The organism is Catenuloplanes indicus (genome assembly GCF_030813715.1).
Taxonomy (GTDB): domain Bacteria; phylum Actinomycetota; class Actinomycetes; order Mycobacteriales; family Micromonosporaceae; genus Catenuloplanes; species Catenuloplanes indicus.
Genome location: NZ_JAUSUZ010000001.1, coordinates 2,162,267 through 2,218,687 on the forward strand (window position 1 = coordinate 2,162,267; position 56,421 = coordinate 2,218,687).

The following is a 56,421-nucleotide window of genomic DNA, read 5'->3' on the forward strand; positions in this document are numbered from 1 at the left end:
GCCGCGTCCTCGGCGCGCTCGACCAGGTCGGCATCGCGCACCTGGCCAAGAACCGGCCGGCCAAGATGTCCGGCGGCGAACAGCAGCGCGTCGCGATCGCCCGCGCGCTGGTCCGCGAACCCCGCATCCTGCTCGCCGACGAACCGACCGGCGCGCTCGACACCGAGACCGGCACCGCGGTCATCGACACGCTGCTCGGCGCTACCCGGCGCGGCTGCGCGCTCATCCTGGTCACCCACGACCGCGACCACGCGGCCCGGATGAGCCGCATCTGCGACCTCACCGACGGGGTCCTGGCCGAACGGGTCCGAGCATGAGACGTCTCTCCGGACGGAACCGGTCCGCGCTGATCATCGGCATGCAGGGCATCCGCGCCCGCAAGCTGCGCACGCTGCTGTCCATGGTCAGCCTGTTCCTCGGCATCCTCGCGGTCGTCGCGGTCCAGGCCGGAGCCAGCATCGCGGAACGCGCGCTGCTCTCCGACATCGAACTGACCAGCGGGTACGACGGCACCCGCGTCGCGGACCTGTACGGCGGCCCGGCCGGCACCGTCGACCTCGTCGCGGACACGGTGGCCGGGCGCGCGGACGCGGTCGCGCTCGTCCAGGTGCAGGCCACCATCGGTGAGTCCGGCGTCAGCCCGATCCAGACGGGACCGAGCGGCACGTACCAGGACGCGGTCACCGAGGGACCGGCCGAGTTCTGCAACCAGACCGGCCCGGAGCAGGTCTGCCCGCCGATCGGCCGGGCGATCTCGGTGCAGCTCAACGCGCTCACCGGTGACGTGCGCACGTTCCGGCCGTTCCGGCACCTGAGCGGGGAGTGGCTGACGTTCGGCACGGTGCCGTCGCTGTCGCCGCGGATCGTGCTCAACAAGGAGGCGGCGGAGGGCTTCCGGCTGTACCCGGTGCCGGCCGCGCTGCGGATCGACGGCGGCACCGGCGGCAGCGTCACGCCGCAGTTCGTCGGCGTGGTGGACGACGGCACGGGATGGCCGCAGGCGTACGTCCGGATGGACGAGCTGACCGAGTGGACGTCGACCCAGAACGCGGGCATCCAGGTGCTGCTGAACGGGCAGACGCCGGTGGAGCAGGTGCTGTCGTCGAAGCTGCGGGCCAAGGGCATGGAGTTCGCGCCCTACGAGGTGCAGTCCCGCGAGGATCTGCAGGACCAGATCGGGCTGATGCGGCTGCTGTTCCTCGGCCTGTCCGCGTTCGTGCTGCTGATCGGCGTGGCCGGAGTCCTCAACGTGGGCCTGGCGACCGTGGGTGAGCGGGTCGAGGAGTTCGCGCTACGGCGGGCGGTCGGGACGCCCCGGTCGCTGCTGGCCGGGATCGTGCTGGCCGAGACGCTGCTGACCGGGCTGTTGACCGCCGGGGCGGCGATCGGGTTCGCCGCGGGGGCGCTCGAGGTCGCCGCCGGGTTCATCGGCGGCACCGACCCGGTCCTGGCGGATCTGCAGTTCCCGTGGGAGGCGGCGGTGGCGGGGATCGTGGCCGGTCTGGTCGCCGGGATTCTCGGCGGGTTCGTGCCCGCGCTCCGGGCGGCGCGCATCCCGATCGCCACCGTGATGCGTGCCTGACCGTTCCACCGTCGGTGGGTGGCCCACTCCGGGCCGCCCACCTCACCCCACCTAGTCCATCCTAGGAGGCTGGAATGAAGACTGTGGCGATGGTCTCCTGAGCGCCCAAGTAGTTGATATGACAACTTTCTGGATGCACGATCGTCTTTGCCGTCGAGGACACCGCGGCGGTCGCAGGGCAACGCTCAAGGAAGACGGAAAGCACATGACGAAGATCGGCATCATCCTCGGCAGCACCCGGCCCGGCCGGAACGGCGAGGCCGTGGCGAAATGGGTGCTGGAGCTGGCGCAGAAGCACGGCGGCGCGGAGTTCGAGCTGGTGGATCTGCTCGACTACGACCTGCCGCACCTGGACGAGCCGGTGCCGCCGTCCATGGGCCAGTACACGAAGGACCACACCCGGCGGTGGAGCGCCAAGGTCGCGGAGCTCGACGGGTACGTGTTCGTGACCCCGGAGTACAACCACGCGCCGTCCGGCGTGCTGAAGAACGCGATCGACTTCGTGTACAACGAATGGAACAACAAGGCCGCGGGCTTCGTCTCGTACGGTGCGTCGGCCGGTGGAGCGCGCGCGGTGGAGCACCTGCGCCTGGTGATGGGCGAGCTGCAGGTCGCGGACGTGCGGGCGCAGGTGTCGCTGTCGTTCGCCACCGACTTCACGAACTGGACCCAGTTCACGCCGGGTCCGCAGCACGAGCCGGTCCTCAACACCATGTTCGACCAGCTCATCGCCTGGTCGACCGCGCTGGCCACGGTCCGCGCCGCCTGAGTGGACACGGAGGGCTCCCCGGCCGGGGAGCCCTCCGCCGGCATGCCCCCGAGGGCGATCGATATATGGTGCTGCGATGAGCCGCACCGCGCTGATCACCGGATCATCCTCGGGCATCGGAAAGGCGACCGCGGAACTGCTGGCGGCGCGCGGTTACCGCGTGTTCGGCACCAGCCGGTCCGCGTGCGAGGTCCCGGGCGTGGAGATGCTGCGGCTCGATCTGACCGATCCGGCCTCGGTCGAGGCACTCGCGCCGGTGCTGCGCGACGTGGACGTACTGGTCAACAACGCCGGTGAGAGCCAGTCCGCGCCGTTCGAGGAACTGCCCGGCGACATGCTGCGGCGGCTGTTCGAGACCAACGTCTTCGGCCCGGTACGGCTGGCGCAGCTCGCGCTGCCCGGCATGCGGGAACGCGGCCACGGCCGGGTGGTGATGATCGGGTCGATGCTGGCGTCGTTCCCGGTCGCCTACCGCTCGGCGTACACCGCGTCAAAGGCCGCGATCAAGGGCTTCGCGAACGCCGCACGCCACGAGTTCTCGCCGTTCGGCGTGTGGCTGACCACGGTCGAGCCGGGCGCGATCGCGACCGGGATCAGCGAGCGGCGCACCACGTTCGTCGCGCCGGGTTCCCCGCACGCGCGCGACTTCGCCACCATGCTCGCCGCGCTGCGCCGCAACGAGCGGGCCGGCACGCCGCCGGCCCGGGTCGCCGCCACCGTGCTGAAAGCGATCGAGGACCCCAGACCCCGCCAACGGTACGCCGTGGGCAGCGGCGCACCGCTCGTCTTCGCGCTGCGCCGGCTGCTCCCGGTCGCGGTCGTCGAGCGCGCCACGCACCGCCGCCACGATCTGCCGCGCTGAACCGGGTGTATAGCGTTCGTATGAGCGCGATGACCGACGATCGGGGGACAGCCGGTTCGGTGCGACACGGGGCGTTCCCGCACCGGTTCGCCACACGGCGCGCGCTGTCCGGGACAAGGGGGGATCCGGGCGGCGTGTCGTCCTGTCCGCCGCTATAGGCTTGGCTCGATGCCAGGTTCGCGCGTGCGATTCCGGATCCTGGGCGGCGTGGAGCTCTGGCTCGACGACGCGCCCGCCGTGCTGCCGCGACCCCGGCACCGCGCGGTCCTCGGCTGCCTGCTGCTCAACGCGAACCGGGTGGTCACGGTCTCCGCGCTGACCGAGGCGCTGTGGGGCGGCGCCGCGCCCGCCACCGCCCGCAACCAGCTGCAGGCCGACATCTCCGCGATCCGGCGGGCCGGCCGCGGTGCCCTCGAGCTGACCACGCGCGCGGCCGGCTATCTGCTGCACGCCGATGAGGACCAGGCCGACCACCTGCGGTTCGCCGCGCTGACCGCACGGGCCCGCGGCGCGGCGGTCAGTGAACGGGTGCCGCTGCTGCGCGAGGCGCTCGCGCTCTGGCACGGCCCGGCACTCGCGGACGCGGCCGGGGCCTACGTGGCCGCGGCCCGGCTCCAGCTCGGCGAGGAGCGTCTGAGCGCCTGCGAGGACCTCTACGAGGCGGAGCTGGAACTGGGCCGGCACCGGGAGATCGTGCCGGACCTGACCCGCGCCGCCCGCGACGAGCCGACCCGGGAACGGCTCTGGGTGACGCTGATGCTGGCGCTGCACCGCTGCGGCCGCCGGGCCGACGCGCTCGCAGCCGGCCGGGAACTGCGCCGGTTCCTCGCCGACGAACACGGCCTCGAACCCGGCCCGGCCTTCCAGGAGACGGAACGCCTGATCCTGCGCGCCGACGAGGACGACGCCGGCCCGGCCGCCGCACCGGTCGTGCCCGCGCTGCTCCCGCCGGACATCGTGGACTTCACCGGCCGCGACGCCGAGATCGCGCGGCTCGATGCCGCGCTCGCCCCGGCCGGGCGGCCGCTGCCGGTGGTCACGATCACCGGGATGGGCGGCGTCGGCAAGACCACGCTCGCGGTGCATGCGGCGCACCGCGCGGCCGGTGACTACCCCGGCGGGCAGCTCTACGCGACGCTGCGCGGCACCGAGGCGCGGCCGGTCGAGCCGGGCGACGTGCTGGCCCGGTTCCTGCGCGCGCTGGGCGTGGACGAGCGCGCGATCCCGATCGACCTGACCGAGCGCGCGGACGCGTACCGGTCCCGGCTGGCCGGCCGCCGCGTGCTGGTGCTGCTGGACGACGCCGCGGACGAGGCGCAGATCCGCCCGCTGCTGCCCGGTGACGGCTCCTGCGTCGCGCTCGTCACCAGCCGGGCCGGTCTGGACGGGCTGGCCGGTGCGCGCCGCGTCCAGCTCGGCGTCTTCTCCGACGACGAGGCCGCGTCGCTGCTCGGCCGCGTCGCCGCGCCGCAGCGGGTGGCGCGCGAGCCGGCGGAGAGCGCCACCATCCTGCGGCTGTGCGGGCGGCTGCCGCTGGCCGTGCGGATCGCCGGTGCGCGGCTGCGGTCCCGGCCCGCGTGGCCGATGTCCCGGCTGGCCACCGCGCTGCAGAACGAGCAGCGGCGGCTGGACCACCTGGTCGCCGGTGACCTCGCGGTGCGCACGTCGATCGCGTCCAGCTACCGCGCGATCGGCGCGGCCGGGCAGCTGCTCGCCCGCCGGCTCAGCCTGTTCACCGTGCCCGACTTCCCGTCCTGGCTGGCCTCGGCCGTGGCCGGGGTGCCCGCGGCCGAGGCGGAGGACCTGCTGGAACGACTGGTCGACGCGCACCTGCTGCTGGACGCCGGCACCGACGCCACCGGCGCCGGCCGATACCGCTTCCACGACCTGGTCCGGCTCTACCTGCGCGAACGCGCACAGGCCGAAGAGCCCTCCGACGGTACGGACGTGCTGCGCGCCGGCTTCGGCGCCTACCTGGGCCTGGCCCGCCGGATGGCCACGCTGATCCCCGGGCCGTGCTACGCGGCCATCCACGGCACGTTCCCGGCCGTAACCGTGCCCGTTCCTGACGAGGTGGATCCGATCGAGTGGTTCGCGGCCGAACGCCTCGCGCTGCTGGCCGTGGTGCGGCACGCCTGCGACGCCGGCGAGATCGAGGCCGCGTTCGACCTGGCCGGCTGCATGGAGAAGCACTTCGACATCCGCGGCATCTACATCGACTGGCGCGCGACCAGCGACTACGTACTGGCGGCGTGCCGGGCCGCCGGGCACCGGCTGGGCGAGGCGGTGATGCTGCGCGGCCTCACCGAGCTCGCGGCCTGGCACGAGGTCGATCACCCGGGCGGCGCGATGGACCGCATGCTGGCCGACGCGGAACAGACCGCGGAATTGTTCGAGTCGGTCGGTCACGGCCCCGGCCTGTCCGACGCGGCCGTGATGAAGGCGTGGGCGCTCGCGGCGAAGGGCACCTACGGCGAGGCCGCCGAGGCCGCGGAGCTGGCGATCCGGCTGGCCGAGGAGCACGACCACCTCGGCGGGCAGGCCCGCGCGCACGTCGCGGCCGCGGTCGTGCACGGCGAGTCGCTCGACCTCGCGGTCGCGGAGGACCACCTGACCGTGGCGCTGCGGGTGGCCCGCGAGGTCGGCAACCAGCGGTACGTCGCGACCGTGCTGCAGTTCATCGGCGTGCTCAACACCCGCGCCGGCCGCACCGGCGCCGCCATCGCCGCGCTCGACGAGTCGCTGCGCGTGCTGCGGACGTACCAGGACCGGTACGCCGAGGTGCTGACGCTGCTCACACTGGCCCGCGCGCACCTGCCCGGCCCGCCCGCCCGCGGGTACGCCACCGAGGCGCTGACCATCGCGCGCGAGTACAACCTGCCGCACCACACCGCGGACGCGCTCGGCGTGCTGGGCGCGGTCGAGCTGGCGGACGGCAACCACCGCCGCGCGGTCGACCACCTCTCCGCCTCGGTACGGCTGTGGCGGCAGCGCGGCTGGGGCACGTTCCTCGCGGACGCGCTGCGCACGCTCGGCGACGCGCAGGCCCCGATCTCGCCCGCGGCAGCGCTGCACGCCTGGCGCGAGGCCCGGGACATCTACCTCTCGGTCGGCCACGCACCGCGCGTCGCGGAGCTCAACGCGCTCATCTCGAAGCAGGTCGCGGCCGCATCGCCCTCGTCATGATCCGCCGGAACGTGGGGCAGTCCAGGTGCCGCGGCGCCGGGCAGGCCGCCGCGTGCCGGAGGCCGTCACGCAGCACGGTCAGCCGGCGGACGGTGCGGTCCAGGTCGTCCGCGCGCATGCGCAGCAGCGCCCGGTCGATGGCCGGCTCGCCGTCCGGGCCGAACATGCCGGCGATCTCGTCCAGTGTGAAGCCCGCGTCCCGGCCGATCGCGACCAGCGCGAGCCGTTCCAGCACGTCCGCGGTGAACTGCCGGCGCAGGCCCTTCCGCCCGGACGACGCGATCAGGCCCTTCTCCTCGTAGTAGCGCAGCGCCGAGACGGACAGGCCGGACCGGGCCGCGACCTCGGCGATGTCGAGCGTGCTTGACCTCAAGTCCGCCTGAGGTGACACGGTGGTGACTCCTTCGAAAGGGGCCTTGATCATGCAGTGGAACGGTCACTCCGGCGATGCCTGGGCGCAGGCGCAGGACCTGCTCGACGCGCTCTTCCGCCCGCTGGAGAATCTACTCGTGGCGCCGCTCACCGGCGGCGACGTGCTGGACGTCGGCTGCGGCACCGGCAGCACCACGCACGCGGCCGCTCGCGCACTGGGGCACTGCACCGGCGTCGACGTCTCGGCCCGGATGATCGACGCGGCCCGGGCCCGGGGCGGTCCCGCCACGTTCCTGCACGCGGACGCGCAGGAGCACCCGTTCGCGCCCGCGTCGTACGACGTGATCATGTCCCGGTTCGGCGTGATGTTCTTCGCCGACCCGGTGCGGGCGTTCACAAATCTGCACCGCGCGGCCCGGCCCGGTGCCGCGCTGCGCTGCGTCGTCTGGCGCTCCGCGGCTGACAACCCGTTCATGACCACCGCGGAGCGCGCGGCCGCTCCCCTGCTGCCCGATCTGCCGGTACGCCGCCCGGACGGGCCCGGTCAGTTCGCCTTCGCCGACCCGGACGTCGTCACGCCGATCCTGCGTACGGCCGGCTGGAGCGACGTCGGCCTGGCGCCGATCGACGTCGAGTGCACGATGCCGGCGAGCGAGCTGACCGGCTACTTCACCCGGCTCGGCCCGGTCGGTCTCACGCTCGCCGGCCCCGGCGTCGACGATGCGATCCGCGCCGCCGTGATCGACGCGGTCCGCCCGGCCTTCGCCCCGTTCGTCCACGGCGACCGGGTCCGCTTCACCGCCGCCTGCTGGCTCCTCACCGCCCGCAACTCCCCGTCCTGACGACGTCCCCACGCCCGGTCAGTCCCGGCCGGCGCGCGGGCGGCGTGGCCGGGTCGATCCCGGGCTGCACACCCGCGGCGGCGTGGCCGGTCAGTTCTGGGCCGTGGGGCGGACGACGATGTCGCCGACGTCGACGGAGGCGGGCTGGGCGATGGCGAACGCGATGGCCTCGGCGATCGCGGACGGCGGGATCGCGACCCGGTCGACCGTGGCGGCCATGTCGGTGCGGATCCCGTCGTCGGCGATGCCGTCGATGAAGCCGGTGCGGGTCATGCCGGGTGAGACCACGGTGACCCGCAGGTTTTCACCGGCCTCCTGGCGCAGTCCTTCGGAGAGCGTGCGGACCGCGTTCTTCGTGGCCGCGTAGACGGCCATGGTCGGGCTGATCCGCAGACCGGCGGTGGAGACCACGTTGACCACGTGGCCGGTCCGCTGCTCGCGGAAGACCGGCAGCGCGGCCGCGATGCCGTACAGCACCCCACGCAGGTTGACGTCGATCATCGCGTCCCACTCGTCCACCCGCAGCTCGTCCATCGGCGAGATCGGGCCGATGCCGGCGTTGTTGACCAGTACGTCCAGGCGGCCGAACCGGGAACGGGCCAGCGCCACCAGCGCGGTCAGGTCGTCGCGGCGGGTCACGTCGGTGGCGGCGAACGCGGCGTGGCCACCGGCCTCGGTGATCCGGGCGGCCAGCCGCTCGATCCGGTCGGTGCGCCGGGCGGCGAGCACCACCCGCGCCCCGCGCTCGGCCAGCAGCAGCGCAGTCGCCTCACCGATACCGGCGGACGCGCCGGTCACCGCGATCACCTTGCCGTCGATTCCGGACATGGTGCACCCCTTAGACTTGGTTCCGGACAGCTGTCCGCCAACACCCCCAACGTTAGCGGACAGTTGTCCGATTAGCCAACGCGACGCCCAGGGAGGCGGCATGACCCGGCGCACGGACGCCGAGAACAATCGGGCGCGACTGCTGGCGGTCGCGCGCGAGGAGCTGACCGGCTCGGCCGATGTCAGCCTGCACTCGATCGCGAAGAAGGCCGGCGTCGGCCAGGGCACGCTCTACCGGCACTTCCCCACCCGGGAGGCGCTGCTGATGGCCGTCTACCGGCAGGATGTCACCGAGGTGGTCGACGCGGCCGGCTCACTGCTGGCCACTCACGAGCCACGGCAGGCGCTGCGCCTCTGGCTCGACCGGCTCGGCGCGTTCGGCCGGATCAAGCACAGCTTCGCGTCCGTCCTGCACGCGGCCACCCGCGCCGACCTGGCCGCCGAGCACTACCGCCCGATCACCGACGCGATCGACCGGCTGCTCACCGCCGGCCGCGAGGCCGGCGAGATCCGCGCGGACGTGGATGCCGAGGACCTGCTGCTGCTGGTCAGCTTCCTCTGGCACGGCGATGCCCAGGACCCGGAATGGGAACAGCGCTCCCACCGCATGCTCGAGGTCATCCTGGACGGCCTGCGCCCCACGCACTGACGCCACCCACCAGGCGCTCGCCCGCGGCCTCCTCGCGCGGCCACGGTGCCACACCCGCGCGCGCCCGGAACACGGCCATCCCACCCCGCCGCCGGCCGCCGCCTCCCCGGTCCGCCGCCCTGCCGATCCTGCGTGATCGACGTCGATCGAGATCAACGGGCGGGCCGAGGCAGGCACGCGGTCATTTCATGCGGAAATTCCGGGCACGCGGTGCCCGGCTCCGCTACGGGCTCGCCCTTCCGCACGAACCTCGGCATCCGCCCACAGAAGTCGCGCGGGCTTCGGTGACCAGCGGCGCCATCAGGCACCGCCCGGCCACCGCAACCCACCACGCGGATTGCGTGCAGTTTCGGTGACCGGCGGCGGGACCGGCTCCGCCGCGGCGGCCGGAGCGGAGCGCCGGCGGAGTCGGAGGCCTCCGCGCGGTTGGCCCGCTCCGAGCGTGCGGGCCGCACCGCACCGGGAGCGGGAGCGTCCGGTGTGGACTCTTTCAGAGGTCGCGGCGCTGGAACGCGACCGCGGCCAGGGACAGGGCCAGCAACACCCACACGCCGGCCCAGGTCAGGTAGCCGGGGGTCAGGGCGGCGGAGCTGAGGAACGGGTGGCCCTCGAACGCCTCGCTGAAACTACGCAGCAACGACGGGTCCTGGAACGCGTTCATGGCGCCGCGCCACAGGCCGTCCGTGGGGAGCAGGGCCTGGGAGACGGTGCCGATGCGGCGGACGCTGTCGTTGCCGAGGGCGGCGCCGAGGCCGCCGATGACGCCGGCGATCCAGGTGGCGCCGAACAGGCCGACCGCGACGATGCCGGAGGCCATCGGGGAGATGACGGTGGAGAGCAGCAGGCCGAGCGTGAGCAGCGTGACGGCCTGCGCGGCGAGCAGGGCCAGGCCGGTGACCGGGGCCGGGGGCCGGTAACCGGTGGTGACCAGCACGATCAGCAGCTGTGCGGCGCCGGCGACGGCGACGAAACCGGTGCCGAAGCCGGCCAGGCCGAGCCACTTGCCGAGCAGGACGGACGCGCGGTGGACCGGGCGGGTCAGCACGGCGAGCGCGATGCCGGTCTCGGTCTCGCCGGCCAGCGTCGGGCCGGCCATGAACGCGGTGCCGAGCGCGGCGATCAGGCTCAGGCCGAACATCACCAGGTTCAGCACGAGCGCGGCCGCGAACCGGGACTCGCCGCTGGTCAGGCCGCCGAATTCGGCGTCGATCCGGGTGAAGCCCCAGGCACTCAGCGACAGCAGCAGCACGGTCAGCACGGCCAGGGAGCGGAGCACGCGGCGGCGGGCGGCCTCGCGGAGCGTGAGCGCGGCGATCGTGAGCACGGTGGTCATCGGGTTCCTCGCAGGATGGTGAGCAGGCGGTCCTCCAGGCTGATCCGGCCGGGCTCGACCGCGTGCACGCGAACCCCCAGACCCACGAGATCAGAGACCAGCGCGGGTACGTCGTCCGGCAGCGCGATCGTCCACCAGTCCCCGTCCCGGACCGCCGCGGTGCCGCCGAGCCGGTCCGCGGCGGCCGGGGCCACGCCGTCCAGGTGCAGGCGCAGTTCCCGGCCGCCGAGCAGTTCGGGCAGCGTGCCGGACGCGGCGACGCGACCCCGGTCGAGGATCACCACCCGGTCACAGACGCGTTCCACCTCGCCGATCAGGTGCGAGTTGAGCAGCACCGCCACGCCCTTGTCGCGCAGCGCGAGCAGCAGGTCGCGCACGTCGGCGCGGCCGATCGGGTCGAGCGCGCTGGTCGGCTCGTCCAGCACCACCAGCTCGGGGCGGGCGACCAGCGCGACGGCCAGGCCGAGGCGCTGCTGCATGCCCTTGGAGAAGCCGCCGACCCGGTCGTCGGCGCGGTCGGCGAGCCCGACCGCGTCCAGCACGCCGGGGTCCCCGGCGGTCCCGGCCAGCCGGGCGTGCAGGCGCAGCACCTCGGACGCGGTCAGCCACGGCTGGTACCGGAACAGCTCCGGCAGGTAGCCGACCCGGGCCCGGGCGCGCGGCTCCCGGGACGGGCGGCCGAGCAGCATCGTCTCGCCCGCGTCCGGCCGGACCAGGCCGAGCAGCATCTTGATCACGGTGGTCTTGCCGGCGCCGTTCGGGCCGAGCAGGCCGAGCACCTCGCCGCGGCCGACGGTGAACGACACGCCGTCCACCGCGACCCGCTTCCGGTAGCGCTTGCGCAGACCGTCCGCCCAGACGGCCGGGCTCACCGCAGTCCTCGCGCCACGGTCAGCACCTCGTCCGTGGACAGCGACCCGGCCACGGCCGTGACCACGCCGTCGCGGACCCAGATCACGGCCGCGAGCACGCCGTCCCGGGAGGCCAGCACGGTGGCCGGTGCGCCGTTCACGTCCGCGGGCGCGCTGGTCAGTTTCTCGTCCGTCACGTGCAGCGGCAGCGTGGTGCCGTCGCCGGTGAACGCCCGCAGTTGCGCGGCCACGTCCGCGGGCAGGCCGGACAGCGACAGCAGGTGGTCTCGCGCGGTCGCGAAGCCGACGCCGGAGTCCGAGTAGGCGGCCGGTGCCACGGCCCGGCCGACGATCAGCGCGGGTACGCCGCGGTCCTCCGCCCAGACCGCCGCGACGCCCGGGCCCACGGTGAGCCGGAAGCGGGCGCCGTCCAGTTCCGGTGGCCCGCCCGCCTTCGCGCCGTCGAACGTGAACATCGCGGTCGCCCGGTCACCGGCCTGGTAGACCGGGTCGCCGGAGACGCCGCGCGGCAGCTCGGCCACCTCCGGCACGGTGAGGCCGGTGGCCTCCCGGGCCGCGGCCGCGTCCGCCACCTCGCGCACGTGCGGCGCCGCCACCAGCGACACGTCGCCGTACGCCGACAGGTCCGGCAGCGCGAGCAGGTCCGCCTGGCTGATCGTGACCGGTGCGATCCGCTCGGTGTGGAAGACGCGCAGCCAGCCGGTGGCCACCGCGGCGGTCGCGCCGGTGAGCAGCGCGATCGCGACCGCGACCGCGACCAGCGGCGCGCGCCACCGGGGCCGGCGCCGCCGGCTCACCCGGACCGCCTCGGCCGCGGTCATCGGCGCGGCGAACGCACCGGACAACCGCCGCCACCCGGCATCGACGTCCGGCGCCGCCTCGACGTGCAGCGCCGCGCCGGCCAGCGCGGCCTCCTCCCGTACCGTGGAAAGGTTTTCCTGGCATTCGGGACAGGACGCGACATGGGCGCGGTCCGGGTCGGCGATCGCGGACGGCTCGTCGGCGAGCCGGCGCAGCGTGCCCTCAGCGGGATGACGCATGACGGATCAACTCCTCGCGCAGTGCGGATTCGGCGCGGCGGACCGTGGTGCCGACGCTGCCGGGTGAGAGGTCGAGGGCCGCCGCGATCTCGGCGTAGCTGAGCCCGCTGTGCCGCAGCACCAGCGCGACCGCCTGCTTGCGCGGCAACCGCCCCAGCGCCGCGCGCACCCGCCGCCGCTCCTCCCGGGTGACCACGGCGTCCGCGACGTCCGGCACCGGCTCCGGCGCGGCCTCGCCGGTCTCCCGGGCCGCGCGCCGCCGGCCGGACCGCAGATGGTTCAGCGCGGTGTGCGCGGCCGCGACGCAGAGCCAGCCGGTCGCCTCACCGGCCGGCACCGCCGACCGCCCGAACGACAGGAACACCTCCTGGGCCACGTCCTCCGCCTCGTCGCGTCCGCCCAGCACGCGGGCCGCGACCGACACGACCCTCGGGTAGGCGTCCCGGAAGATCTCCTCCAGGTCGGCCCTCACCATGTCCTCCACACCTTCGAAGCACCGCCGCCCGGTCATCTGTGACAGGGCCTTTGAGCTGCATGTTTGCCTCCGCAGGCTAGGTGGAACGGGCTCCCCGGCGGCCGCGTTGCGCGGGATCCGCCCGAGACCTTCACAACCCGCACACAAACCGCTTCTCCCGCGTCCGGCGCGAAGCGCTAGATTCTCGGGATGCTCCGGCTGCTCTCGTACGTGTACTGGACCGTCATCGTCCTGACCTGCCCGGTCTTCTTCGCCGGCGCGCTGGTCATCTGGGCGGTGACGCTGCCGTTCGACCGGCGCCGGGTGGTGCTGCACCTTTACTCGTCCGCCTGGGCCGTCTTCTACGTGCGGCTGAACCCGCTCTGGCGGCTGCGTACCACCGGCCGGGAGCTGCTGCCGTGGAGGGGCGCCGCGGTGCTGGTCGCGAACCACGCCTCGCTGATCGACATCCTGGTGCTGTTCGACCTGTTCCGCCCGTTCAAGTGGGTCTCCAAGGCGGAGATCTTCAAGGTCCCGTTCGTCGGCTGGAACATGCACCTGAACGGCTATGTCCCGCTGGTCCGTGGCAGCGGCGAGTCGGTCCGGAAGATGATGGCCCGCTGCGGCGAGCTGCTGTCCCGGGGTGCGCCGGTGCTGCTGTTCCCGGAGGGCCGCCGCACCGACGACGGCCGCCTGCAGAGGTTCAAGGACGGCGCGTTCGAACTGGCCGTACGCCACAACGTCCCGGTCCACCCGATCGCGGTGCACGGCACGGGCCGCGCGCTGCCCAAACACGGCCTGGTTCTCCGCGCGCAGGTCAACGCCCGCGTCGAGGTCCTCCCCGCCCTCCTCCCCGCCGACTTCCCCGACGCCCGCGCCCTCCGCGACGCGGCCCACCGCGCCATCGAAGCGGCCCTCGCCGCAGTGCGATAGACCGCCCTCAGCCCGCTGCCGCCCGGAAGCCGTCGATGATGCGCGCGGCGGCGCGGGCCGGGTCGTTGCCGGTCACCCGGAGCACGGAGATGACGTCGGTGACGTGATGTGGCCGGTAGGCGTTCGACTCCAGCAGGATGTCGAGATGGAACCGTTCACAGTAGATCGTCGGCTCGAATTCCGGGGCCTGCGCGAAGAGCAGATCGACGACCTGGAGCACGAGGTCGTCGCGGGCCGCGCGTGACCGCGGGTCGCACTCGGTCAGCGCGGCCGCGATGCGACCCTTCTCGTCGTCGCCGAACTCACGCAGGTGCGGGGCCAGTCGCGGCTCGCGCAGGAACGCCGCGGCCTCGAACAGATGCTCCTTCACCGTGCCGGACTCGAACGCCTCGATCATCAGCGGCCACGCGCGCGAGTCCCGCCGGCGGGCGAGTCCGTGCAGCGCGTACGCGCGTACGTTCTCGTCCTCGTCGCCGGTCCGCGCCCACAGCGCCGCCCGGATCCCGGTGCTGTCCTGCCCGACCAGGTGGCTCAGCGCGAACGTCGCCCAGTCGCGGATGCGCACGTCCGGGTCGGCGGCGAGCACCAGAAGCTCCGCCACGCCGGCCGGGTCGTCGTCGTCCATCGCCAGGCTGAGGTTCTCCGCGGCCCGGAGCCGATCCTCCGGGTCCGCGGCGTGGGCGGCGGCGATCAGCTCCGCCAGCATCGGTTCCATGCCGGGATCGTCCGCGCCCGCGACCGCCCGGACAACCGGTTAACCACCCCCGCAACGGCTCAACCTTGAGCGTCCGTGCTAGCTTGCCCGTCATGAAAACCGTTGTCATATCCGTTCTCGCCGTGACGCTCGCGGTCACGGCGGGATGCGCGCGCAGCGAGAGTGAGGCAGCGCCGGCCTCGAGCGTGCCGAGTGCCGCGGCCGTGACCAGCTGCGGCCTGCCGCTTACCATCAGTGCGCCGCCGCCGCGGCGGGCGCTGGCACTGGAGCAGAACGCCACCGAGATCCTGCTGACGCTGGGGCTCGCGGACCGGATGGCCGGCACCAGCTACCAGACCGACCCGGTGCTGCCGGAGCTGAAGGCCGCCTACGACGCGGTGCCGGTGCTGGCGAAGCTCTACCCGAACCGCGAGGCCGTCCTGGCCGCGAAGCCGGACTTCGTCTACTCGACGTTCACCTCCGCCTACGCCACGGATGCGGCCGGGCCGCGTGCCGACCTGCAGAAGCTCGGCGTTCCCGCGTACCTGTCCCGGTTCGCCTGCGAGGACCCGGCGGCCGGTGCGGGCGCGGTGGGCTTCGACGGCATCTTCGCGGAGATCGAGGAGATCGCCGGCATCTTCGGCGTGGCGGAGAAGGGCGCGCAGGTCGTCGCGGACCAGCGGGCGCGGCTCGCGGCCACGGCCGGTGCGGGCAGCGCGGACACGGACGTGCTCTGGTACTACTCCGGTACCACCACGCCGTACGTCGCCGGGCAGAACGGGCTCCCGGCCGCGATCAGCGCGCACCTGGGCGTGACCAACGCGTACGGCGACGCGACCCAGACCTGGCCGGCCGGCAGCTGGGAGGAGATCGCGCAGCGGAACCCGGACGTGATCGTGCTGGCCGACCTGACCCGCGGCGGCGACGGCGACAGCGCGCAGTCCAAGAAGGACTTCCTGACGTCGAACGCCGTTACCAAGAACCTCGACGCCGTGAAGAACGACCGGTTCGTCACGGTCTCCGGCTCGTCGATGGACCCGTCGATCCGATCGATCACCGCGGCCGAGCAGGTCGCGGCCGGACTGAAGGAGCTGGGCCGGTGAGGGACCTCCTGGACGCGTGGGACCGGCAGCAGGAGGCGTACATCGCGTACCGCGAGCAGCGCTTCGAGGTGATGCTGGAGGTGCTGGGCACCGTGCACGGCGACGAGTTCACCGTGCTGGACCTGGCCTGCGGTCCCGGCGCGATCTCCGACCGGGTGCTGTCCGCGTTCCCGAAGGCGCGCGTGATCGCGATCGACTTCGACCCGATCCTGCTGACCGTGGCGCGGCACGCGCTGACCGAGCGGCACGGCACGGACCGCGTCACCCTCGTCGACGCGGACCTCACCGTGCCGGGCTGGGAGACGCGGACCGGCGGGGTCGACGCCGTCCTCAGCTCCACCGCGCTGCACTGGCTCTCCCCCACCGAGCTGTCCGCGGTCTACACCACGGCCGCGGGCCTGCTGAAGCCCGGCGGCGTCCTGCTCAACGCGGACCACCTGCGCTTCGGCCCGGCCGACCCGACGCTGGCGGACGTCTCCGCGCGGCACGACGCGCGTACCCAGGCGGCGGCGTTCGCCGCCGGAACCCTCGACTACCAGCAGTGGTACGACGAGGCCGCGCGCCGCCCGGAGCTGGCCGCGCTCACCGGGGAGCGGGAGCGGCGGTTCGCGAACCGCCCGCCGCAGCCGCTCGCGCCGCTGGCGTTCCACCTCGCCGCGCTGGACGCGGCCGGCTTCACCGAGACCGGCACGGTCTGGCAGTACCTCGACGACTACGTGGTCTTCGCCCGCAGATGATCGCGCTGCTCCGACGTTCGGCCGTGCTGACCGGTGCGCTCGCCGCGCTGCTGCTCAGCACGGCTGCGGCGGTCGCGGTCGGCGCCGCGGACCTGACCGCCGCGCAGGTGCTGCGGGCGCTCGCCTGGCACGCGTACCTGCCGGTGACGCCGCTGGACCCGCTGACCGACAGCATCGTCTGGGACCTGCGTACGCCGCGGGTGCTGCTGGCCGGGCTGGTCGGCGCGGGCCTGGCGGTGTGCGGCGCGGTGCTGCAGGCGCTGACCCGCAACGCGCTCGCCGACCCGTACCTGCTGGGCATCTCCGCGGGCGCGTCGACCGGCGCGGTCTCGGTGCTGGTGTTCGGCTTCGCGACCGGCGCGGCCGCGCTGTCCGCGGGTGCGTTCGCCGGGAGCGCGGCCGCGTTCGCGCTGGCGCTGGCGCTGGCCGGCCGCCGCTGGACCGAGCCGTCCCGGATCCTGCTCGCCGGTGTCGCGGCCGGTCAGCTGTTCTCGGCCGCGACCAGCCTGATCGTGGTGTCCGACGCGACCGCGCAGAACACCCGCAGCATCACGTTCTGGCTGCTCGGCTCGCTGACCGCGGCGTCCTGGACGTCGGTCGCGCTGTGCGCCGCGACCGGTGCGGCCGTGTTGGTCTGCTGCTGGGCCGCGGCGCCCGCGCTGGACGCGTTCTCATTCGGCACGGACGTGGCCCAGTCGCTCGGCTTCTCCCCGGCCCGGGTCCGCGCGCTGCTGTTCACCGCGACCGCGGTGCTGGCCGCCGTGCTGGTCGCGGCGAGCGGCGCGATCGGTTTCGTCGGTCTCACCGTGCCGCACGCGGCCCGGGCGCTGATCGGCGCGCGGCACCGGCTGCTGCTGCCCGCGTGCGCGCTGATCGGCGCGATCTTCCTGATCTGGGCCGACACGGCCGCGCGCACGATCTTCGCCCCTCAGGAGGTGCCGGTCGGCGTGGTCACCGCGCTGATCGGCGTGCCCGCCTTCGCCGTCCTGCTGCGCCGCCGAGGAGCCCGGAATTGACGATTCAGGCAGAGCACATCACCCGCCGGGTACGTGGCAGAGCGCTGCTCGACGACGTGACGCTGACCCCGCCGGCGCACGCGATCACCGGGCTGCTCGGCCCGAACGGCTCCGGCAAGTCCACGCTGCTGCGCGTGCTGGCCGGGCTGCAGCGCCCGGATCATGGCCGGGTGCTGGTCGACGGCGCCGACCGGGCCACGATCCCGCGCCGCGCGCTGGCCCGCCGGATCGCGATCGTCACCCAGCACGTACCGGCGAACGTGGACATGTCCGTGCGGGACGTGCTGCTGCTGGCCCGCATCCCGCACCGGCCCGCGCTCGCACCCACCACCGTGGACGACGACCGGCGGGCCGAGGAGGCGCTGGACGCGGCCGGGCTGCCGGGCATCGCGGACCGGCGCTGGTCGCAGCTGTCCGGCGGTGAACGGCAGCGCGCCGACATCGCCCGCGCGCTGTTGCAGGACCCGGAGGTGCTGCTGCTCGACGAGCCCACCAACCATCTGGACATCCGGCATCGGCTGGCGCTGTTCCACCGGCTGCGCGCGGCCGGCCGCACCGTGGTGACCGCGCTGCACGACCTGGACCTGGCCGCCGCGTTCTGCGATCACGTCGCGCTGCTGCTGGACGGCCGCCTGGTCGCCGCCGGGTCGCCGGCCGACGTGCTCACCGCGGCGATGATCCGGCGCGTCTACCGGGTCGAGGCCGAGGTGACCGCCGGCGACGACGGCCGCCCGCGGATCCGCATCGTGCCCTGACGCCGGGTCAGACCCGGACGTCGGTGACGCCGGCCGCGGCGAGCAGCCGGTTCGCGCGGTTGTCGCGGTCGGCCAGCAGCAGGCGCAGCAGCTCCACCGTGTCCGCCGGCGCCTTCGGCACGGCCTTGCGCAGCGGGCGCGGGTCGGTGCCGAGGTCCGTGCCGGCGGCGGTGCGGCGCAGTGCCGCGTAGGTGACGCCGGCGGCGGCCAGCGCGGCACCGCCGCTGTACCGCTCGTCGCCGTTGCGGTACAGGTGCGGGTAGTACCGGGCCAGCTCGTACATCGCCAGCAGCGCGAGCAGCGCGTCGTCCGAGACGGGCGTGCGGTGGCCGTGCTCGCGGGCCTGCTCGCGCGTCTCCAGCGCCTGCCAGATCAGCGGGTGCGGCGCCAGGTTCGTCCGGGCCGGGGCCACGATCGCCAGCAGCGGGTTCTGCCAGAAGCGCACGCGCGGGTAGCGGGTCCGGCCGATCAGCATGTCCCGCACCCGGTGCAGTTCACGCGGCACCGGGTCGGCCACCCGCAGCGGCCGCCCGCGCTGGACGCTCTCCCGCAGCGCCGCCACCGGGATCCGGCAGGCCCGCAGCAGCTCCGCCGCCCGGTTGTCCTCGTCCTCGATCAACGCGGCCAGCAGGTCACGGGACTCGCACCCGTCCCGGCCGTCCGCGCGCGCGGCCCGGTCGGCGCGGCGCAGCGCGTCCGCGGCCGCGACCGTGAACTCCGCCGGGGTTCCGCCGTCCGCGATGATCAGTTCTACCGGGCCGCCGCGATCGTCACTGACCCATTCCGCCCGCCGGTGCTTGCGCACCGAGGCCGCCACGGTACGGGTCAGTTCCGCCGCATCCAGGATCTCCCGTGTCCCGTCCGCCGAGGCGAGGCTGACCAGCAGATTGTCCGTGCTGATCGGCTCGTCGTCGTCGCCGCGCAGCACCGCGGCGCTGAACACCAGCAGCATGTCGGACCGCTCCAGAAGAATGCTCTCCATACGGTCGAGTACAGCAGCGTCACCGTTCCCGTCGCGTCTGCCGAAAGTGCGAATCCCCGGTCCTGGAAAGGCGGCCACGACGAGAGCCGCTGCCCGCGGGAGCAGTCGGCACGCGACCACGCCGGAAGCGGGAACATCGCATCAGTTCAACAGGCCCGCTCGTTGCGCGAGCATCGCCGCCTGCACGCGGTTCTCGCAGCCGATCTTGGTGAAGACCCGGTAGAGGTGGGTTTTCACGGTGCCCTCGGTGACGAACAGCTGCGCGCTGATCTCCGCGTTCGACAGGCCCTGGGCCAGCAGGATCAGCACCTCGCGCTCGCGGCTGCTCAGCGACTCGACGCGGGCCAGGTCCGCCGGTGACACCGCCGGGGGCGCGGGCAGTCGGTCGAGGACCTGGCGGGTCACCTTCGGCGAGAGGAACGCCTCGCCCGCGGCCGCGGCCCGGACCGCGTTGGCCAGTTCGTCCGCGGCCGAGTCCTTGAGCAGGAAGCCGGCCGCGCCCGCGTGCAGCGCCTGCGCCACGTAGTCGTCCTCGCCGAACGTGGTCAGCATGACCACCTGCACGGCTGGTGCGATCCGGCGGATCTCGCGCAGCGCCGCGAGCCCGTCCAGGAGCGGCATGCGGATGTCGAGGAGCACCACGTCCGGCCGGTGCAGCAGCGTCAGGTCGATCGTCTGGCGGCCGTCGCCGGCCTGCGCGACCAGCTCGACGTCGCCGGCGGCCCGCAGGATCGTCTCGATCGCGGCGCGGACCAGGCGGTCGTCGTCGGCCAGCAGGACTCGAATCGGGTGGGTCATCGCATCGTCTCTCACGGCCGCCGGTCCAGGAACTCCTGTTTGTCTACCAGCGTGCCGTCCCGGAAGCAGAACCGGTACACGCGGTTGCGGCCGTCCGGGTCGAGCGGCGACGCCTGATAGTCGACGCACTCCGCGCCCGGCACGGCCCGGCCGCCGAGCACGTCGGTCAGCCCGGCCTCCGGATCCGGCAGCAGCTCCCGGACCTCCCGCTCGGGCCGGCCGACGCGGACCGACTCGTAGGTGTCCCGGTCCACCACGACCAGCGCGGCGGTCAGCCACAGCCCGGAGCAGCAGAGTGCCAGCACGCCGAGGATGCCGAGCGTGGTCGCTATCAGCGTGCGGCGGGACGTGCGCCGGTCCCGCGCGACCAGCTCGGCGAAGTCCGGCGCCGCGGCCGCGGGCGCCGGCACGCCGCCCGGGTACGGCAGCGTCGCCGCGAGCCGGAAACCGCCGTCCGGGGTGGGCCCGTGGTAGAGCATGCCGTGCGCGACCCGCACCCGTTCGGCCAGGCCGAGCAGACCCTGCCCGGACGTCTGCCGGGCCACGCGCTGCCCGGCCGTGTTCGTCACGCCGGCGACCAGCGCGTCCGGCTCGTAGCGCAGCGACACCACGATCGTGGCGCCGTGCGCGTGCCGGAGCGCGTTCGTCACGCCCTCCTGGATCACCCGGTACGCCGCGTGCTCGGTCAGCGGGGCCAGCGGCCGGGCCGTACCCTCGCGGATGATCTCGATCTGGGCGCCGGAGGCGCGGGCGCCGGCGCACAGTTCGTCCAGGCCGTCCAGCGACCGGACGGACGGCTGCTCGTCGTCCTGGCCGAGCAGCCCGAGAATCTGCCGCAGCTCGGTCATCGCGGCGGCGGACGTCTCGCGCAGCAGCTCCCCGTGCTCACCGGCGGGCTGCATGCCGGCGTAGAGCGAGATCAGCGTGAGCTTGTGGCCGAGCGAATCATGAAGATCACGAGCGATCCGGGTACGTTCCCGGGCCCGCGCCGCGCGCGCCACCTCGCCCTGCTGGGAGTACAGCTGCACATTGCGCCGGTGCATCGCGTCCAGCAGCACGCGCCGCCGCCGGACCATCCGCGCCACCCCGGCCGGGATCAGCGCGAACAGCGCGAACAGCGCGGAGGTGAGGACCAGGTCGGTCAGGTCGAGCCGCCCCTCCCAGAGCCCGATCGCGCCGGTGAACGCGGCCCAGCCCCCGGCCAGACCGGCTGCGACCTGCCAGGCGTGCGCGGCCCGGTACGCCAGCGACGCGCTCAGCACGATCAGCAGCATCGTGTTCGGCCCGCCGGTGACCAGGCCGGCCAGCGCGGCGGCCAGGTAGGCGGGCAGCGGGTGGCGCAGCCGCAGCAGCAGCACGACCGGTGCGGCGACGCCCTCCAGCCAGGGCGCGAGCGGGTGCACCGGGTCGGCGACCGCCGCGAACACCACCACGGCGGTCACCAGCACCGTCAGGCCGATCTCGTAGGCGAGCCGCCACCGGCCCGCCGACCTCAGCCGAGCGATCGCGGCCGCTGCCACTCCTCGCCCCGGACGTGCTCGGCGAGGAACGCCAGCACCGTCTCGTACCAGATCGCGCTGTGTCTCGGTTTCAGGATCCAATGGTTCTCATCCGGGAAGTAGAGGAAGCGGTGCCCGGTCTGCGACCGGGATTTCAGGTCCCACCAGAGGCGAAGACCCTCACCGATGGGTACGCGGTAGTCCTTGTCGCCGTGGATGACCAGCATCGGCGTGGTGATGTCGTCGGCCGAGTGGTGCGGCGAGTACGCCGCGGTCATCGCGTCGGTCATCTCGCGGGTCCAGTAGTCGGACGTGTCCGTGGTGCGGGCGAACTGGTCGAGCGCCCACAGCGACGCGTGCGTGACGATCGCGGCGAACCGGCCGGTGTGCCCGGCGATCCAGTTCGCCATGTAGCCGCCGAACGAGCCACCGAGCGCGGCCGTGCGGTTCGCGTCGATGTCCGCGCGCGCCTCGGCCGCGTCGGTGAGCGCCATCAGGTCGGTGTACGGCGCGTCGCCCCACCGGCCCCAGCCGCGGGCGATGAAGTCGCGGCCGTACCCGGTGGACAGCGCCGGGTCCGGCATCAGCACCGCGTAGCCGTGCGCGGTCAGCACCCACGGGTTCCACCGCCACGACCAGGCATTCCAGGACGCCTGCGGACCGCCGTGGATGAACAGCGCCAACGGTACGGGGTGGTCCTCGGCGGCGTCCGCGGGCAGCGCGAGCCAGGCGCGGATCCGGGTGCCGTCCGCGGCGGTCGCGGTGACCTCGTCCAGGCGTCCCGGCACCTCCGGGGCCTCGACCGGGCCGCGGAGCCGCGTCACGGCGCCGCCGTCGATCGGCACCCGGACCGGCGCCGGTGGCGTGTCCATGGTCGCGCGCAACGCGTAGATCCACCGGCCGTCCGGGGAGATCTCCACGTCGGTGTACGCGCCGTCGTCCGGCGTCAGGCGGGTGACCTGACCGTCCTCGGCGCCGACCCGCCACAGCGGGGCACGGCCGAGGTCGTCCGCGACCACGATCAGCGCGGTGCCGTCCGGCGTCCAGCGCGCCGAGTGCGGGCGGCGGTCCCAGTCCTTCGTGAGGTCGTGGACGTCGTGCCCGGTGGAGCCGGCCGGCACCACGGCCAGCCAGACGTCGCCCGGGTCGTCCGCGGTGGTCCGCCGGGAGACGGTGATCGCGACCCGGGTGCCGTCCGGGGACAGCCGCGGCGAGCCGTACTCCAGGTGCTCGTCCGAGGCGAGCGTGCGGCGCTCGCCGGTGGCCACGTCGATCGCGACCACGGTCGACCGGTGGCCACCGTGCGGCACCGGCACGGTCCACGACGAGACCAGCGTGCGCCCGTCCCGGCTCAGGTCCCAGCTCGCGTCGTCGTCCAGCGCGTAGCCGACGTGCCCGGTCAGGTCGCGCAGGTCGCCCCGCTCCACGTCCGCGCGGGCCAGCAGCCGGGTGCGGGCCGGGCCGAGGTCGTGGTCCCAGAACCGGACCGGGAACTCGTCGTGCAGGATCGCGGTCACGCCCGCGTCCGTCCGTGCGGTGCGGCGCTTCTCGTCGTCGTCGACGCCGGTGGACGACGGCAGCAGCGCGGAACCGAACACCAGGCCGCCGTCGTCCGCGACCACCACGCCGCGCACGCCGCCCCGCGGCCGGGCCAGCACCCGCGCGTCACCGCCACCGGCCGGCTGCCGCCACAGCGCCGCGGTCTCCTCGCCGTCGTCGCCGGTGGCGTCCGGCTCCGGCCGGGACGACACGAACAGCAGGTCGCCGTCGGGCATGAAACCGGCCGCGGATTCGCCGGCCCGGCTGCGGGTCAGGCGCCGGGCCGGGCGTTCACCGGCCGGGTCGACCTCCCAGAGCGCGGTCACGTACCGGTTCTTCCTCGGGTCCGGGGTGGCCACGCCGACCACGAGCCGGCCGCCGTCCGGGGAGAGCCGCAGGCCGCCGACCCTGGGCAGCGCCGCATAGGCGTCAAGGTTCCTGAAATCCGCGATCATGGATAGTTATTACCACTTTCCCGGCGGATCCGAGCGACCTCGGCGTGTGCCTCCAGCAACCCGGCGCCGGTCCGCTCGCGGTACAGCCGGACCGCGCGGACGTCCGCGCCACGGTCCAGCGCGGCCAGGACGTCCGCGCGCAGCGTCACCGGGTCGGCGCCGGGGTACCGGCCGTCCTCGCGCCGGCCGTCCGGGCGTTTGTGCAGGACCGCGGAGGCGATCAGCAGCAGGGTGCCGGTCGTGCCCAGGACCAGGACGATGGTGAACGTCATGCCGGACAGTCTGCCGACCGGGCCGGACCGCGCGCGTCGGTGGGAAGTCGTGCCCTGTTCTGCGACTTTCGTTGACCCGGCTGCCGATTGAGTCCGGTATTGAGCGCTACCGCTACGCTCGGTCGGCACCGCGTGGACAGGAGGAAATGTGACGAACATCGCCGTGCCTCTGGTCCAGTCCGGCCTTCCGTTCACCACCGTGCCCAACCTGATCACGCTGGTCCGGACCGTGGGCGCGGTCGCGCTCGCACTGGCCGCGCTCGTCACGGGCAGCTGGCCGCTGCTGATCGGCGCCTACGCGGTCTACTGGATCGGCGACACGCTGGACGGCATCGTGGCCCGCTGGCTGAAGCAGGAGACCCGGGCCGGCGCCGTCTTCGACATCATCAGCGACCGCGCGTGCACGTCCCTGTGCCTGGCCGCGCTGCTCACGCTGAAACCGGGCATGGTCGTCCCGCTGGCCATCTTCCTCGTCCAGTTCATGGTCCTCGACACCATGCTCAGCCTGTCGTTCCTGATGTGGGCGCTGGTATCGCCGAACTACTTCGCCGAGGTCGACCGGAGCGTCTACCGGTGGAACTGGTCCCCGCCCGCGAAGGTGCTGAACACGTCCGCGGTCGTCCTGCTGGTCCTGGTCTCCCCGTCCCCGCTCTACCCCGCTCTGCTCGCCGCCGCCGTGACCCTGGTCAAGATCGCCTCCATGGTCCGCATCGCCCGCCTGGTCTCGCCCGCCCGATGATCGCCGCCGTCCTCGCGGCGCTGGTGGTCGGCGCGGTGTCCGCGATCCTCCCGATCACCCCGGTCGAGCCGTACCTGATCGGCGTGGTCGCGGCCACCGACGAACCCCCGATCCCGCTCGGCATCGCGGCCGGGATCGGCCAGACCGCGGGCAAACTGCTGCTGTTCGGCACCGTCCGCGGCGCGGTCCGGTCGGAGCGCCTGCGGGCGCTGATCGCCCGGAAGGTCCCGGCCCGCCCGGCCGGCACCGGGCGAACCCGGGTGCTGCTGGAACGGACGCGGGTCGTGATGCAGACACTGGACCGGCCGCGTCAGGCGGTGCCGATCCTGTTCGCGAGCGCATTTCTCGGCTTCCCACCATTGTTGCTCGTGACGGTGTACGCCGCGCGGGGACCGATGTCGGTGACGATGTTCACCGCGGTGTGCCTGGCCGGGCGGTGCGCACGCTTCGTGGCGATCGCGTTGGCACCGGCGGCGTTGCTGGAGTCACCGTTCCTCGGGCATTGATGCGACGGCCGACCGACGACAGAATTGGCCCTGGAAAGGCCAAGGCGCCTCCGCCGGACCCCGAGCTCCAGGGCCGGAAAGCGCACATTTCCGGCCGGTCCGTTCGAGTTTCGTGCCGGGCCGGACTGGTTCTCGCGCACCCCGGATGCGCGGCGGCGGCAATCTGCACGGTGCGCACTTCACACAAAGCCCACCGCATCGCCGCTACGCGACGCGACTATCGCCGTAGCGGGTAAACGCTGACCAGCCGGACAGGCGCGTGACGGCCGCGATGCGCCGTCCGCATCGGCACGGACGGCCGAGGTGAGGCGCCCGGATCAGCACCGACGGCCGGGATGAGGCGCCCGGATCAGCACTCATGGCCGAACCCCGCGCATGATCGACAACGCGGCGACAGGCGCCTGAGAAGCGATCAAGAATCAAAGCGTTACCCTCGCGCCCCGACGCCGGAAATATCACCCTATTGCGGCGTTCAGCGATAAGATCAGCAGCCGCCATCGAGCCATAAATCGACCCAGCAAACCTAAGCGATCAATCAGTGGAGCAAAAAGGAGATCATTTAGCGAAGTTGATATCCTTTTCGCTCCACTGATTGATCACTCAGGCCCGGTAAGCACTCCATAGCGAGATCCGCACCACGCGCGCCGCAATCCCACGGCACCATATACCGACATTCCCGGCACAGAATCGACAAGCGCCCCACCGGCCCACCGGCCCACCGCAACGAGATACCGGCGCCGTCCGACGACCACTTCAGACGACCGAAAACAGCCACCACCGACACAAGGAGATCACCTTCCGCCCACCGGGAACGGAACCCGCCTTCGATGTCCTGAGCGCGCACCGCGCAAACCGCCACCGCCTGGCTGCCCCGTCTGCTGTCGACCACCCTTGGGGTGCAGATCATCGGCAGGGCCGCCACCCCCACCCAACCGCAACAAAGGCATGTCCGGCGCCCCAGCGCCGGACATGCCGACCCCCAGACCCCGAAAGCCCTCGCCTCCCCCCGGAGCCGAGACCCGCCGGAGGCCCGCCGCAGACCTTCCCCCCACCAACGGCCCCCGTCAAACCCCCCGCCGGTACGCAGTCGGCCCACACCCGTACGCCCGCTGGAACGCCGCCGCAAACCGGCTGGCGCTCCCGTACCCGCACATCAGCGCGATCCGATGCACCGGCAGCGTCCCCCCGCGGAGCAGTTCCGCGGCCGCCTCCAGCCGCAGCCGGGACAGGTACCGGTGCGGCGTCAGCCCGGTCGTCCGCGCGAACATCCGCAGGAAGTGGTACTTCGACAGGTTCACCAGCGCCGCCAGCTCGTCCAGCGACACATCGTCCGCCAGATGCGCGCGCATGTACGACACGACCAGTTCCCGGTCAGCCGCGCCCAGCGGTGCCGCCGCGACCGGCCCCGCCGCCGCGTTCACCCGATAGGCGAGATGCGCGACCAGCCCTTGCGCGACCGCGTCCGCGTACAACCCGGGAGCACCGGCGTCGAGCGCGTCGCCCAGCGCACGAGCCGCCGCGCTGACGTACGGGTCGTCGATCGTCAGCGCGTCCGGGAACGCCCCGGTGCCCGGTAGCAGTCCCGGGTCGAGGCGCAGGTGCAGCGACCGCATCGGCCCCGCCGCGGTCGCGCGCCAGCGGAGTTCGCTGCGGTTGCCGGGTGCGGTCACGCCGATCGAGCCGGGCCGGTACGCGGCCCGGTGCCAGGTGCGCCCGTGCCGGCTCTCGATCCGGTAGCGGCCGTCCGTGACCAGGACCAGCAGCAGCTCCGGGACGCGGGTGGCGAACGCCTCGGTCTCGGCCGGGTCGTCGTAGACCGCGGCGTGCACGCGCCGCCACCCGAGTCCGTCGCTGCCGGCCAGCCGCCGCGACGGCAGCGCCTCGATGGTCATGCACCGACCCTATTCCGGCATCACGTGATGCCGTCCGAGCGGCAGCATCAGCGGCTTGCCCGACGTCGGGTCCGGGATGATCCGGCTGTCCAGGCCGAAGACCGCGCGCACGCAGTCCTCGGTGAGCACGTCCGCCGGGTCGCCGGCCGCGTGTACGGTGCCGCCGGCCAGCGCGATCAGGTGGTCGGCGTAGCGGGCGGCCAGGTTGAGGTCGTGCAGCACCATCACGATGGTGGTGCCGCGGGACCGGTTCAGGTCGGTGAGCAGGTCCAGCACCTCGACCTGGTGGCTGACGTCGAGGAACGTGGTGGGCTCGTCGAGCAGCAGCACGTCGGTCTGCTGGGCGAGCGCCATCGCGATCCAGACGCGTTGCCGCTGGCCACCGGAGAGTTCGTCGACGGCCCGGTCCGCGAGTTCGGCGGTGTGCGTGGCGTCCAGCGCGGCCGCGACCGCCACGTCGTCGTCCTTCGACCACCGGGACAGCATGCGCTGGTGCGGGTGCCGGCCGCGGCCGACCAGGTCGGAGACCGTGATGCCCTCCGGCGCGGTCGGCGACTGCGGCAGCAGGCCGAGCGTGCGGGCGAGTTCCTTGGCCGGCATGCGGTGCACCTGGCGGCCGTCCAGCAGCACGTGGCCGGTGCGCGGCGCGAGCAGCCGGGACATCGAGCGCAGCAGCGTGGACTTGCCGCACGCGTTCGCGCCCACGATCGCGGTGATCTTCGCGGGTGGGAACGCCAGGTCGAGGTCGTTGATGACGACGCGTTCCTTGTAGCCGAGCGTGAGGTTCTCGGCCTGCAGCGTGTGGTCGGTGGTCACAGCGAGCCTCCGGCCCGGTTGGTGCGGATGAGCAGGTAGAGCAGGTACGGCGCGCCGAGCACGCCGGTGACGACGCCGACCGGGTAGCGGATGTCCAGCGCGTACTGCCCGGCGAAGTCCGCGACGAGCACGAGCAGGGCACCGACCAGCGCCGACGGTACGAGCAGCGACGCACCCGGCCCGATGATGCGCGACGCGATCGGCCCGGCCAGGAACGCCACGAACGCGATCGGCCCGCACGCCGCGGTGGCGAACGCGATCACGCCGACCGCCGCGACGATCAGCGTGATCCGGGTGACCTCCAGCCGGATGCCGAGCGCCGCGGCCATGTCGTCGCCGAGCTGCAGCATGAACAGGTTGCGGCCCTGGCCGAGCAGGACCGGGCCGAGCACCAGCAGCGCGATCGCGACCGGGACGGTCTCGCCCCAGCTCGTACCGTTGAGGCTGCCGGTCAGCCAGCGCAGCACCTCCTGCAGGTCCCACTGGGACGCGGTGGACAGCACGTACGAGGTGGCGCTCTGCAGCATCGCGGCCATGCCGATGCCGATCAGCACCAGGCGGGTGCCGGACACGCCGTCCCGGAACGACATCAGGTAGATGATCAGGGCCACGCCCAGCCCGGCCGCGATCGCGAACGTGGAGGTGGCGGTCTCGCTCAGCCCCAGCGTGACGATCGCGAACGCGGCGGCCGCACTCGCGCCGGAGCTGATCCCGATGATGTCCGGGCTGGCCAGCGGGTTGCGCAGCATGGTCTGGAAGGTGACGCCACCGAGGCCGAAGCAGAGGCCGGCGAGCAGCGCGAGCGTGGCCCGCGGCAGCCGCAGCGTGCCGACCGTGAACGTGGCGCCGGGCACGGTCTCGCCGAGGATCACCCGGAACACGTCGTCCGGCGGGTAGAACGTCCGGCCGAACATGATGTTCACGGCGTACATGGCCAGGACCAGAAGACCGAGCACGACCAGCACGGTACGGCGGCGCCGGGCACGCCGAACCCGGCCGCGCGTCACGGCCTCGAGTGTCGTGGTGCTCACAGCTCGCGTACCTTCTGCCGGCGGACGATGTAGATGAAGAACGGCGCGCCGATCAGCGCGGTGATGATGCCGACCTCGACCTCCTGCGGCCGGTCGACCACCCGCCCGACCACGTCGGAGACGGTGAGCAGCGCGGCGCCGAGGAGCGCGGCGAACGGCAGGATCCAGCGGTGGTCGAGCCCGATCAGCAGCCGGCACACGTGCGGCACGATCAGTCCGATGAACATGATCGGGCCGGTGACCGCGGTGGCGGCGCCGCAGAGCACGACCGCGCCGAGCGCCGCGACGCCGCGGGCCAGCGCGACCCGCTCGCCGAGCCCGGTGGCGAGTTCGTCGCCGAGCGCGAGCGAGTTCAGCGGGCGCGCGGAGAGCAGGCAGATCACGAACCCGGCCAGCAGGAACGGGCCGACCAGCCGGATGTTCTCCCAGCTGCCGCCGCCCACGCCGCCGATCTGCCAGTCCTGGAACCGATCGGAGACGTCGGCGCGAGGCAGGATGACCGCGGTGATCAGCGAGGTGAGCGCGGCCGTGGTCGCGGTGCCGGCCAGCGCGAGTTTGAGCGGTGTGGCGCCGCCCCGGCCGAGCGAACCGACCGCGTAGACGAAGATCGCGGAGAGCGCCGCGCCGAGGATCGCCACCCAGATCACGCCGACCGCGGAGGCCAGGCCGAACGTGGTCATGCCGACCACGACCGCGAGTGAGGCGCCCATGTTGACGCCGAGGATGCCGGGGTCGGCGAGCGGGTTGCGGGTCACGCCCTGCATCACCGCGCCGGACACCGCCAGCGCGGCGCCGACGATGACGGCCAGCAGCGTGCGTGGCACGCGCTTGAGCACCGCGGCCTGGTCGATCGTCTCGGAGTGGCCGGCCACACCGTCGACGATCGCGTCCCAGCCGACGATCCGGGAGCCGAACGCGACGGACGCGAGCATCGCCATGCCGACCACGGCCAGCGCGACGAGGAACCAGAACAGACGGACGCGGGCCGGACGCCGCACCACGGCGACGTCCGGCTCCTTTTCGAGAAGCGTCATGACACCTTGGCGGCGGCGTCGGCGAGCAGCTTGACGTACTCGTCGACGATGTACGGCACGGCGAGCGGCGTCGGGTTCGCGGCCGCACCGACCGTGGACGTGCCGACCAGCGCCACGACCGAGCCGCGCTTGACCGCCGGGATCTTCGACAGCAGCGGGTCGGCCTGCATCTTCGCCACCATGTCGGCGTCGCCGTAGGTCACGATGATGTCGACGTCGGCGAGCTTGTCGACCTGCTCCGCGCTGACCGAGAGCGCGAACTGGTCGGTGGTGCCGGACAGCTCCGCGATGCTCGGCGGCGTCGTCAGGCCCAGGTCCGCGAAGTACGCGCCCCGCGTGTCGTGCGTGGTGTAGAAGCTGAACTTGCTCAGGTCCGTCTGGTCGACGTGCGTCATGAACATCGCGGACTTGCCGGCCAGCGCCGGGTGCTTCGCGGTCGCGGCCTTGATCTGGCCCTCGATCTCCGCGATCAGCGCGTCGCCCTGCGCGGAGAGGCCGAGCGCCTTGCTCTCCAGCTTGATCCAGTCACGCCACGGCGTGGCCCACGCGGTGGTCGGGTACGCCACGGTCGGCGCGATCTGGCTCAGCGTGTCGTAGTCCTGCTGGGTCAGCCCGGAGTACGCGGCGAGGATGACGTCCGGCTTGGTGTTCGCCACCGCCTCGAAGTCGATGCCGTCGGTCTCGTCGAAGAGCACCGGGGCCGCGCCGCCGAGCTCCTTGAGCTTGTCCGAGGCCCACGGCAGGTAGCCGTCGCCGTCCTCGTCCGCGAAGTTGGCCTTGGCCAGGCCGACCGGTACGACGCCGAGCGCGAGCGGAACCTCGTGGTTGGCCCACGCGACGGTCGCTACCCGCACCGGCTTCGCCGGGATCGTGGTGGTGCCGAGCGCGTGCGTGACCGTGACCGGGAACGTGTCGCCGGCCGGAGCGGCGGAACCGCCGGCCGCGGGGGTCTCTTCGCTGTCGGACCCACAGGCGGTCAGGGCGACCGCCGCCACGACGGCGACGACCCCGGCCAGGAACCGGTGTGAGCGCATAAGGGGAACTCCACTCTCATTCACTAAGGGATGCCTAACCTAACACCTCCCCTGCGTACGGTCATGATCCACCCCGAGTTTGTGATCACCACGTGTCCCAGTGGATGACCTCGTCGGGCGCGGGTCGCGGCGCCGGATTGAAGTCCGTGCCCTTGGTGAACGCGACCGGGGTCAGCACCGCCTGCGCCACGGTGTCGAACGGGATGCCGAGAATGCCGGCCACGTCGCGCTCACGCGCCTTGTGCATGGACGTCCACGCGGTGCCGAGCCCGCGCGCCCGCGCCGCCAGCATGAAGCTCCACATCCCGGGCATGATGTTGCCGACGCTCGCCTCCGCGTACCTCCGGTTCGGCGCCTCCACGCAGCCAGCACCAGCACCGGCGCGTCGCCCAGGTGTTCGCCGAGGAAGTCCGCGGAGCGCGCCACCCGGGCCTGCACGCGATCCCGCTCCGGGTCACCGGTCGGGTTGCCCGGGTAGGCCGGCGACGCCTTGTAATCGGCGTAGACCTCGCGGTAGACGTCGCCGACCGCGCGCCGCTTCGCCTCGTCGCACACCACCACGAAGCGCATGGTGACCACATTGGAGCCGGACGGCGCCTGCAGCGCCATCGCGACGCACTCGCGGATCAGGTCGTCCGGCACCGGGCGGGTCAGGTCGAGTCGCTTGCGGACCGCGCGAGTGGTGGAGAGCAGCTGGTCAGGGTCAAGATCGAGCAGGGCCATACCCGCACGCTAGACCGGCCGCCACCCGGATGTGTCAGCCGGCGGACCATCCGGCGTCCGCGCATGCGGCGGCGAGGCCGTCCGCCGCCTCGTCCCACTCCCGGTCGGAGTCGTTGGCCTTGCGGCCGAGCGCGGAGGCGCTGTCCGCGATCCGGGAGTTGTCGGTGCGCCGGGCGGACGCCATCACGTTGTCCGCCAGCGACAGCCGCGGGCCCTTGCTGTCCGCGGCGTCCCGGCCGGCCGCGAAGTCGGCGCATGCCTGCCGCGCCGGCTCGTCCAATGTGCCCGGTTCCGACGTTTCCGGGGACCGACCGGCGAGCAGACCCCAGGCCACAGCCGCAGCGGCGACCACCAGGATGATCACCATCTGCCGGCTGGGCTTGAACTTCAGCTTCACCTTCTCAACGTAGCGTGCGACCCGGCGATCGCGTGCTTTCACTCACGGTCAGTCGCGCGCGTCGCCTGGTCGAAGGGCAGCCGGTCGAAGATCGTGACCGCCTCGCGGATCAGCCCGTCCCGGATGACCAGACGGTCCGAGCCGCGGCTCACCGGCACCGGCCGCGTCGCCGTGACGTAATGCACGGCCGCACCGTCCGCGCCGCCGTAGACCGCGGTGATCTCCGCGGAGGTCATCAACCCCATGAAACGCTCCAGGAACCCACGGTACGCATCCGCACCCTCGAACCGCCCGGCCGGCGCCTCCAGCACGACGTCCTCCGCCACGTACGCCATCGCGGCGTCCAGGTCCCGTGCCATCCAGGCCGTGGCGTACCCCTCGGCGATCGCGGTGTTCTCGCTCATGTTCTCTCCCTCTGTCGTGCGTTCGGAGAGATCATGTCGCGGATACATGACACAGTCCGTCATGTATTACCGATCACGAACCCGCGGGGGTACGCCGATGCGCTCCGACCGTCTGCTGTCACTGCTCCTGCTGCTGCAGACACATGGGCGGCTGCCCGCGCCGGAGCTGGCACGCCGCCTCGAGGTGTCGGTGCGGACCGTGCTCCGGGACGTGGAGGCGCTCTCCGCGGCCGGCATCCCGGTCTACACCGAGCGCGGGCGGCACGGCGGCATCGCGCTGCTGGCCGGCTTCCGCACGGACGTGACCGGCATGACCGCGGACGAGGCCCGCGCACTGTTCGTTCTGCTCACCGGCGACACACACGCAGCCCTCGGGCTCGGTGCCGCGGCCGGGTCGGCGCTTCGCAAGATCATGGCGGCGTTGCCCGCGCCGCACCGGGAGGCGGCCGACCTGGTGGCACGCCGGATCATCGTGGACCCCGTCCGGTGGCGTACCGGCGCGTCGTCCGTGGACCTGTCCACACTGCAGGAGGCCGTCTTCACCGATCGGCGGCTGCGCCTGCGCTACCGCTCCGGCGACGCGTCCGCGCCCACCGACCGGGTGGTGGACCCCTACGGCCTGGTGGAGAAGGCCGGTGTCTGGTACCTCGTGGCGGACCGGGACGGCGCCCCGCGCCTGTACCGCGCGGACCGCGTGGTGGACGCGGAGGTGATGGACGCGCCGGCGGATCGGCGGCACACCACGCTGGCAGCCGAGTGGGAGACGCTCAGGGCGCGGGTCGACGAATTCCCGGCCCGGTTGACCGTCCGGGTGCGGGTCGCGCCGGCGGCACTGGCCCGGTTCGCGCTGTTGCACCGGGCTGAGCTGGTCTCCGCGGTGCCGGCGAAGGCGACGGAAGCGGTCGAGGTCGAGCTGCGCTTCGCGGCCCTGCCGGCCGCGCGCACGCTGCTCGCGTTCGGCACCGATGTAACGGTGCTGTCGCCCGAGTCGGTCATCGCCGATCTCGCCGAGGTCTCCGCCGCCACCGCGGCCCACTATGCCAACCATCGGCACAGGTCCGGGGCCTGAAAACACATCAGGGCCACCCCGGATGGGGTGGCCCTGATCATGAAGAAGTCCGGCGGCGTCCTACTCTCCCACACCCTCCCGAGTGCAGTACCATCGGCGCTGAAAGGCTTAGCTTCCGGGTTCGGAATGTAACCGGGCGTTTCCCTCTCGCTATAACCGCCGTAACACTATGAACTTAACCGGTGGATCGTCACGGTTGTTTGTTCAGATATCACACAGTGGACGCGTAGCAAACTTTGCACGTTTAATGTAGTCAAGTCCTCGGCCTATTAGTACCGGTCAACTCAACACGTTACCGTGCTTACATCTCCGGCCTATCAACCCAGTCATCTACTGGGAGCCTTACCCCACCGAAGTGGGTGGGATACCTCATCTTGAAGCGAGCTTCCCGCTTAGATGCTTTCAGCGGTTATCCCTTCCGAACGTAGCCAACCAGCCATGCCCATGGCAGGACAACTGGCACACCAGAGGTTCGTCCGTCCCGGTCCTCTCGTACTAGGGACAGCCCTTCTCAAGTATCCTACGCGCGCGGCGGATAGGGACCGAACTGTCTCACGACGTTCTAAACCCAGCTCGCGTACCGCTTTAATGGGCGAACAGCCCAACCCTTGGGACCTGCTACAGCCCCAGGATGCGACGAGCCGACATCGAGGTGCCAAACCATCCCGTCGATATGGACTCTTGGGGAAGATCAGCCTGTTATCCCCGGGGTACCTTTTATCCGTTGAGCGACACCGCTTCCACACGCAAGTGCCGGATCACTAGTCCCGACTTTCGTCCCTGCTCGACCCGTCAGTCTCACAGTCAAGCTCCCTTGTGCACTTACACTCAACACCTGATTGCCAACCAGGCTGAGGGAACCTTTGGGCGCCTCCGTTACCCTTTAGGAGGCAACCGCCCCAGTTAAACTACCCACCAGACACTGTCCCTGAACCCGATAAGGGCCCGAAGTTAGATACCCAGATCAACCAGAGTGGTATTTCAAGATTGCCTCCACCCGAACTGGCGTCCGAGCTTCACCGGCTCCCACCTATCCTACACAAGCCAACCCAAATACCAATGTCAAGCTATAGTAAAGGTCCCGGGGTCTTTCCGTCCTGCCGCGCGTAACGAGCATCTTTACTCGTACTGCAATTTCGCCGGGCCTGTGGTTGAGACAGTGGGGAAGTCGTTACGCCATTCGTGCAGGTCGGAACTTACCCGACAAGGAATTTCGCTACCTTAGGATGGTTATAGTTACCACCGCCGTTTACTGGCGCTTAAGTTCTCAGCCTCGCCCTTACGGGCTAACCGGTCCCCTTAACGTTCCAGCACCGGGCAGGCGTCAGTCCATATACATCGTCTTACGACTTCGCATGGACCTGTGTTTTTAGTAAACAGTCGCTTCCCCCTGCTCTCTGCGGCCATACCACGCTCCACCAGCAAGTGGCTTCACGCGTCCGGCCCCCCTTCTCCCTAAGTTACGGGGGCAATTTGCCGAGTTCCTTAACCACAGTTCACCCGTCGCCTCGGTATTCTCTACCTGACCACCTGTGTCGGTTTAGGGTACGGGCCGCTCAAAGCTCGCTAGAGGCTTTTCTCGGCAGCATAGGATCACTGACTTCACCTGAATCGGCTCGGCATCACGTCTCAGCCTATATGCGTCACGGATTTGCCTATGACACGGCCTACACGCTTACCCCGGCACAACCACTCACCGGGCTCAGCTACCTTCCTGCGTCACCCCATCGCTTGCCTACTACCCACCAGGATCCCAGACTCCCCTTTATCAGTCCGAAGACGTCAATCAGTTCGCGTGGTTAGCACAGTGAGGTTCGGCAGGGACGCTTCTTCGCGGGTACGGGAATATCAACCCGTTGTCCATCGACTACGCCTCTCGGCCTCGCCTTAGGTCCCGACTCACCCAGGGCGGATTAGCCTGGCCCTGGAACCCTTGGTCATCCGGCGGAAGGGATTCTCACCCTTCATTCGCTACTCATGCCTGCATTCTCACTCGTCCAGCGTCCACCACTCGGTCACCCGGCAGCTTCACCCGCTGAACGACGCTCCCCTACCCATCCACACAAAGTGTGAATGCCACAGCTTCGGCGGTGTACTTGAGCCCCGCTACATTGTCGGCGCGGAACCACTTGACCAGTGAGCTATTACGCACTCTTTAAAGGGTGGCTGCTTCTAAGCCAACCTCCTGGTTGTCAATGCGATCCCACATCCTTTTCCACTTAGCACACGCTTAGGGGCCTTAGCTGGCGATCTGGGCTGTTTCCCTCTCGACTACGAAGCTTATCCCCCGCAGTCTCACTGCCACGCTCTCACTTACCGGCATTCGGAGTTTGGCTGACTTCAGTAACCTTGTAGGGCCCCTAGGCCATCCAGTGCTCTACCTCCGGCAAGAAACACGCAACGCTGCACCTAAATGCATTTCGGGGAGAACCAGCTATCACGGAGTTTGATTGGCCTTTCACCCCTAACCACAGGTCATCCCCCAACTTTTCAACGTTGGTGGGTTCGGCCCTCCACACGGTCTTACCCGCGCTTCAGCCTGCCCATGGCTAGATCACCCCGCTTCGGGTCTAGAACATGCGACTCGAACGCCCTCTTCAGACTCGCTTTCGCTACGGCTACCCCACCCGGGTTAACCTCGCCACATGCCACTAACTCGCAGGCTCATTCTTCAAAAGGCACGCCGTCACCCCAAAAGGCTCCGACGGATTGTAGGCGAACGGTTTCAGGTACTATTTCACTCCCCTCCCGGGGTACTTTTCACCATTCCCTCACGGTACTCGTCCGCTATCGGTCACCAGGAAGTATTCAGCCTTACCAGGTGGTCCTGGCAGATTCACAGCAGATTTCAGGAGTCCGCTGCTACTCGGGTGCCATCACGAAAGATCGACTATTTTCACGTACCGGACTTTCACCGTCTACGGCCAGACATTCCAGACTGTTCCGTTAACAATCGACTTTGTAACTTTCGTCCACCATGTCAGTAATGGAAAGATGGTCCCACGACCCCGATAACGCAACCCCTGACAGGTATCACGCGATATCGGTTTAGGCTAGATCCGCTTTCGCTCGCCACTACTCGCGGAATCACATGTTGTTTTCTCTTCCTGCGGGTACTGAGATGTTTCACTTCCCCGCGTTCCCTCCACGTATCCTATGAATTCAGATACGGGTGACGTCACATGACTGACGCCGGGTTCCCCCATTCGGAAATCCTGGGATCACAGCTCGGTTGACAGCTCCCCCAGGCGTATCGTCGCCTCCCACGTCCTTCATCGGCTCCTGGTGCCAAGGCATCCACCGTTCGCCCTTGACAACTTGACCTACAGAAAACAAAGATGCTCGCGTCCACTGTGCAATTCTCAACAAACAACCAACCCACAACCACCACACACAACACCAGCCCGAAAACATTCGGCGGTATGTCGCGCAAGGTCATGCCTGGCGTTCAGTTCCTCGAAGACCCAACCTCACGGTTGTTCCTTCAGGACTCAACAGGGTGCTAATCGAATCGTGCTAGCCGCACCGAACCCTCGCACCGTTCCTTCCCCATCGCTGAGGTGTACTAGGCAGGTCGGCCGTTGCCGGCTCTCATCTCGGCCAGTGTCTCCGCCTATGAGCACCCCGATCCGGCATTCGCGGACCGCGGGCTTCTTGCACCTTTTCAGGTGAAGTTGCTCCTTAGAAAGGAGGTGATCCAGCCGCACCTTCCGGTACGGCTACCTTGTTACGACTTCGTCCCAATCGCCAGCCCCACCTTCGACGGCTCCCTCCCACAAGGGGTTGGGCCACCGGCTTCGGGTGTTGCCGACTTTCGTGACGTGACGGGCGGTGTGTACAAGGCCCGGGAACGTATTCACCGCAGCGTTGCTGATCTGCGATTACTAGCGACTCCGACTTCACGGGGTCGAGTTGCAGACCCCGATCCGAACTGAGACCGGCTTTTTGGGATTCGCTCCACCTCACGGTATCGCAGCCCATTGTACCGGCCATTGTAGCATGCGTGAAGCCCTGGACATAAGGGGCATGATGACTTGACGTCATCCCCACCTTCCTCCGAGTTGACCCCGGCAGTCTCCCATGAGTCCCCACCATAACGTGCTGGCAACATGGAACGAGGGTTGCGCTCGTTGCGGGACTTAACCCAACATCTCACGACACGAGCTGACGACAGCCATGCACCACCTGTCACCGCCCCCGAAGGACCCCCCATCTCTGGAGGATTTGCGGTGATGTCAAACCCAGGTAAGGTTCTTCGCGTCGCATCGAATTAATCCGCATGCTCCGCCGCTTGTGCGGGCCCCCGTCAATTCCTTTGAGTTTTAGCCTTGCGGCCGTACTCCCCAGGCGGGGCGCTTAATGCGTTAGCTGCGGCACAGAGGACCGGAGAGGCCCCCCACACCTAGCGCCCAACGTTTACAGCGTGGACTACCAGGGTATCTAATCCTGTTCGCTCCCCACGCTTTCGCTCCTCAGCGTCAGTATCGGCCCAGAGACCCGCCTTCGCCACCGGTGTTCCTCCTGATATCTGCGCATTTCACCGCTACACCAGGAATTCCAGTCTCCCCTACCGAACTCTAGCCTGCCCGTATCGAATGCAGACCCGCAGTTGAGCCACGGGATTTCACATTCGACGCGACAAGCCGCCTACGAGCTCTTTACGCCCAATAAATCCGGACAACGCTCGCGCCCTACGTCTTACCGCGGCTGCTGGCACGTAGTTGGCCGGCGCTTCTTCTGCAGGTACCGTCACTTGCGCTTCGTCCCTGCTGAAAGAGGTTTACAACCCGAAGGCCGTCATCCCTCACGCGGCGTCGCTGCATCAGGCTTCCGCCCATTGTGCAATATTCCCCACTGCTGCCTCCCGTAGGAGTCTGGGCCGTGTCTCAGTCCCAGTGTGGCCGGTCGCCCTCTCAGGCCGGCTACCCGTCGTCGCCTTGGTAGGCCATTACCCCACCAACAAGCTGATAGGCCGCGAGTCCATCCCAGACCGAAAAACTTTCCCGACTGATCCATGCGAATCTGAAGGAGTATCCGGTATTAGCCCCCGTTTCCGAGGGTTATCCCAAAGTCTGGGGCAGGTTACTCACGTGTTACTCACCCGTTCGCCGCTCGAGTACCCCGAAGGGCCTTTCCGCTCGACTTGCATGTGTTAAGCACGCCGCCAGCGTTCGTCCTGAGCCAGGATCAAACTCTCCAACGAAATCTAGAGAAAATCTGTCCCGACAGTCATCAAACTGCCAAAGGAATCCAACCGAAACCAAAGCTCCGGCCGGGGTATAAAACAATTGGCACTGGCTTTTCAAGCACCCTGTTGAGTTCTCAAAGAACAACCACACACCACACCGCGACCCGGGTTAACCGGACCCCGTCGTGGGGCATTTCGTTCGTTTTCGTGTCCGTCGTTTCCGCCGGGCACTTGTTCAACGTTACCCGGCCGTTTCCGCCTCGTCAAATCCGCTCTCCGTGAGGAGCTGCCGGATTATCCGAAAGCTGAGCGCCCGGATTTCCCCACGCTGACGCCCACCGTTTCCGGTGTTTGTCTTGCGAAGGGAATCCCGCGGACCGGCCGCTGATCCTTGGTACAGATCGCGCTCGCCCGGCTCCCGCTGGCTGTCCTACTCTACCCGGCCGGTTTCGCAACTCCAAATCGGGGTCCTCCCGATCCGGTCACACCACCCGGTTGCCCCAGTTCCAGCCTCTCAGCGGCTTTCGCCCTGTTCGTCCGGTTCCCCGTGGCGAAGAGAAAGTTACGCGGTCCCGGCCGTCGCGCGCAAATCAGCGTCCACCAATGATATCCAGACGCTACGTAGCCGCTACGTCACGCACTTACGCCGAGCCAAAGAACGCGAAAGTCCATATAGGATACGCGCGGTCCCCCGGACGGCCGCCGGAACCATTCCTTTTCCCACCATTCCCGCAACGGTTCTCCGTTGCGGTTCTTCAGCGTGTTTCCGGAGGTCAGGCGTGCGCTGGTTCATCATTCAGTCACTTCTCATGCTTCTCACGATGTTCGTTCTCGGCTTCTTCGCCGGACGGTTCTCACACATACGCCGACGCCCGGAAAAGGCGACGCCCGCCGCCGCCCCGGTCGAGAAGACCGACGACGAGCTGGAGCGCATCGAGGGCATCGGCGCCGCCATGGCGACCGCGCTCCGTGCGGCCGGCATCCGCACCTTCGCCCAGCTCGCGGCGGCCGACGACGCCACCAAACGCGCCGCGATCAAAACCGCTGGGCTGTCCTTCGCGCCCAGCCTCACCACCTGGAGCCGCCAGGCCCGCCTCCTCGCCGACGGGGAGGAGGCCGCGTTCCGCGCCCTCACCGCCAGGCTGATCGCCGGCCGCCCCGAACAGCAGCCCTCTTCCACCGCACACCAGCCCACCCCGGACACCGGCGACAACACCGCACCTCCCACCCCCACCTCCGGCGCCTCCCCCGCTCCCGCACCACAGGCCTCCGGCACAGCCACGCTCCCGGCACCACAGAGCCCCGGCGCGACGACAACTCAGATCCGTCAGAGCGCCGGCACCACTGCGGCTCCGGCGCTCCCGACCCCCGGCGCAACCGCAGGTCAGACGTCCCGGGGCCCCGACGCGATCGCGGCTCAGACGACAGCAGCACCCAGTGCAACCACGACGTCAACGGCGCAAGACAGCGGCGCCACCACGACGCACGCGCCCGAAGGCGCTACCGCGACCACGGCTCCGGTGACCCCAGGGTCCGCCGCGCCGGCGAGTCCCGCGCTCCAGGACCCGAAAGGAACCGCGGCGCCGGTAACCCCGGAAGCCGGCGGGGCCGGGACACCGAACAGCCGGAAGGGCCGAAGCCGTGCCGAGCGGCGGGCCGGGGCGGCGGCCGAGCGGCACGACGGCGGCGGTGCGCAGAAGGCGGCCGTGGCCGGTGGCGAGCCTCAGGGTGCGGTGCGGGACGCGGAGGTTGCGCGATGACGACGCGTCGGCGGCTTCTGTTCGTGTGGCTGGTGTCGGTGATCGGCATGGTCGCGGTCGTCGCGTTGCAGGTCGGCCCGAACCGGCATCGCATGGAGGACGACCTCACGCGGCGGTCCGCGCAGGCGCTGGCCGAGGCGGGCGGGCTGCCGCCGGTCGAGGTCGCGTTCACCGGGCGGGACGGCGTGCTCCGCGCCGGTGACGAGGCGGCCGCGTCCCGGGCGCGGGAGATCGTCTCGGGGCTGGAGGGCGTGCGCACGGTGCGGACCGTGGTGCCGCCGGCGGCCGAGCCGGTGCGTCTGCCGGCTCCATCCCTGCGGGTGACCGTCGCGGCCGGCCGGGTCGCGCTCACCGGTACGGTGCCGAGCGCGACCGACCGCGGGCCGATCCGCGACGCGCTGGACGGGTTCGCCGCGGTCGACGACCGGGTCTCGGCCGGCGACGTCACCGGTGACGGGCTCGCCGGGCTGCCCGGGTTGCTGGGGGTGCTGCCGCGCGAAGCGGCCGCTCTCACCGTGGATCTGCGGGACGGTGTGCTGACGCTGGCCGGTACCGCCGGGTCCGAGGTGGAGTGGGTCGCGCTGACCACGGCCGCCCGTGACACCGGGCTGACGGTCGTCGACCGGCTCGAGGTCGTGGGCCTCGGCGAGCAGCTGGCCGACGTACCCCCGTTGTTGTTCCCGGAGGGCAGTGCCTGGCTGTCGCCGCAGGCGCAGCGGAACCTGTGGCGTGCCGCGGGTCTGCTGAACGCGTATCCGAGCGCGACGGTCCGGATCGAGGGGCACACCGACGCGTTCGAGGCGGGCGATCCGCTCAGCGCGGAGCGGGCGGCCGCGGTGCGTGACGTGCTCGTCTCGTTCGGGATCGACGGCGACCGGCTGACCGCCAGCGGCCTCGGCCACGACCGGCCGGACCGGCCCGACGACACCGACGACGGCCGCGCCTACAACCGGCGGGCGGTGCTCGCGGTCACCGGCGAGACCGGTCCCTGACCGGCGGCCGGCGCCCGGGGCGTTCCCGGGCGCCGGTCACTCGAACACGTAGTACAGCGGCCGGCCGGCCCGGTCCGCGACGCATCGTGCTCCCCGTCCGGAATCGCCGCGGACGATGGTCGCACCGGGCGGGGTGGCGTGCCCATCGGTTTTCCGGCGCGTCCGCGGCACGCCGCCGTGGTCGATAAACTCGGACAAAACACCACCACGGGGGTACGAGATCAGCGCGCGCCGGCCCGGAGCCGCGCGGCCGGTGCGTGAGTTGCCGTCGGCCGCGCAGGTGCTGGACCGCGTCTTCGCCGGGCGGGTGCTGCTGGCCGTACTGCGGGGCCTGCCGATCGACCGGACCGTGGCGCTGGCCGAGGCCGTCTGGGACACCGGTCTCGGCGTGGTCGAGGTGCCGCTGCACGCACCGTCGTCCCGGGACGCGCTCGCCGCGGTCGCCCGGCTCGGCGCGGAGCGTGGCGAGGTGGTCGGCGCGGGCGGTGTGCTCACGCCCGATCTGGTGCCGGTCGCGAAGGCCGCCGGTGCGACGTTCACGCTGGCGCCCGGCTTCGACCCGGACGTGCTGCGGGTCAGCCTCGCGGCCGGTCTCGCCCATGTACCCGGTGCGACCACGCCGACCGAGATCCAGCGGGCGCTGCGGACCGGCTGCCGGTGGCTGACCGCGTTCCCGGCCGGCCCGCTCGGCCCGCCCTGGATCCGCGCGCTCCGCGACGTCTTCCCGCAGGCCGCGCTGATCGCCACCGGCGGCGTGACCAGTGCGAACGCGGCCGACTTCCGCACCGCGGGCGCACGCTGCCTGGGCGTGGACGGCGCGCTGCTCCCGCCCGACGGCCTGGCCGCCCTAGCGGCGGCGCTGAGCCCGCTGCACGGTGCCGCCGATCCCGGCCCGGCACCGGCCTGACGCGCCGGAGCGGCACATCCCGGCCTTCCGGCCGCCGTCGTCCGGAAGCACGCGGGATCATGGCCGGCTAACGCGGCCGGCACTGGCCCCACGGCCGAAAGCCCCGACCGCGACACCGCACGGATCGCGCATCACGGCCGGGGATCGTCGGTGGCACGATGAGCTGACTCGCGGGCGAACTGGGCCGGGTCTGGCCGTAGTGGCTGCGGAAGGCGCGGATGAAGTGGCTGCTGTCCGCGAACCGCCAGCGCGCCGCCAGCACCGAGATCGGTGGTGGTGCGGCGCCGCTCAGGGCGGCGCGGGCCTGTTCGAGCCGGGCGCCCCGGTTCTACCGGTGCGGACCCGCCGGTGCCTAGCGTGGCCGTCATGGAGATCACGTTCACTCATCTGCAGCTGGCCGGCACCTTGCCGCCGGAGCCGCCGCGCTTCGGGTTCGACACGCGGCTGGCGGCGGTGTCCGGGTCCGGCGGCACCGGGCTCGCCACCCGGGTGTCCGAACTGGACCAGTTGCTGGCGACGCGCTCACCGGCCGAGCTGCGCGCGCTGCTGGACGCGCACGGCGTGCGGTTCGTGGAGCTGGAGGCGATGTACGGCTGGTTCGCCGGTGACCGCGAGCCGGAGGAGGCGTTACTGCGGTACGCGGAGACGTTCGGCGTACCGCGGATCAAGACCGCGGTGCTGCTGGTGCCGCCGGCCGTGCGGCCCGAGGCGGATCTGCTGGCGGAGCGGTTCGCGGCGCTGTGCGACCGGGCCGCCGCGGCCGGCACCACGGTGGCGCTGGAGCCGGTCGTGGTGCTGCCCGGATTCGACCATGTGGCCGCGCATGACCTGGTCCGCGCGGTGGACCGGCCGAACGCCGGCCTGATGTTCGACGCCTGGCACGTGTTCCGCGACCCGGCCGGGATGGACGTGGTGACCTCGGTGGCGGCCCGGCACGTGGCCGGCCTGGAGCTGACCGACGGGCACACGACGCCGAAGGGCACCGTCTACCAGGACTGCGTCGACGAGCGGCTGCTGCCCGGCGAGGGCGACTTCGACCTGGCCGGGCTGCTGGCCGCGCTGCGGGCGACCGGTGCGGACGTGCCGCTGTCCGTGGAGGTGCTGTCCACCACGCTGCGGGCGCTGGACCCGGCGGAGAACGCGCGGCGGACGATGGCGGCGGTCAGGTCGTTGCTCGCCCGGGTGTGAACCGGACGGTGACCTCGCCGGTGGCGGCCGGCGAGGTCACGTCCAGCGTCATCAGCGTCAGCCGGTCACCCCAGACCGCTTTCAGCTGCGGGTCGGTCAGCGTGATGTGCGCGGTGCGCGCCTGCACGTGGCCCGGCAGCGCGATGCGTACCGCCCGGTGGTCGTCGCGGAGCAACAGGCGCAGCGTGATCCGCCGTGGGCGGTGGTCGAGCCGCCACGCGTCGGTGAGCGTGACCAGATCGTCGTCGATCGTGAACGTGCGGCGCAGGGTCTCGATGCCGGCCGCGGCCGGGTAGGCACCGGCCAGGTCGAGCGTGCAGGTGCGCCCGGTCAGCCGCACGTCCCGGGCGGCGTACGCGGGACCGGGCGCCTGCTCGTGGCCGTCGATCTCCGGGACGCTGTGGAACGCGGACCGGGTGAACCAGACGCGGTAGCGGTCCGGGCCGAAGCTGTCCCGGTCGTAGACGCCGGTGCCGGCGTCGACCACGACCGGCTCGCCGCGCACGGCCAGCACGAAACTGCCGACGTCGTTGTGGTTGTGCGGTTCGTCGTTGTGACCGGCCTTCGCGATCAGGTGCAGCGCGCCGCCGCGCAGCGACGCCACCTGGGTCTCCGGCAGCCACTGCACCGGCGGCGCGGGAAAGTCCCGCGGGGCCGCGTCGCGCCAGGCCGGGTCGGTCAGCGCGGCGATTGCCCGGCCCAGCGGGCTGGGCAGCGTGGTCAGCGGGTCGTCGCCGCGGGACGCCCGGGCGAACGCGGTGATCTCGGCGTCGCCGACCGCGCGGCCGTACCGGTGCAGCAGCGCGGGCGAGAGGTGATCCTTGCGGGCGCGGCCGTCCGTGCGCGGCACCCGGGCGGTGCCGTCGCCGAAGCTGGCGCTCCAGTCGCCGCCGAGGTGCACGGTGAGCGGGAACCGCGCGATCCGGTGGATCAGCGGATCCGTCCAGACATCATCGGGTACGCCGAGCAGCTCGAGCGCCTCGAACAGCCGCGCGCCGGAGTGCCACCAGTAGGAGATGCCCTCCGGGCAGCCGCCGTCGCCGGGCACGCCGGCGAGGTAGGCGTCCAGGCTGCGCACGGCCGACTCGATGATCGGGCCCGGGTCGTCGTCGCCGGTGAGCAGCACGCCAGCGGGTGAGCGTCGGCTGCGGCCAGGGCGTGCCCGGTGTCTCGTCCGCGATCGCGGTGATCGCGTCCCGGGTGGCCGCCGGGACGTCCGCGAACGCGGCCCGGTCGACGGCGGCGCGGGGTGCGAGCCGGCCCCCGCGGAGGGCGGCGGTCAACGGACCGGGCTGCTCGGTGCGCATGGCGGCCGACCGTAGCACCGGACGCGATCGCAGTACACGCTCAGATCGCCTCGAGCACGCGCTGGTGCAGGCGGGGGTTCGCGTCCGGGGCGCCGGGGTATGCAGTGCCGATGACACACCGGGACGTCATCGCGGTGGGCGCGTCCGCCGGAGGAGTCGAGGCGCTGCGCGCGCTCGTCCACGGGCTGCCGGCCGGGCTGCCCGCGGCCGTGCTCGTGGTGCTGCACATGCCGCGGGAGGCGCCGAGCGCGCTGCCGGCGATCCTGAACCGGCACTGCGCGCTCCCGGTGACGGCCGCGGCCGACGGTGAACCGGTCACGCCGGGGCGGGTCCACGTGGCACGGCCCGGTCATCATCTGCTGCTGCTCGGCGACCGGCTACGGCTCAGCCACGGTCCGTCCGAGAACGGGCACCGGCCCGCGGTCGACCCGCTGTTCCGGTCCGTCGCCCGGGCGGCCGGGCCACGCGCGATCGGCGTGGTGCTGTCCGGGGCACAGGCGGACGGCGCGTCCGGTGCGTACGACATCGCGCGGCGCGGCGGCCTGACCGTGATCCAGGATCCGCAGGACGCGCTGTACCCGTCGATGCCGATGGCGGTGGCCGCCCGGCGCGCAGCGGATCATGTCGCCACCGCGGCCGAGATGGGTGACCTGCTGGCGAGGCTCACGTCCGTACCGTTGCCGGAAGGTCTTGATCTGGACATGGATCCGCGCCTGGACGACGAGGTCGCGATCAGCGACGCCGCGGCCCGCACCACGGACGGAGTGCCCGGCGCCACGCCGTCCGGGTTCGGCTGCCCGGACTGCGGCGGCAACCTGTTCGAGGTGGGCGGCGAGCCGATCCCGCACTTCCGCTGCCGGGTCGGGCATGCCTGGTCGTCGGAGAGCCTGCTGGACGAGCAGGACGTGGCGACCGAGGGCGCGCTCTGGACCGCGCTGCGGGCGCTGGAGGAGAAGGCCGCGCTCAGCCGCCGGATGGCCGGCCGGACCTCGGTGGGCCGCTACCGGCAGACCGCGGACGACGCCGACCGCGCGGCCACGCTGATCCGCCAGCTCATCGACCGGATCGCCGACCGCTCGTCATGAGGCAGGAGCCGGCGGGGCGGCACGCACCGGCAAGGCCGCACGCACCGGCAAGGCGGCGTGGGCAGGCCGGCGGGGCACCACCGGTCAGCTCAGCAGCACGCCCAGGCCGGTCGCCCGGATGAGCTGCTCCAGGTACGGCGAGACGCCGGTGTACCGCAGGCCGACGCGGCGCGCGGCCGCGATCTCCCGGACCGCCATCAGCGCCCGCATGCCCGCCGCGTCCAGCAGCGGCACGCCGCTGAGATCCACCTCCAGGCGACTCGGCCGCCCGGTGGAGAGCGCGCCCATCAGCCGGACCCGCAGCTCGCTCGCGTTGTCCCGGTCGATCTCGCCGTACAGGCGGATCACCCGGGTCCGGCCGGGTGCGCTGGTCACCACCACGCGCACGCCGGGCTCGTCGGCCTCGCCCGGCCACGGCGGCACCACGTCGGTCAGCATCGCGGTCCGTAGCCAGGTCAGCGCGCGGCTGAGCAGCCGGGACACCTGCATCTGGGAGATGCCGAACTGGTCCGCGATCTCCGCCTGGCTGAGGTTGCCCCAGAAGCGCAGCGCCAGCATGCGGCGGTCCCGGCGCGGCACGCGCAGCAGCAGGTCCTCCAGCGTGGTGCGGTCCTCGACCGCGGCCAGGTCCGGGTCCAGCGCGCCGAGCAGGTCACCGATCTCGGTGTCGTCCGCGTCCGAGATGCGACGATTCAACGACTCGGACGAATAGCCGGCCAGCGAGGTGCGGGCCGCGCGCACGTCGGACTCGTCCACGCCGAGGTAGCCGGCGATCTCCGCCTGCGTCGGCGGGCGGGAGAAGCGGGCGGTCAGCATGTCCGCGGCGCGCTTCACCTCCAGGCCCAGGTCCTGCAGGCGGCGCGGCACGTGCACGCTCCAGGTGTGGTCGCGGAAGTGCCGGCGCAGCTCACCGCGGATGGTGACCACGGCGAACGCGGTGAACGAGCCGCGCTCCGCGTCGTACCGGTCGACGGTCTTGACCAGGCCGATCCGCGCGACCTGCTCCAGGTCCTCCGCCGGCTCGCCGCGTCCGCAGTAGCGGCTGGCCAGCCGGCCGGCGAGCGGCATGGCGGCGCGGATGAAATCCTCCCGCAACCGGTCACTCGCGGCCGGGCCCGCGCTCGCGCGCGCCCGGGTGTACTCCTCGGCGCACAGGTCGAGGTCGAGCTCTTCACCGACGAATGCCGACATGCGGCGGCCCCACTCTTCAGACTCCGCGTGAGCCGTCCGGCCCCGCGGCCCGGTTCCTTCCCTCGGTTTGCCACCTGAAACCACAATTGCCAGACTCGCACAGGCTAATGCTCTAAGTAACTATTCGATCACCTTTAGTTCTGGTGGAAGCCCGTTTGGCACCTCAGTGCCCGGGTATGCGGGTCATGCAGACCGAACTCGAAGGGGCTACCGCATGGAAGCGCGCAAGATCGTCGACGCGGTGAAGGACGCCGTGGAAGCCGTCACCGAACCCACGGTCCCCGGGACGCCGGGCAGCGGCACACCGGGCGTGGCGGAGCCGACGACGCCGCGCGAGCCACTCCCGCCGAAGAGCGATCAGGGCACGCCGGAACCGGTCACGCCGACCGGCTTCGACACCGGGGCCCCGAAGACCGCCCGCGGCCAGCAGGGCGCGTACCTCACCACCGCGCAGGGCGCCCGGCTCCGCGACACGGATCACTCGCTCAAGGCCGGCCCCCGCGGCCCGATCCTGATGCAGGACCACCACTTCCGCGAGAAGATCACGCACTTCGACCACGAGCGCATCCCGGAGCGCGTGGTGCACGCCCGTGGCACCGGCGCGCACGGCGTGTTCACCGCGTACGGCAGCGCCGAGGCGATCACCAGCGCCGGGTTCCTGAAGAAGAACGCGGAGACACCGGTGTTCGTCCGGTTCTCCACCGTGCTGGGCTCGCGCGGCTCCGCCGACACGGTCCGCGACACCCGTGGCTTCGCCACCAAGTTCTACACCAGCGAGGGTACGTTCGACCTGGTCGCGAACAACATCCCGGTGTTCTTCATCCAGGATGCGATCAAGTTCCCGGACATCATCCACGCCGGCAAGCCGCACCCGGACCGGGAGATCCCGCAGGCGCAGAGCGCGCACGACACGTTCTGGGACTTCGTGTCGCTGCACACCGAGGCGCAGCACCACACCATCTGGAACATGTCCGACCGGGGCATCCCGCGCTCGTACCGGCACATGGAGGGCTTCGGCGTCCACACGTTCCGGATGGTCAACGACGCCGGCGAGACGGTGCTGGTCAAGTTCCACTGGAAGCCGAAGCTCGGCGTGCACTCGCTGGTCTGGGAGGAGGCGCAGCTGATCGCCGGCGTCGACCCGGACTACCACCGGCGCGACCTCTACGACGCGATCGAGGCGGGCGCGTACCCGGAGTACGAGCTCGGCGTGCAGGTCTTCCCGGACACGCCGGACGAGACGTTCGCCGGCATCGACCTGCTCGACCCGACCAAGATCGTGCCGGAGGAGCTGGCCGAGGTGCAGCCGATCGGCCGCCTCGTGCTCAACCGCAACCCCACGAACTTCTTCGCCGAGACCGAGCAGGTCGCGTTCCACCTCGGCCACCTGCCGCCCGGCATCGACGTCACCAACGACCCGCTGCTGCAGGGCCGCCTCTTCTCCTACGTCGACACGCAGCTGACCCGGCTCGGCGGGCCGAACTACTCGCACATCCCGGTCAACCGGCCGCATGCTCCGGTCAACGACATGCTCCGGGACGGCTTCCACCAGCAGGCCGTGCACGCGGGCGTGGCGCCGTACAAGCCGAACTCGCTGGACGGCGGCAACCCGTTCGAGACCACCGAGAAGGCGTTCGCCGACCTGCCGGTCCGGGTCGCCGAGTCGACGAAGGTACGGGAGAACCCGGTCTCGTTCGACGACCACTACTCGCAGGTGCGGCTCTTCTGGCAGAGCATGACGCCGGTGGAGAAGGAGCACATCGTCTCCGCGTACACGTTCGAGCTCGGCAAGTGCTACGAGCAGGCGATCAAGGAGCGTCAGCTGCTCGCGCTCGCCAACATCGACGCGGACCTGTGCGCGCAGGTCGCGGCCGGGCTCGGCCTGCCCGCACCGGCCGCCACGGTCGAGCCGGCCGAGGTCGCGCCCAGCCCCGCGCTGTCCCAGCTCGGCCAGGAGTGGCCGGCCGACGGCCGGATCATCGGCATCGTGGTCGGCCCGGACGGCGCCGACGGTGCCGGTGCGGTCCGCGAGGCGATCCTGGCCGCCGGGGCGCTGCCGCTGATCATCGCGCCGGCCGGTGGCAAGGCCGGTGGCCTGGACGTGCAGCGCACGTTCAACACCGCGCGGTCCGTGGAGTTCGACGCGATCCTGATCGCGGACGCGGCCACCCCGGCCGCGGACGCGATCCCGGCGCGGGACGCCAAGGCCGGTGCGGCCGGCGCGCTCGCCGTCGACCCCCGGGTGCGGCTGCTGGTCGAGGAGGCCTGGCGGCACGCCAAGCCGGTCGGCGCCTGGGGCACCGGCACCGCCGTGCTGGAGCAGGCCGGGATCACCGGCACGCCCGGCGTCTTCCTCGCCGAGTCCGGCCCCGGCGCGCTCACCACGCTCCAGCAGTTCCTCGCGCGGCACCGCGTGTGGGACCGCTTCCCGGCCACGCTCGCCTGATCCCCCGGGCGAGCGACCCTTCTCAACGCAGAGGAGACCAGATGACCACCGCTCGCGAGATCATGACACCGGACGCCACCTGCGTGGGCGAGCAGGAGACGCTCGCCGACGCCGCCCGCAAGATGGCCGAGCTGGAGGTCGGCGCGCTGCCGATCTGCGGCACCGACAACCGCCTCAAGGGCATGCTCACCGACCGCGACATCGTGGTGAAGGCGGTCGCACAGGGCCGCAATCCCGCCGATGTCCGGGCCGGCGACCTGGCCCAGGGCAAGCCGGTCACCATCGGCGCGGACGACGACACCACCGAGATCCTCCGCACCATGAGCAAGCACCAGGTCCGCCGTCTCCCGGTCATCGACGGTCACGACCTGGTCGGCATGGTGGCGCTGGCCGACGTGGCCCGGGCACTCCCGGACAAGCCGACCGGCGACCTGCTCGACGCGATCAGCAAGCCCTGACCACCCGCTCCCATCCGGCGACGGGCGTTCCGCTTCCGGGCGGGGCGCCCGTCGCCGTCACTCGCGGAGCGTGCGGGCCGGCGTTTCGCCGAACAGCGCGCGGTACTGCCCGGCGAACCGGCCGGGGTTGGCGAAACCCCAGCGGCGGGCCACCTCGCGCACCGTGACGCGGCCGGCCGGGTCGGCGGAGCGCAGTTCCTGGCGCACCCGTTCCAGCCGGACGCGGCGCAGGTACTCCAGCGGCGTGGTGTCCAGGTGGCGGCGGAACGCGATCTGCAGGCCGCGCGGCCCGACGCCGGTGGCGGCCGCGATCTCCATGATCGTCAGCGGCTCGGCCGCGTGCTCCTCCATGAACGCGATCGCCCGCCGGACCGCGGACATCGGCTCCCGGCCGGGCGAGCGGCGGTGCCGGGCGTTCATCATGCTGTTCGGGAAGACCGCGAGCGCGGACGTGGCGGCCAGCCAGCGCAGCTGGTCGACGAGCAGCGGCGGCAGCGCCGGCCCGGGCGCGGTGAGCTGCCGCACCAGGTAGCCGGTGGTCTCGGCCCAGTGCCGGCGCAGCTCCGCGTTCACCGGCGTGAACGAATCGAAGCGCAGGCCCGGCTCACCGGCGACCGCGGCGACGCAGCCGAGCGGTAGCTGGACGAACATCATGGTGGTGTCGCCGTACTCGCCGCCGGACACGATGCCCTCCGGGTAGACCACGCCGTCGCCGCTGCCCAGCAGCAGCTCCTGCCGGCCGATCCGGATCTGCGCCTTGCCACCGGCGATCACCCCGGCGGTCACCATCGGCATCGGCGGCACGTCCGCGCCGTAGCGGACGCCGGTCAGCCGCACCCGGAACGCACCGAACTCCCGGTAGGCGACCGACCGGACCGCGAGATCCGTGACGTCCGCGTCCGCGAACGAGACTCGGGCCCGGTGCCGGATGATCCGGTTGACCGCGTCGGCCACCACGTCCCGATCGTGGGTGACGACCTCCATACGCTGCGGCGTGTCCACGAGCCGACCTCCCCTGAAGGCCGACATTACCCCCGTCACACGTGCACGATGGGGTGAGTCTCGCGAAGCACCTCCGCCACGGTGACCTTCAGCAGCGCCGGGTGGACGCCGGGATCGGGCGAATCACCCCGTTCCACGCGCACACCGTGCCAGATCGCGCGGTGCCGGGGCCGGTCCGGCGGCGGGCCCCAGCGGCTCGGCGGCATCGGGCCGAACAGCGTGACCGACGGCGTGCCGAACGCGGTCGCCAGGTGCGCCACGCCGGTGTCGCCGCTGACCAGCAGCCGGGCGTGCGCGATCAGCCCGGCCAGCTCGGCCAGCCCGGTCTCCGGTACCGACTGCGGCCCCAGCCCGGCCCGGCCGGCGATCTCCAGCGCGAGGTCCCGCTCGGCCGCCGACCCGGTCACCATGACCCGGTGCCCGTCCGCGGCCAGCGCGCGGGCCACCTCCGCGTACCGGTCGGCCGGCCACCGCCGGGACGGTGACTTCGCACCGGGGTGGACGATCGTCACGCCGTGCGGCACCTCCACCGGCGGCGGCCGAAGATCAAGATCGGTTTCATCCACCGGCACGCCGTGGAAGCGCAGCAGCCGGGCCCAGCGCGTCACCTCGTGCACGTCGTCCGGCCAGTCCGGACCGCCGGGGAAGTCCGGGTGTGCGAACGCCCAGAGCTTTCCCGGCCGTACCGCCAGCAGGGCCTGATGGCTCTGCGGCCCCCGGCCGTGCAGGTTGACCGCGAGTGCGACGCCCGGCAGCGGCGGCAGCGGCGCGTCCAGCCCGGCGCACGGCACCACCCGGTCGACGCCGCCGATCAGGTCGATCAGCGGCGTCAGCCAGGTGGGTGCGGCCAGCGCGAGTTCCGTGGACGGGAACGCGGCCCGCAGCGCGCGCAGCGCGGGCACGCCGGTGGCGAGATCGCCCACGCCGAGCGCGCGAAGCACCAGGATCACGGGTACGAGCTCTCCCGCTCGGCCGCGATGACCAGCTCGCGGACCGCGGACCCGGCCGGCTGCCGGAGCGCGAACAGGATCGCGTCCGCCACGTTCGCCGGGTCGTTGAGCACCGCGTCCGGTCCCGGCTTGTACCGCTCGTCCCGCTCGTCGAAGAACTTCGTCCGCATCCCGCCCGGGATGACCAGCGTGACGCCGACCGTGCCGGCCAGCTCGGCCGCGAGCGCCCGGGTGAAGCCGACCACGCCGAACTTCGCCGCGCAGTACGCGGTCGCGTCGCTGACCGCCTTGATCCCGAGCGTGGACGAGATCGTGACGACGCCGCCGTGCGACGCCTCCAGCGCCGGCAGCGCGGCCCGGATCACCGCGGCCGTGGCCAGCAGGTCGACCATGACGATCCGGTCCCAGACGTCGCCCGGCACGTCCCGCAGCGCGCCCGGCACGTCGAAGCCGGCCGCGGTGACCACGCCGTCCAGGCTGCCGCCGGCCCGCTCGATCAGCTCCCGGGTGGCCGCCTCGGCCGCGCGTGTGTCGGCCAGGTCGCACTCGATCCACTCGACGCCGTCCGCGGGCGCCTGACGGTCGATGACCAGCGGACGCCCACCGGCCTTGGCGACGGCGTCCACGACGGCGGCACCCAGGCCGCTCGATCCGCCGGTGACGATGACTGCATCCATGTTCATCCCCTACTGAGCGCTGAGATCGTTTCGATGGTGGACGTGGTGGAGCGGCCGCTGAGGTACGGCACGATGACGGTCCGGCCGCCCCAGCGCCGGACCAGCGCGGACTCCGGCAGCTCGGCGTCGCCGGAGTAGTCGCCGCCCTTGACCCAGACGTCCGGCCGCAGCCAGGTGAGCACGGCCTCCGGCGTCGGCTCGTCGAAGATCACCACGGCGTCCACGCAGTCGAGCGCGGCCAGCAACGCGGCCCGGTCCTGCTGCGCGGTGAGCGGCCGGTCCGGGCCCTTGAGCGCGGACACGCTGGCGTCGGAGTTGAGGCAGACGATCAGGCAGTCGCCGAGTTTGCGGGCCGCGCGCAGCGTCGCCAGGTGACCGGCGTGCAGCAGGTCGAAGCAGCCACCGGTCGCGACGACCGTGCCGCCCCGGGCCCGCACCCGGTCCGCGATCGCGCCGGCGTCCGTCGTCCGCTCCGGCGGCACGGGCGCGATCGCTCCCGCGGCACCACCGGCCGCCACGTACGCGGACGCCGCGTTCACCGCCTCGCGGACCGCCTCGGAGACCAGCGCGCCGCGGGCCAGTGCCAGCGCGGCCGTGGACGCGAACCGGTCGCCCGCGCCGCAGGTGTCCCCGTCCGGCACGTCCGGCGCGGGCAGCACCAGCGGCGTCGAGCCACCGTGGCAGAGCACCGCACCGGCCGCGCCCACGGTCACCGCGACCGCACCGGCCCGCCAGTGCCGCTTCAGCGCGAACCCGGCCCGCTCCGCCGCGGCCAGCGCGGTCCCGCCGCCGGCGTCACCGGACATCGCGCGTGCCTCGGCCGCGTTCGGCGTGACCAGCCGCACGTTCGGCACCGGGGCCGGGCCGCGCGGATGCGGATCCCAGACGATCGGCGCGCGCGTCTGCTCCAGCGCCCTCCGCACGGCCGGCTGGCGGGCCACGCCCCGGCCGTAGTCGGAGACCAGAATCGCGGTGGCGCGGCCGATCACGTCCAGCGCGGCCCGCGGCGCGTCCGCCGGCACCGCGGGCTCGCCGCCCCGGTCCAGCCGGACCAGCACCTGCCCGTCGGCGCGCAGCCGGATCTTCTCCGGCGTGGGCACGGCCGACGGCAGCGCGTAAACCTCGATCCCGGCCGCGGTGAGCAGCTCGACCACCCGGGCCGCGGCCGGGTCCGACGCGAGCGCGGTGACCAGCGCGACGTCGATGCCGGTGCTGGCCGCGAGCAGCGCGGCCAGCCCGGCACCGCCCGGGCGGTCGGTGGTGGACTCCTCGTCCAGCACCGGCGCGGGCGCGTCCGGCGCGATCCGGCGCACGCTGCCGTCCACGTCCCGGTCCAGCAGCGTGTCACCCACGATGACCAGCAGATCCCGATTCTCGTCCGTCATCGGGCCAGCGCCTCCTCGAGAGCGTCCACGACCATGGGCAGCGCCAGGTCCACGTATTCGCAGAGCAGGTGCACCGAGACCAGGTGCAGCTCCTGCACGACCTGTGAGTCCGGGGACGGGCAGGCCAGCGTCTCGTCGCAGGCGCGGGACAGCGGGTTCGGTTTCTGGCCGGTCAGCGCCCAGGTGCGCACGCCCGCCTCCCGGGCCGCGTGCGCGGCCGCGACCAGGTTCGGGCTGCGCCCGCTGGTGGACATCAGCATCAGCACGTCGCCGGGGCGGCCGTGCGCGCGGACCTGGCGGGCGAAGACCTCCTCGTACCCGTAGTCGTTGCTGATCGCGGTGATCGCGGACGAGTCCGGCGTGAGCGCGATCGCGGACAGCGGCTGCCGTTCGTCACGCAGCCGCCCGACCAGCTCGGCCGCCAGGTGCTGGGCCTCGGCCGCACTGCCGCCGTTGCCGGCGACCAGCAGCCGCCCGCCGGTGCCGAGGTGGCGGGCCAGCAGCTCACCCCAGCGCGGCAGTGTCGCGGACGCGAGCGTGCGGAACTCGGGAAGCGCGGCCTGCAGGCCGCTCAGGTGGGTGTCCAGCGGATCCATCACGCGACCGCCTCTCGCACCCGCGCGACCGACGCGTAGACGTCCGCGATCCGGGCCGCGATCGCCGGCCAGCCGTAGACGCTCCGCGCCCGGTCGAGCGCGGCCGCGCCGTAGGAGATCCGGCGCACGTCGTCGCCGAGCAGCCGGCGCAGCGCGGCCGCGAGCGCGCCCGGATCGCGCGGCGGCACCAGCTCGCCGGTGACCCGGTCGACCACGGTGTCGGTGAGGCCGCCGACCGCGGTCGCCACCACCGGCACGCCGCACGCCATCGCCTCCAGCGGCGTCAAGCCGAACGGTTCGTACCAGGGCGCGGCCGCCAGCACGTCCGCGGACCGGTACCAGCGGGGCATCTCGGCCGGTGCGATCGCGCCGGTGAGCCGCACCCGGCCGGACACACCGGCAGCGCGGGCCAGTTCGTGCAGCCGGCGCGCGTACGGATCCGCCATCAGCCGGTCCCGGGCTGGGCCGCCCGCGATGACCAGCTCCGCGTCCGGCACCGAGGCCAGCGCGCGGATCAGCTCCGCGTAGCCCTTGCGCTCGACCAGCCGGCCGACCGTGAGGATCCGGGGGCGCTCGCCACGCGGCGCGGCCGGGCCGTCCGGCCGGAACCGCGTAGCGTCCACACCGGACGGGACGAGACTCGTCCGCTCCCGGGGCACGCCCATCGAGGCCAGCTCGTGCTCCTCGTCGCGGCACTGCACGATCACCCGGTCCACGACCCGGCCGAGCTGCCGTTCGTACGCGGTGCGGTGCGCCGGGCTGGTGTCCGCCGCGCCCTGGTGCCGGCGCTTCACCGTGCCGAGCGCGTGGTACGTCTGCACCACCGGCACCCCGCAGGCCCGGCTCGCGGTGACCGCGGCCAGCCCGCTCATCCAGAAGTGCGCGTGCGCCACGTCCGGCAGGCCGGTCGCCCGCCAGTCCGCGGCCATCCACTCCGCGAACGCGCCCATGTGCGGCAGCAGGTCGTCCTTGGGCAGCACGGACGGCGGCCCGGCGGGCACGTGCACCACCTCGAAACCGCGCACCGTCACCCGCTCCGGCGTGCCCGGGTCGTCGCGCCGGGTGTAGACGCGCACCTCGTGCCCCTGCCCGGCCAGCTCGGCCGCGAGCGCGGCCACGTGCGTGTTCTGGCCGCCCGCGTCCACCCCGCCGAGCGCGGCGAGCGGGCTGGCGTGTTCGGAGATCATCGCTACGCGCATGTGTGTTCCTCCAGGAGTCGGTCCCAGTCGGCGAGAAAGCGGTCCAGGCCGTACCGGGCCAGGGCGGATTGCCGTGCGGCCGCACCCATCCGGCGGGCGGCGTCGGGGTCGTCGATCAGCCACTGCGCGGCCTCGACCAGCGTGTCCACCCGGGTGGCGAGCACACCGGCGTCGGCCGGCACGGCCGCGACCGCCTCGGTGGTGGCCAGCGCGAGCACCGGCATGCCGATCTGCATCGCCTCGATCAGGCTCAGCCCGAGCGACGTCCACCGGCACAGGTGCAGGTAGGCCCGGCGGTGCGCGATCTGCTCGTGCATCGCGGCCTGCGGCGGGTCGTCGTGCGTGAACACCCGGTCCAGGCGCAGACCGGCCACGCCCATGCCGTAGACGTCCAGCGGCGCGACCGGCGTGAACCGGTGGTACAGGTCGGTGCCGGTCACCCGGTTCCGGCGCACCGGCTCGTTCGTGACCACGGCCAGGCGTTCCAGCTCGCCGGTCCAGCGCACGGCCGGTGGCACCACGCCGTGCTCGATCACGTGGGTACGGGTGCCGCCCGCGTCCCAGAACAGGTCGTTGAAGTGGGTGACGTGCACGATCGTGAGGTCGTCCCGGTCCGCCATCGGGTGCCGGGTGTCCGGCACGTTCCCCTTGGGCGTGTTGTGCTCCAGGAAGATCTTCGGCTTCCGGCCGAGGTGCGCGATCCGGTCCAGTTCCGCCGGGCGCTGCAGCACGATCACGTCCACGTCGTCCGGGCGCAGCGACGCGACGTCGACCTCCTCGACCGTCTCCGGCCACGGGAACGTGCGCGCCCGGCCCCGCCCCCACTCGTCCCGCGCGTCGTTGACCGGCACCAGGTAGCGGTGTTTCCCCTGG

50 protein-coding genes, 3 rRNA genes and 1 pseudogene (2 of these 54 only partly in view) are annotated in these 56,421 nt (G+C 71.9%); 22 read left to right on the plus strand and 32 right to left on the minus strand.

Going from position 1 to position 56,421, the window contains the following annotated elements:
- From J2S42_RS09830 to J2S42_RS09850, 5 genes are all read left to right on the plus strand, one after another.
- Positions 1-317, plus strand: partial view of an ABC transporter ATP-binding protein gene (locus J2S42_RS09830; protein ID WP_307237783.1) — the 3' portion only. Its footprint begins 373 nt before the window's first position; 317 of the gene's 690 nt are visible here — the last part of the coding sequence; the start codon falls outside the window, past its left edge; its stop codon occupies positions 315-317.
- Positions 314-1,582, plus strand: a complete 1,269-nt coding sequence (locus tag J2S42_RS09835; RefSeq protein WP_307237785.1) for an ABC transporter permease — start codon at positions 314-316, stop codon at positions 1,580-1,582. Before J2S42_RS09830 ends, J2S42_RS09835 begins: the two co-directional genes overlap by 4 nt.
- A gap of 205 nt (positions 1,583-1,787) precedes the next feature.
- A complete protein-coding gene (locus J2S42_RS09840) occupies positions 1,788-2,351 on the plus strand; it encodes an NADPH-dependent FMN reductase (RefSeq protein ID WP_307237787.1) in 564 nt (187 codons plus the stop codon).
- A 76-nt stretch (positions 2,352-2,427) separates the two neighbouring features.
- Complete coding sequence (locus tag J2S42_RS09845; RefSeq protein WP_307237789.1) at positions 2,428-3,213, plus strand: SDR family oxidoreductase; 786 nt, start codon at positions 2,428-2,430, stop codon at positions 3,211-3,213.
- A 168-nt stretch (positions 3,214-3,381) separates the two neighbouring features.
- Positions 3,382-6,399, plus strand: coding sequence for an AfsR/SARP family transcriptional regulator (locus J2S42_RS09850; protein WP_307237791.1), 3,018 nt, complete (start codon positions 3,382-3,384; stop codon positions 6,397-6,399).
- On the opposite strand, the gene J2S42_RS09855 is transcribed toward J2S42_RS09850, so the two are convergent.
- Entirely contained in the window at positions 6,359-6,790 is a 432-nt protein-coding gene (locus J2S42_RS09855; protein WP_307237793.1) for a helix-turn-helix domain-containing protein, read from the minus strand. The two genes, J2S42_RS09850 and J2S42_RS09855, sit on opposite strands and share 41 nt — an antisense overlap.
- Positions 6,791-6,821: 31 nt before the next feature.
- On the opposite strand from J2S42_RS09855, the gene J2S42_RS09860 reads away from it, so the two are divergent.
- Positions 6,822-7,613, plus strand: a complete 792-nt coding sequence (locus J2S42_RS09860) for a class I SAM-dependent methyltransferase (RefSeq protein WP_307237795.1) — start codon at positions 6,822-6,824, stop codon at positions 7,611-7,613.
- A gap of 90 nt (positions 7,614-7,703) precedes the next feature.
- Here the strand turns inward: J2S42_RS09860 and J2S42_RS09865 are convergent, their stop codons facing one another.
- Positions 7,704-8,441 carry an SDR family oxidoreductase gene (locus J2S42_RS09865; protein ID WP_307237797.1) on the minus strand — a complete coding sequence of 246 codons (738 nt, stop codon included), beginning with the start codon at positions 8,439-8,441 and terminating at the stop codon, positions 7,704-7,706.
- A 100-nt stretch (positions 8,442-8,541) separates the two neighbouring features.
- Here J2S42_RS09865 and J2S42_RS09870 point away from each other — a divergent pair, with 100 nt between their 5' ends.
- The gene (locus J2S42_RS09870; RefSeq protein WP_307237798.1) at positions 8,542-9,090 is read left to right on the plus strand and encodes a TetR/AcrR family transcriptional regulator; all 549 of its coding nucleotides are present in this window, start codon (positions 8,542-8,544) and stop codon (positions 9,088-9,090) included.
- A gap of 490 nt (positions 9,091-9,580) precedes the next feature.
- Here J2S42_RS09870 and J2S42_RS09875 read toward each other — a convergent pair whose 3' ends face one another.
- From J2S42_RS09875 to J2S42_RS09890, 4 genes are read right to left on the minus strand one after another with little or no spacing between them, the layout of a single operon-like run.
- Entirely contained in the window at positions 9,581-10,423 is an 843-nt protein-coding gene (locus J2S42_RS09875; protein ID WP_307237800.1) for an ABC transporter permease subunit, read from the minus strand.
- The gene (locus J2S42_RS09880; protein WP_307237802.1) at positions 10,420-11,295 is read right to left on the minus strand and encodes an ABC transporter ATP-binding protein; all 876 of its coding nucleotides are present in this window, start codon (positions 11,293-11,295) and stop codon (positions 10,420-10,422) included. The genes J2S42_RS09875 and J2S42_RS09880 overlap by 4 nt, the downstream gene beginning before the upstream one ends.
- Positions 11,292-12,335 (minus strand): hypothetical protein, encoded by a 1,044-nt coding sequence (locus tag J2S42_RS09885; protein ID WP_307237804.1) that lies wholly within the window; start codon positions 12,333-12,335, stop codon positions 11,292-11,294. Before J2S42_RS09885 ends, J2S42_RS09880 begins: the two co-directional genes overlap by 4 nt.
- The gene (locus J2S42_RS09890; protein WP_307237806.1) at positions 12,319-12,810 is read right to left on the minus strand and encodes a sigma-70 family RNA polymerase sigma factor; all 492 of its coding nucleotides are present in this window, start codon (positions 12,808-12,810) and stop codon (positions 12,319-12,321) included. The genes J2S42_RS09885 and J2S42_RS09890 overlap by 17 nt, the downstream gene beginning before the upstream one ends.
- Positions 12,811-12,999: 189 nt before the next feature.
- Between J2S42_RS09890 and J2S42_RS09895 the strand changes: the two genes are divergently transcribed.
- Positions 13,000-13,722 carry a lysophospholipid acyltransferase family protein gene (locus J2S42_RS09895; protein ID WP_307237808.1) on the plus strand — a complete coding sequence of 241 codons (723 nt, stop codon included), beginning with the start codon at positions 13,000-13,002 and terminating at the stop codon, positions 13,720-13,722.
- Between the two features lie 7 nt (positions 13,723-13,729).
- Here J2S42_RS09895 and J2S42_RS09900 read toward each other — a convergent pair whose 3' ends face one another.
- A complete protein-coding gene (locus J2S42_RS09900; protein WP_307237810.1) occupies positions 13,730-14,437 on the minus strand; it encodes a HEAT repeat domain-containing protein in 708 nt (235 codons plus the stop codon).
- Between the two features lie 92 nt (positions 14,438-14,529).
- On the opposite strand from J2S42_RS09900, the gene J2S42_RS09905 reads away from it, so the two are divergent.
- The 4 genes from J2S42_RS09905 to J2S42_RS09920 are packed head-to-tail and all read left to right on the plus strand — an operon-like array spanning position 14,530 to position 18,027.
- Positions 14,530-15,519: an ABC transporter substrate-binding protein gene (locus J2S42_RS09905; protein ID WP_307237812.1), complete on the plus strand. Its 990-nt coding sequence runs from the start codon at positions 14,530-14,532 to the stop codon at positions 15,517-15,519.
- Positions 15,516-16,256, plus strand: a complete 741-nt coding sequence (locus J2S42_RS09910) for a class I SAM-dependent methyltransferase (RefSeq protein ID WP_307237814.1) — start codon at positions 15,516-15,518, stop codon at positions 16,254-16,256. The genes J2S42_RS09905 and J2S42_RS09910 overlap by 4 nt, the downstream gene beginning before the upstream one ends.
- Positions 16,253-17,272 carry a FecCD family ABC transporter permease gene (locus J2S42_RS09915; protein WP_307237816.1) on the plus strand — a complete coding sequence of 340 codons (1,020 nt, stop codon included), beginning with the start codon at positions 16,253-16,255 and terminating at the stop codon, positions 17,270-17,272. Before J2S42_RS09910 ends, J2S42_RS09915 begins: the two co-directional genes overlap by 4 nt.
- Positions 17,269-18,027, plus strand: coding sequence for an ABC transporter ATP-binding protein (locus J2S42_RS09920; protein WP_307237818.1), 759 nt, complete (start codon positions 17,269-17,271; stop codon positions 18,025-18,027). The genes J2S42_RS09915 and J2S42_RS09920 overlap by 4 nt, the downstream gene beginning before the upstream one ends.
- Before the next feature lie 7 nt (positions 18,028-18,034).
- Here J2S42_RS09920 and J2S42_RS09925 read toward each other — a convergent pair whose 3' ends face one another.
- From J2S42_RS09925 to J2S42_RS09945, 5 genes are all read right to left on the minus strand, one after another.
- Positions 18,035-19,009 carry a Clp protease N-terminal domain-containing protein gene (locus J2S42_RS09925; RefSeq protein WP_307237820.1) on the minus strand — a complete coding sequence of 325 codons (975 nt, stop codon included), beginning with the start codon at positions 19,007-19,009 and terminating at the stop codon, positions 18,035-18,037.
- A gap of 141 nt (positions 19,010-19,150) precedes the next feature.
- The gene (locus J2S42_RS09930; protein ID WP_307237822.1) at positions 19,151-19,807 is read right to left on the minus strand and encodes a response regulator transcription factor; all 657 of its coding nucleotides are present in this window, start codon (positions 19,805-19,807) and stop codon (positions 19,151-19,153) included.
- Between the two features lie 11 nt (positions 19,808-19,818).
- Positions 19,819-21,327, minus strand: coding sequence for a sensor histidine kinase (locus J2S42_RS09935; protein ID WP_307237824.1), 1,509 nt, complete (start codon positions 21,325-21,327; stop codon positions 19,819-19,821).
- Positions 21,300-23,300 carry a S9 family peptidase gene (locus J2S42_RS09940; protein ID WP_307237826.1) on the minus strand — a complete coding sequence of 667 codons (2,001 nt, stop codon included), beginning with the start codon at positions 23,298-23,300 and terminating at the stop codon, positions 21,300-21,302. Before J2S42_RS09940 ends, J2S42_RS09935 begins: the two co-directional genes overlap by 28 nt.
- The gene (locus J2S42_RS09945; RefSeq protein WP_307237828.1) at positions 23,297-23,572 is read right to left on the minus strand and encodes a hypothetical protein; all 276 of its coding nucleotides are present in this window, start codon (positions 23,570-23,572) and stop codon (positions 23,297-23,299) included. The genes J2S42_RS09940 and J2S42_RS09945 overlap by 4 nt, the downstream gene beginning before the upstream one ends.
- Positions 23,573-23,720: 148 nt before the next feature.
- Between J2S42_RS09945 and J2S42_RS09950 the strand changes: the two genes are divergently transcribed.
- Positions 23,721-24,311 carry a CDP-alcohol phosphatidyltransferase family protein gene (locus J2S42_RS09950; protein WP_307237830.1) on the plus strand — a complete coding sequence of 197 codons (591 nt, stop codon included), beginning with the start codon at positions 23,721-23,723 and terminating at the stop codon, positions 24,309-24,311.
- Complete coding sequence (locus J2S42_RS09955) at positions 24,308-24,817, plus strand: hypothetical protein (protein ID WP_307237832.1); 510 nt, start codon at positions 24,308-24,310, stop codon at positions 24,815-24,817. Before J2S42_RS09950 ends, J2S42_RS09955 begins: the two co-directional genes overlap by 4 nt.
- 1,064 nt (positions 24,818-25,881) lie before the next feature.
- Here the strand turns inward: J2S42_RS09955 and J2S42_RS09960 are convergent.
- The 8 genes and pseudogenes from J2S42_RS09960 to J2S42_RS10000 all read right to left on the minus strand — a co-directional run bounded on the left by J2S42_RS09960 (position 25,882) and on the right by J2S42_RS10000 (position 32,148).
- The gene (locus J2S42_RS09960; RefSeq protein ID WP_307237834.1) at positions 25,882-26,709 is read right to left on the minus strand and encodes a helix-turn-helix domain-containing protein; all 828 of its coding nucleotides are present in this window, start codon (positions 26,707-26,709) and stop codon (positions 25,882-25,884) included.
- 9 nt (positions 26,710-26,718) lie between these two features.
- Positions 26,719-27,525: an ABC transporter ATP-binding protein gene (locus J2S42_RS09965; protein WP_307237837.1), complete on the minus strand. Its 807-nt coding sequence runs from the start codon at positions 27,523-27,525 to the stop codon at positions 26,719-26,721.
- The gene (locus J2S42_RS09970) at positions 27,522-28,556 is read right to left on the minus strand and encodes a FecCD family ABC transporter permease (protein ID WP_307237839.1); all 1,035 of its coding nucleotides are present in this window, start codon (positions 28,554-28,556) and stop codon (positions 27,522-27,524) included. The genes J2S42_RS09965 and J2S42_RS09970 overlap by 4 nt, the downstream gene beginning before the upstream one ends.
- A complete protein-coding gene (locus J2S42_RS09975; protein ID WP_307237841.1) occupies positions 28,553-29,590 on the minus strand; it encodes a FecCD family ABC transporter permease in 1,038 nt (345 codons plus the stop codon). The genes J2S42_RS09970 and J2S42_RS09975 overlap by 4 nt, the downstream gene beginning before the upstream one ends.
- Positions 29,587-30,624: an iron-siderophore ABC transporter substrate-binding protein gene (locus J2S42_RS09980; RefSeq protein WP_307237843.1), complete on the minus strand. Its 1,038-nt coding sequence runs from the start codon at positions 30,622-30,624 to the stop codon at positions 29,587-29,589. Before J2S42_RS09980 ends, J2S42_RS09975 begins: the two co-directional genes overlap by 4 nt.
- A gap of 85 nt (positions 30,625-30,709) precedes the next feature.
- A pseudogene (locus tag J2S42_RS41940) lies at positions 30,710-31,347 on the minus strand (nitroreductase family protein).
- 34 nt (positions 31,348-31,381) lie between these two features.
- A complete protein-coding gene (locus tag J2S42_RS09995; RefSeq protein WP_307237846.1) occupies positions 31,382-31,744 on the minus strand; it encodes a hypothetical protein in 363 nt (120 codons plus the stop codon).
- A gap of 38 nt (positions 31,745-31,782) precedes the next feature.
- Positions 31,783-32,148: a nuclear transport factor 2 family protein gene (locus tag J2S42_RS10000; RefSeq protein ID WP_307237848.1), complete on the minus strand. Its 366-nt coding sequence runs from the start codon at positions 32,146-32,148 to the stop codon at positions 31,783-31,785.
- A 97-nt stretch (positions 32,149-32,245) separates the two neighbouring features.
- Here J2S42_RS10000 and J2S42_RS10005 point away from each other — a divergent pair, with 97 nt between their 5' ends.
- Positions 32,246-33,217, plus strand: a complete 972-nt coding sequence (locus tag J2S42_RS10005; RefSeq protein ID WP_307237850.1) for a helix-turn-helix transcriptional regulator — start codon at positions 32,246-32,248, stop codon at positions 33,215-33,217.
- A 47-nt stretch (positions 33,218-33,264) separates the two neighbouring features.
- Here the strand turns inward: J2S42_RS10005 and rrf are convergent.
- The 3 genes from rrf to J2S42_RS10020 all read right to left on the minus strand — a co-directional run bounded on the left by rrf (position 33,265) and on the right by J2S42_RS10020 (position 38,420).
- Positions 33,265-33,381, minus strand: a 5S ribosomal RNA gene (rrf, locus tag J2S42_RS10010).
- Between the two features lie 85 nt (positions 33,382-33,466).
- Positions 33,467-36,541 (minus strand): 23S ribosomal RNA (locus tag J2S42_RS10015).
- A gap of 361 nt (positions 36,542-36,902) precedes the next feature.
- Positions 36,903-38,420: ribosomal RNA gene (locus tag J2S42_RS10020) — 16S ribosomal RNA — on the minus strand.
- The 16S, 23S and 5S rRNA genes sit together here, the layout of an rRNA operon.
- Before the next feature lie 764 nt (positions 38,421-39,184).
- Here J2S42_RS10020 and J2S42_RS10025 point away from each other — a divergent pair.
- From J2S42_RS10025 to J2S42_RS10040, 4 genes are all read left to right on the plus strand, one after another.
- Positions 39,185-40,165 (plus strand): helix-hairpin-helix domain-containing protein, encoded by a 981-nt coding sequence (locus J2S42_RS10025; RefSeq protein WP_307237852.1) that lies wholly within the window; start codon positions 39,185-39,187, stop codon positions 40,163-40,165.
- The gene (locus J2S42_RS10030; protein ID WP_307237854.1) at positions 40,162-41,157 is read left to right on the plus strand and encodes an OmpA family protein; all 996 of its coding nucleotides are present in this window, start codon (positions 40,162-40,164) and stop codon (positions 41,155-41,157) included. The genes J2S42_RS10025 and J2S42_RS10030 overlap by 4 nt, the downstream gene beginning before the upstream one ends.
- 253 nt (positions 41,158-41,410) lie before the next feature.
- Positions 41,411-42,064, plus strand: coding sequence for a bifunctional 4-hydroxy-2-oxoglutarate aldolase/2-dehydro-3-deoxy-phosphogluconate aldolase (locus J2S42_RS10035; RefSeq protein WP_307237857.1), 654 nt, complete (start codon positions 41,411-41,413; stop codon positions 42,062-42,064).
- A gap of 366 nt (positions 42,065-42,430) precedes the next feature.
- A complete protein-coding gene (locus tag J2S42_RS10040) occupies positions 42,431-43,252 on the plus strand; it encodes a sugar phosphate isomerase/epimerase family protein (protein WP_307237858.1) in 822 nt (273 codons plus the stop codon).
- Here J2S42_RS10040 and J2S42_RS10045 read toward each other — a convergent pair.
- Positions 43,227-44,378: a heparinase II/III domain-containing protein gene (locus J2S42_RS10045; RefSeq protein WP_307237859.1), complete on the minus strand. Its 1,152-nt coding sequence runs from the start codon at positions 44,376-44,378 to the stop codon at positions 43,227-43,229. The genes J2S42_RS10040 and J2S42_RS10045 overlap by 26 nt on opposite strands.
- 291 nt (positions 44,379-44,669) lie before the next feature.
- On the opposite strand from J2S42_RS10045, the gene J2S42_RS10050 reads away from it, so the two are divergent.
- Positions 44,670-45,644, plus strand: a complete 975-nt coding sequence (locus tag J2S42_RS10050; protein ID WP_307237861.1) for a chemotaxis protein CheB — start codon at positions 44,670-44,672, stop codon at positions 45,642-45,644.
- 84 nt (positions 45,645-45,728) lie between these two features.
- Here J2S42_RS10050 and J2S42_RS10055 read toward each other — a convergent pair whose 3' ends face one another.
- A complete protein-coding gene (locus J2S42_RS10055) occupies positions 45,729-46,835 on the minus strand; it encodes a sigma-70 family RNA polymerase sigma factor (RefSeq protein ID WP_307237862.1) in 1,107 nt (368 codons plus the stop codon).
- A 214-nt stretch (positions 46,836-47,049) separates the two neighbouring features.
- On the opposite strand from J2S42_RS10055, the gene J2S42_RS10060 reads away from it, so the two are divergent.
- Entirely contained in the window at positions 47,050-49,281 is a 2,232-nt protein-coding gene (locus tag J2S42_RS10060) for a catalase (protein ID WP_307237864.1), read from the plus strand.
- A 41-nt stretch (positions 49,282-49,322) separates the two neighbouring features.
- Positions 49,323-49,739: a CBS domain-containing protein gene (locus tag J2S42_RS10065; RefSeq protein ID WP_307237865.1), complete on the plus strand. Its 417-nt coding sequence runs from the start codon at positions 49,323-49,325 to the stop codon at positions 49,737-49,739.
- A gap of 57 nt (positions 49,740-49,796) precedes the next feature.
- Here the strand turns inward: J2S42_RS10065 and J2S42_RS10070 are convergent, their stop codons facing one another.
- The 7 genes in view from J2S42_RS10070 to J2S42_RS10100 are tightly spaced (at most 35 nt apart) and all read right to left on the minus strand, a layout consistent with a single transcriptional unit that may run on beyond the window.
- On the minus strand, positions 49,797-50,741 hold the full coding sequence (locus tag J2S42_RS10070; RefSeq protein WP_307237867.1) for an AraC family transcriptional regulator: 945 nt from the start codon (positions 50,739-50,741) through the stop codon (positions 49,797-49,799).
- Between the two features lie 35 nt (positions 50,742-50,776).
- Positions 50,777-51,691 carry a glycosyltransferase family 9 protein gene (locus tag J2S42_RS10075; RefSeq protein WP_307237869.1) on the minus strand — a complete coding sequence of 305 codons (915 nt, stop codon included), beginning with the start codon at positions 51,689-51,691 and terminating at the stop codon, positions 50,777-50,779.
- Positions 51,688-52,368 (minus strand): SDR family oxidoreductase, encoded by a 681-nt coding sequence (locus tag J2S42_RS10080; protein ID WP_307237871.1) that lies wholly within the window; start codon positions 52,366-52,368, stop codon positions 51,688-51,690. Before J2S42_RS10080 ends, J2S42_RS10075 begins: the two co-directional genes overlap by 4 nt.
- A 2-nt stretch (positions 52,369-52,370) precedes the next feature.
- A complete protein-coding gene (locus J2S42_RS10085) occupies positions 52,371-53,753 on the minus strand; it encodes a PfkB family carbohydrate kinase (protein WP_307237873.1) in 1,383 nt (460 codons plus the stop codon).
- Positions 53,750-54,349: a D-sedoheptulose-7-phosphate isomerase gene (locus J2S42_RS10090; protein ID WP_307248679.1), complete on the minus strand. Its 600-nt coding sequence runs from the start codon at positions 54,347-54,349 to the stop codon at positions 53,750-53,752. Before J2S42_RS10090 ends, J2S42_RS10085 begins: the two co-directional genes overlap by 4 nt.
- Positions 54,349-55,548 (minus strand): glycosyltransferase, encoded by a 1,200-nt coding sequence (locus J2S42_RS10095; protein WP_307237874.1) that lies wholly within the window; start codon positions 55,546-55,548, stop codon positions 54,349-54,351. The genes J2S42_RS10090 and J2S42_RS10095 overlap by 1 nt, the downstream gene beginning before the upstream one ends.
- Positions 55,539-56,421, minus strand: the 3' portion of a protein-coding gene (locus J2S42_RS10100) for a glycosyltransferase (protein WP_307237876.1). It continues 50 nt past the right edge of the window; 883 of the gene's 933 nt are visible here — the last part of the coding sequence; its start codon lies beyond the right edge, outside the window; the stop codon is at positions 55,539-55,541. The genes J2S42_RS10095 and J2S42_RS10100 overlap by 10 nt, the downstream gene beginning before the upstream one ends.

Bases quoted from the DNA above. Each gene is read 5' to 3' on its own strand.
- J2S42_RS09835 (WP_307237785.1), top strand. From the start codon at position 314: ATGAGACGTCTCTCCGGACGGAACCGGTCCGCGCTGATCATCGGCATG.
- J2S42_RS09840 (WP_307237787.1), top strand. From the start codon at position 1,788: ATGACGAAGATCGGCATCATCCTCGGCAGCACCCGGCCCGGCCGGAAC.
- J2S42_RS09845 (WP_307237789.1), top strand. From the start codon at position 2,428: ATGAGCCGCACCGCGCTGATCACCGGATCATCCTCGGGCATCGGAAAG.
- J2S42_RS09850 (WP_307237791.1), top strand. From the start codon at position 3,382: ATGCCAGGTTCGCGCGTGCGATTCCGGATCCTGGGCGGCGTGGAGCTC.
- J2S42_RS09860 (WP_307237795.1), top strand. From the start codon at position 6,822: ATGCAGTGGAACGGTCACTCCGGCGATGCCTGGGCGCAGGCGCAGGAC.
- J2S42_RS09865 (WP_307237797.1), bottom strand. From the start codon at position 8,441: ATGTCCGGAATCGACGGCAAGGTGATCGCGGTGACCGGCGCGTCCGCC.
- J2S42_RS09870 (WP_307237798.1), top strand. From the start codon at position 8,542: ATGACCCGGCGCACGGACGCCGAGAACAATCGGGCGCGACTGCTGGCG.
- J2S42_RS09875 (WP_307237800.1), bottom strand. From the start codon at position 10,423: ATGACCACCGTGCTCACGATCGCCGCGCTCACGCTCCGCGAGGCCGCC.
- J2S42_RS09885 (WP_307237804.1), bottom strand. From the start codon at position 12,335: ATGCGTCATCCCGCTGAGGGCACGCTGCGCCGGCTCGCCGACGAGCCG.
- J2S42_RS09890 (WP_307237806.1), bottom strand. From the start codon at position 12,810: ATGGTGAGGGCCGACCTGGAGGAGATCTTCCGGGACGCCTACCCGAGG.
- J2S42_RS09895 (WP_307237808.1), top strand. From the start codon at position 13,000: ATGCTCCGGCTGCTCTCGTACGTGTACTGGACCGTCATCGTCCTGACC.
- J2S42_RS09900 (WP_307237810.1), bottom strand. From the start codon at position 14,437: ATGGAACCGATGCTGGCGGAGCTGATCGCCGCCGCCCACGCCGCGGAC.
- J2S42_RS09905 (WP_307237812.1), top strand. From the start codon at position 14,530: ATGAAAACCGTTGTCATATCCGTTCTCGCCGTGACGCTCGCGGTCACG.
- J2S42_RS09915 (WP_307237816.1), top strand. From the start codon at position 16,253: ATGATCGCGCTGCTCCGACGTTCGGCCGTGCTGACCGGTGCGCTCGCC.
- J2S42_RS09925 (WP_307237820.1), bottom strand. From the start codon at position 19,009: ATGGAGAGCATTCTTCTGGAGCGGTCCGACATGCTGCTGGTGTTCAGC.
- J2S42_RS09930 (WP_307237822.1), bottom strand. From the start codon at position 19,807: ATGACCCACCCGATTCGAGTCCTGCTGGCCGACGACGACCGCCTGGTC.
- J2S42_RS09940 (WP_307237826.1), bottom strand. From the start codon at position 23,300: ATGATCGCGGATTTCAGGAACCTTGACGCCTATGCGGCGCTGCCCAGG.
- J2S42_RS09945 (WP_307237828.1), bottom strand. From the start codon at position 23,572: ATGACGTTCACCATCGTCCTGGTCCTGGGCACGACCGGCACCCTGCTG.
- J2S42_RS09955 (WP_307237832.1), top strand. From the start codon at position 24,308: ATGATCGCCGCCGTCCTCGCGGCGCTGGTGGTCGGCGCGGTGTCCGCG.
- J2S42_RS09960 (WP_307237834.1), bottom strand. From the start codon at position 26,709: ATGACCATCGAGGCGCTGCCGTCGCGGCGGCTGGCCGGCAGCGACGGA.
- J2S42_RS09975 (WP_307237841.1), bottom strand. From the start codon at position 29,590: ATGACGCTTCTCGAAAAGGAGCCGGACGTCGCCGTGGTGCGGCGTCCG.
- J2S42_RS09980 (WP_307237843.1), bottom strand. From the start codon at position 30,624: ATGCGCTCACACCGGTTCCTGGCCGGGGTCGTCGCCGTCGTGGCGGCG.
- J2S42_RS10000 (WP_307237848.1), bottom strand. From the start codon at position 32,148: ATGAGCGAGAACACCGCGATCGCCGAGGGGTACGCCACGGCCTGGATG.
- J2S42_RS10005 (WP_307237850.1), top strand. From the start codon at position 32,246: ATGCGCTCCGACCGTCTGCTGTCACTGCTCCTGCTGCTGCAGACACAT.
- J2S42_RS10030 (WP_307237854.1), top strand. From the start codon at position 40,162: ATGACGACGCGTCGGCGGCTTCTGTTCGTGTGGCTGGTGTCGGTGATC.
- J2S42_RS10040 (WP_307237858.1), top strand. From the start codon at position 42,431: ATGGAGATCACGTTCACTCATCTGCAGCTGGCCGGCACCTTGCCGCCG.
- J2S42_RS10050 (WP_307237861.1), top strand. From the start codon at position 44,670: ATGACACACCGGGACGTCATCGCGGTGGGCGCGTCCGCCGGAGGAGTC.
- J2S42_RS10055 (WP_307237862.1), bottom strand. From the start codon at position 46,835: ATGTCGGCATTCGTCGGTGAAGAGCTCGACCTCGACCTGTGCGCCGAG.
- J2S42_RS10060 (WP_307237864.1), top strand. From the start codon at position 47,050: ATGGAAGCGCGCAAGATCGTCGACGCGGTGAAGGACGCCGTGGAAGCC.
- J2S42_RS10065 (WP_307237865.1), top strand. From the start codon at position 49,323: ATGACCACCGCTCGCGAGATCATGACACCGGACGCCACCTGCGTGGGC.
- J2S42_RS10080 (WP_307237871.1), bottom strand. From the start codon at position 52,368: ATGGATGCAGTCATCGTCACCGGCGGATCGAGCGGCCTGGGTGCCGCC.
- J2S42_RS10085 (WP_307237873.1), bottom strand. From the start codon at position 53,753: ATGACGGACGAGAATCGGGATCTGCTGGTCATCGTGGGTGACACGCTG.
- J2S42_RS10090 (WP_307248679.1), bottom strand. From the start codon at position 54,349: ATGGATCCGCTGGACACCCACCTGAGCGGCCTGCAGGCCGCGCTTCCC.
- J2S42_RS10095 (WP_307237874.1), bottom strand. From the start codon at position 55,548: ATGCGCGTAGCGATGATCTCCGAACACGCCAGCCCGCTCGCCGCGCTC.